This is a genomic window from Paenibacillus sp. FSL H3-0286 (assembly GCF_045040705.1).
GTDB classification, from domain to species: Bacteria; Bacillota; Bacilli; order Paenibacillales; family Paenibacillaceae; genus Paenibacillus_AQ; species Paenibacillus_AQ odorifer.
In genome coordinates this window covers 4,488,988-4,546,658 of record NZ_CP150285.1, presented here as the reverse complement: position 1 = coordinate 4,546,658, position 57,671 = coordinate 4,488,988, and the positions used below count along the sequence as shown (strand labels likewise).

The following is a 57,671-nucleotide window of genomic DNA, read 5'->3' as shown; positions in this document are numbered from 1 at the left end:
TAAACTCGCGAATAAACTGATATTTGGATAGACCAAACTCTGTGCAGAGATCGTCCAGCTTCAGCACATGGTCTAAACTGCAGTACATCATTTCCTTTGCTTTTTTGAGAAATTTATTATTCGTTCTACGATCGGTAACTATTTCAGTATTAGAGACTAAATGAACCAGAGTGAATAGCAGTTCACTGCACAAAGACTCCTCTTTGCCATTCTGAATGGCATGGTTTAGGGCTAATATGCACTGCGCCAATTTGTCATCGTATAAGATAGGAGTGGCGAAGCGGAGTTCTTTTTTTCTTAATATCTCTAACATTAGGGTTGGCTTAATATAAAGCATGACATAATCAATGCCACCTTTATCATACGCATTGCCATCATGCGTTTGTTCCGGATTAAACAACATTACGCCATTTTTATGAGAGGATTGCAAACTACCGTCAAGATTATATTGCTGAATGCCACGAAGGGTCACACCGAGTGCATATTCCTCATGGCAATGTTTTTTATAGGTGAAATCAGTAAGGCTGGCGGATAAGGACAGGATCTCTGCTGACTTTTTATAGTTAAATTTCTCCACGTTCTTAACCTCCACGACTTTATAGGATTCCCGATATCATAATGGCCGAGTATACTAAAAACAGTGCCATCACGGTATTTAGAACTTTTTGATGATTTTTCATAAATGTTCTGAAGATTGTCCCAAATACAACCCATGTCGTAAATGCAAAAAATCCGATCACAGTTATAATTATAACAAATATAAACAAGGCAAGCGAAGAGGTATAGAATGGCATTACGTAGTTGGGAATAACCGTTAGTGTAAATACTAGCACTTTAGGATTCACAAGCTGCATAAGCACGCCTGAGCGGAAATTGGCATTGGGGTCAGGCTGGTCTTCCATTGAACCCATTTTAAAGATTTTATAAGCAAGGTAGAGCATATATAAACTCCCAATGATTTGCATAATGATCAGGATATTTGGGATGATTTCTACTAGAATACGGTTCAGCAGAGTAGAAAGGATAAGTAATAAGCCAAAAGCCAGCGTGGATCCGTATACATACCCCATTGATTTTTTAGCCCCGGAATGCTGCACGGAAGAAAGAATAACAATATTGGTAGGACCGGGTGTAAATGTAGCGACAACGCAATAGATCAGAAAGGACAATATATTCATGATGACCTCCAGTAAAGTAGTTCTATGAATATAAACCTTTCAGTCTGAATGCTGATAGTATATTATTGCAGGATTTTTAAGAATTCCGGCCGGGAATAGAAGAGGTGTCCGAATCAATGAATAAGAGTAATCAATTGACCATAAGCACGCTTTCTCCAGCTGATTTTGAATCCACATGCTCTGTTTTTGAAACTTCAATCCAAGATGCCTTTGAAAAAGAAGGGCTTGATCATTTACAAGACGATATCCAAAGTGAAATAGATCATAAAAAGCAAATGGTGATGACTTCACTGGATACTACGACTGGGGAGCCTTACTTCCTTCTTGCAAAAATAGAAGAGCAGGTTGTCGGTACGATTTCCTTTGGACCTTGTGGCGAAGATATTCAAACCTGCACGGATCATCAGTTAGATGAAATAGGGGAATTGGGCAGTTTATACATTATGCCAAGTTATCAGGGCCAAGGTGTGGGTTCAGCCTTAATTAAGGAAATGATGATATTTCTAAAAAAGCAAGGGGTAGAGCAGTTTTGTCTGGACAGCGGTTATAAACGTGCACAGGTCAGGTGGCAACGTAAATTTGGGCAGCCTTATAAAGTAGTAGAAGACTATTGGGGACCTGATTCTGTCCATATGGTTTGGTTTTGTAATGTGAATGATCATTTAAGCTAGAGATATATTTTACATGAAAATAACAGTCCCTTTGCTACGCGCAGAGGGATTTTTTGTTTTGTTGGATAAAACGGGTGTAATGTCGTTTGACAGATGATCTTTTGCCGGGTAATATGAATCTTAGATTTAGTAAATTAGTAATTTAGTAAATTAGTAATTTAGTAAATGAGTAAATTAGTAAATCATAAAATGGAGAGTGACTAACATGAAAATTCCAACAACTCTAAAACATAAACCTGTAGTCGTGTCAGAAAATTACGAGCAGGTTGATGGCCGCTACGCCGGGGACACAGATGCAAAAGGTCTATCCCTAGGATTAGCACAATGGAACGATAGAGGAAAGGTCGACATCTCAGCAAAGGTATGGAGACATACAGGGGACAAATGGTCGAGACAGTCCGAAGAGCTGCCAATGCACAGAGTGCTTGACCTGGCAATTTTGATTTGCAGAAGTAGTTTGTATTTTCAAGAGGCCTATCGTTTTCCGAAAATGTATGATCCCGAGAGCCCTATGATTGATCGTATTGGACTGCAGGGAGATGCAATGAGTGTATCTGTATGTGCAGACAATCCCATGATTGATAATGATATTAAGCTGTTCGCTCAGGCGCTTAGTGATGATGGTGAAATGATCGGAGAACGACTTTCGGTATTGTCCCGTTTATTAAAAGAAATGGGGTACTGAAATTTAGCAGAATGGCCTGTGAAAGGAGAATCATAAATCATAATGGACAAAAGTAAACGTAAAGAACTTCAGGAGCAATATAAGCAGCTCAAGACGTACATGGGTGCTATTCAAATTACAAACAAAAGAAGCGGGAAAATATTCGTTGACAGCTATCCCAACCTGAAGAATAAATGGATGACTATACAGATGCAATTAGATATGGGCAGATTTGCAAATGCGGAGCTGCAAAAGGACTGGAAGGAACTTGGAGCAGAAGCTTTCAGCTATGAGGTGTTAGAGCAGAAGGAGTCAGAAGACGTAACCGACGTGCGCTGGGAGCTTAAACTATTGAAAAAGAAGTGGTTTGAGAAGTTGCAGCCTTTTGATGACAAAGGATATAATAAGCCACTAACCCATTAAGCCAAGTATAAAGAAACCTTTAGCTTTTATAGCAAGGGTTTCTTTTTTTAGGAATCGTATTTCACTCCGGATTTTATGTGTCGTAATATTATATATGTTTTGTCGCATTTTCCTACTAAAAAAGCTGTTTGTTATGTGTTATTTTTATAGCAGATGTCAGAATAACATATATACGGGAGGCACAAGTAAATGACCATTAGAATTGGTAAGCTCAGCTATTGGCATGTGCATGCATGGGATTATACCAAGCAAGCTCAGGAGCATGAAGATACCGTATTAGCTGCAGTTTGGGACGAAAACGTAGAACGTGGGAACAAAGCTGCGGAAAGCTTGAATATTCCTTTTTTTGAATCACTGGATGATCTGCTTGCGCAAGAGGATATAGATGCCGTTATCGTGGATGCACCAACGAATATGCATAGAGACGTAATCGTGGCTGCGGCCAAGGCGGGCAAACATATTTTCACAGAAAAAGTTATTGCCCCAACGTTAAAAGAAGTTAACGCAATTATCGCAGAAGTTAACGAGAACAAAGTGAAGCTAACGGTCTCCTTGCCTCGTTTAAATGACGGCTATACATTAACTATTCAAGAGATTCTAAGTCAGGAGCTGCTCGGCAAGATTACTTACGTTAGAGTTCGCTTATCCCATAACGGAGCAACGGAAAGCTGGCTTCCCGATCATTTCTTTAGCTTGGAGCAATGTGGAGGCGGAGCTTTGATTGATCTGGGCTGTCATCCCATGTATTTGGCAAAGCTTTTCTTAGATCAAGATGTGACTGGGGTTAGTGCTAATTTTGGGTATGTAACCGGTAAAGAAGTGGAAGATAATGCTGTAGTAACATTATTTACGGATTCAGGAGCAATTGGTGTGGTGGAGGCTGGTTTCGTGAATAGTCATTCGCCGTTTACTATCGAGGTGCATGGAACTGAAGGAACGCTGCTTTACGGAACACCAGAGAATAAGCTTCTTCTTAGAACGAACAAATCCACAGATAAAGAAGAAGGCTGGAAAGAAGTAGCCCTGCAAAGCAATCGTGAAAGCGCCTTCCATCAATGGGTTGATCATATTCAAAATAATACACTCGCCACTCAAAATGTTGAAATGGCAGTTGAGCTTACCAGATTAATGGAGGCGGCGAACCGCTCGGCTAAAGAAGGCTGTGTAATTCCGATTGGGAGGACTTAACGTTGAGCAGCTTTCCCTATGAGATGATGTTTGAGAAGCAGGACATGCTTGAAAGATTGGATATCACGATTCTATGGGGACATTACGAGATTACAGTGTTTAGATTTCATTTGACATCTTTTCCACCGGGCAGAGTAGTCGAGTTCCATAATCATTCTGAATTTGAGTTTCATTTCATTCCGCGCGGGAAGGGAGAAGTCATTCTTGGGGATCAAAGGTATCCTCTGTCAGAGGGAATGTTCTATCTAACCGGACCAGGTGTTATGCATCGTCAAGAGGCAGCTGCAGATGAATCCATGGAAGAGCTATGCCTGCATGTTGACATCAAGAAGAGAATCCGGGATGATGCGGATCTTTGGGAGGTTGCGGAAGCTGAGACCAGTGTGGAGAAGCTGAAGTGTTTACCCTTGGTCCCAGCACAAGATTATCACGGGGCTATGAAGTGTTTTCGAGAAGCGTACGAAGCATGCGATGGGAAGTTGACCGGATATTATACTTCAATTAAGCATCTCGTGATTAGTATTTTATTAAAGGCCGTTAGAGCGTATGATTCAGGCGGGATCCGCACGGAGGCGCCGGTTAGAGATATGCTGACTTACCGGTATCAATACGCAATGCAATATATGGAAGCGAATTATTCAGGAACGGTTACCTTAGAAAATGTTGCGGAAAAGCTGAATATTAGTTCAAGGCAGCTGCAGCGGGTGTTTAAGCAAGTAAATGCAGAACAATCATTCAGTAGGGCGCTTGAGGACATCCGATTGCAAGCGGTCTGCCGCAAGCTTGAAGAAAGCAATTATCCGATAGAACAAATCGCACAGTCGGAAGGGTTTACCAATGCTACCTATTTGCATATTGTCTTCCGCAAGCGGTTAGGCATGACACCGGCAACTTATCGAAACAGCAAACAAATCCATTAGAGGTGAGGGTGAAGGATATGAGTAAGGTTTTTCGTGTAGGGATTATTGGATGTGGTGGTATTGCGAATGGCAAACATCTTCCAAGCTTGAGCAGACAAAGTAAGGTTGAGATCGTGGCTTTTTGTGACATTATTAAAGAACGTGCTGAAGAAGCAGCGGAGAAATACGGAAATAATAAAGCTATTGTCTATACAGATTACACTGAACTATTAAAAGATCAATCCATTGATATTATTCATGTGCTTACGCCTAATGATGTCCATGCGGAAATATCAATCGCTGCACTAGAAGCCGGAAAACATGTGATGTGCGAAAAACCAATGGCTAAGACAGCGGCAGATGCCAAACGAATGGTTGAAGCAGCGAAACGTACAGGCAAGAAGCTGACCATTGGATATGACAACCGATATAGAGAAGACAGCTTATATTTGAAAAAAGCCTGTGAGTCCGGAGAGCTTGGTCATATCTATTTTGCAAAAGCACATGCCATCAGACGGAGAGCCGTACCGACCTGGGGAGTATTTCTTGATGAAGAGAAACAAGGCGGCGGTCCGCTTATCGATATCGGAACTCATGCGCTGGACCTAACCCTTTGGATGATGGATAACTATAAACCTAAAGTCGTGCTTGGCACTAAATATCATGAACTTTCACAAAAAGAAGAAGCTGCCAACGCATGGGGACCGTGGGACCCTAAAAAGTTCACCGTGGAGGACTCAGCCTTTGGAATGGTCGTAATGGAGAATGGCGCAACAATCATGCTGGAAGCGAGCTGGGCTCTGAATTCACTAGACGTACATGAAGCGAAATGCAGCTTAAGTGGGACGGAAGCAGGCGCAGATATGAAGGACGGACTTAGAATTAACGGTGAGAAATTCAGCAAGCTGTACACTAATAAAATTGAGCTTGGGGCAGGCGGCGTTGCCTATTATGAAGGAAAAGCTGAAAGTGCTCCGGATATAGAATTAAGAAAGTGGATTGAAGCGATTGAACAGGATAAGGACCCGGTTGTAACTCCTGAACAGGCTTTTGTTGTTTCGCAAATATTGGAAGCTATTTATGAATCGGCGCAGACCGGCAAGGCTGTGTATCTGGATTAGATTTTGACAACTATAGCGATTTAGAGTAATATCCACTTGTGATTTAATTATAGGGATCTGAGACAAGACTCTCTCTTTACCGGGAGAGTTTTTTTGTTTTTTACTTGTTTAGACTCTGGGTAATAGGGGTGGAAATCGTGGATACTATTGATCGCAATCATGTGCTTATTGTGGAAGATGACGATAATATTAGACGTTTTATATCTATAAATTTAACGAATAACGGGTTTGTGGTTAGTGAAGCTGCTTGTGGAGAAGAAGCCTTGCAGAGCTTTGAGGTGAGCCGTCCAGATGTTCTGGTTCTGGATATCATGTTGCCTGATTCTAATGGGTTCGAAATATGCCGAAAGCTAAGAGAGAAAGACGCTGGGGTCATCATCATTTTCTTAACCTCTCGTGGACAGGATATGGACAAAATCAATGGCCTTGAAATGGGTGCTGACGATTACATTGTTAAACCTTTTAATCCATTAGAATTGGTAGCACGTATTAAAGCGATTTTGCGCCGTACAGAATCAGCTCTCAAGCCGCAAAAAACGATACTTCAAGCTGGACCGATTCGGCTGGATCTGAATGCAAACAAGATGTTTAAGCAGGATGACAGCATTGAATTAACTCCGAAGGAATTTCAGATGATGAAGACCTTTCTGGAGCATCCGGATACAGCACTCTCTAGGAATGAATTAATGAATCTTGTCTGGGGAGAAGATTATATTGGAGATCCTAAGACGGTAGATGTTCATGTGCGTAAGTTAAGAGAGAAAATTGAGGTTGATCCTTCTAATCCGCTTTGGATTGAGACGGTATGGGGGCTCGGATACCGCTTTAGAAAGGATGGTTGAAGAATGGGAATTCAGAAAAGATTAGTAGGAAGCTATTTTGTAGTCATCTGTCTTACTGTGCTCATTCTTGAAATCATTCTTAATGTATCTGTACGATATTATTATTTTCATAACATTGAGGAAACCCTGATGAATCAAGCAGAGCTATCGGCTTCTTTTTTTCAGCAATACTTTGGGGACCAGGATCTGGAGGAACAATCGGATAGGTTACTGAAGGGTTTTGCGAGTCATTCCGATGCACAGGTACAGATTATTAATGTTGAAGGCCGGCTGTTGCAGGATTCAAATGGACTTCAAGGCGATCTTACTATGACTGAGTACATAGATGTGCAAGCAGCAATAAAAGGGCAGCCCGGCAGTTGGAAAGGTGCGGACCCTAACACAGAGGAAGCGATTTACGCGGTATCCTATCCTTTACAAGCGAATGGAAACATCGTGGGGGGAGTCAGATTTATCACGTCCTTAACGGAAACTATACATACAGTTAAACAGATTACGGTTTTACTGATCGGGGTGGGGATCATCGTCATTGGCATTGTCACCTTACTTGGATTATTACTGTCTTGGACCATAACCAGATCCATTAAAGATTTGAAGCAGGCAGCAGACCAGATGACCGAAGGTGATTTCAGCATCAGAGTGCATAAGCGCTATCAAGATGAGCTGGGTTCATTGGCGGATACGTTAAATATGATGGCAAGCCGAATCTCCAAGAGTGAACAGCTTAAGAATGATTTTATCGCTTCCGTATCCCATGAACTGCGAACACCCTTGACCTCGATCAAAGGTTGGGCAATTACCTTAAAGGCGAGTGAGGTGAGTAATCAACCTCTGTTTTATGATGGGCTTGATATTATTGAATCCGAAAGTGACAGGTTAACTCATATGGTGGATGAATTATTGGATTTCTCCAAGTTGGATAACGGAAGAATCGCCGTTCACTTCACATCTGTGGATCTAACAGAACTACTGCAGCATATCGGCAGACAACTTACCCCTAGAGCGACCCGACAAGGCATCTCACTAGATGTAAAAATAGAAGAACATCTGCCAGTGATTCAAGCTGACGAGAATCGTGTGAAGCAAGTCATGATTAATCTCATTGATAATTCGCTCAAATTTACTGGTTCATCAGGTCGAATCTTTATCACCGCTCATACGGTTCCAGGGAAAGTCGTGATTTCTGTAGAGGATACAGGCTCAGGCATCGCTGAGACGGATTTAGAGAATGTGCGGCAAAAATTCTACAAAGGGGATCAACAGGCTTCGGGCAGCGGCTTGGGATTATCCATCTCGGAACAGATCATTAAATTGCATCATGGAGAGCTTCGAATAAGTAGCACTTTAGGCAAAGGAACGATTGTCCAATTTGACTTACCGATAGAATAAGAATTTAAATTTAACTATTTCATAACCACTTTCATCTCTTTCACAGATAAAATACTATATATGCGGACAAGCGAGGAGTCGATGATCCAAATGCCGAGCAAATTCATAAAAATAGGTACCCTGTTGACAACTTTATTTTTGCTCGGAGGATGCGGAGTCCCGGCGACACCCGGAGAGCTGATTAAACCTCCATCATCAGAAGCAAATCTGCAGCGAGACAAAACGAGCCAGGAATTTATTAAGTGGCTTCCAGACAAAGCTCAATTGATAACTCCGATGAAGGGACAAGAAGATAATGCCATCTCCTTTGGCGATATGGATGGAGACGGAATCGACGAAGCTGTAGTTGTGTATGAGTACAGTAAAAACAAAGGATACACTATAAAAGCAATGTTGTTGAGGCAGGAAAATGAAGCTTGGCAGAAGATTTCCGAGGTTGAGGGGTTTGGGTATGGTCTAGATTATGCCGGATTCTTTGATGTTGATGAAGATGGCCATAACGAGCTTGCACTGGGCTGGTCATTGGGTGAGGCTGGAAATGGTATGGATATTTATACGCTAAGTGAAGATAAACTTAAGCTGTTATCGAAGAAGGCGTATCAGGGCAAATATGATCTGAGGTAATCATTTAACCTAATCATCCGTAGCGCTTCATTGAGAAAAAAGAAGTAAAAGTGCTCAGCGGATTATTTGTAATGCCCATTTTCATGCATATATCCCCTACACAACAAGAAAACTACAGAAATTAAATAGAGGTTGTAAATGCTTATCTCTACCAAAATTGCAAAGCTGGACAGATCCGTACTTTTTCTCACCACCTGCTTAGTTGGCATGGGTACTGTTGCTATTTATGAAGCGACTACGGATACGCGGTTAGACGGTCTTTACATAAGTTATTTGTATTTATTTGCTTTATTTTGCCTACCCATGTTATTCATTGCTTTGGTAGATTATAAGATTCTATTAGGCAGGTTAGCCTATCTCTTTTATGGCGTGGGCATAGGTTTACTAGTACTAGTCAAGCTGGTTGGAGAAAACCTCAATGGTGCCGTGCGTTGGTTAAGTATTGGGAGCTTTCAGCTTCAGCCCTCCGAGCTGGCTAAAATATGTACGGTGCTGCTCATTGCTCATCTATTAGGTACACGAGAGGGCCAGCGGCTGCGGTTTTTTCAAGATTTAGTGCCAGTCGGTTTTGTTTTTTTAATTCCTTTCATTTTAATAATGGATCAGCCCGATTTGGGTACAGCACTCGTATTTGCTGGCATATTACTTAGTATGCTGTGGATTGGTAACATCCGTGCTCTATATATGATTCTGATCCTTGGTGTTGTGATTATTTCGATCGGCACGATACTATGGCTGTATTATGCTAACTTCGACCTGTTATCCAAGATTGTCGAGCCCCATCAACTGTCACGAATCCAAGCTTTTTTGGACCCGCAGAGCGATCCAGATAAGTCTTGGCATGTAAAAAACGCAATGATAGCCATTGGCTCCGGGGGATTATCGGGCAGTGAAGGTATTTTTTTGCGAAAAGGATATATTCCATATGCGTATTCCGATTCGATCTACGTAGTCATCGGGGGAAAATACGGTTTTATAGGTTCATCCGTGCTGCTGATGCTTTATTTGCTGCTCGTGTACCGAATGATCTTTATTGCGCTGGATAGTAGGGACCGTGCGGGTACCTATATTGTCACCGGGTTTATCGCTATGTTCATCTTTCAAGTTTCCGTTAATCTTGGGATGCATATTGGGTTACTGCCCCTAACGGGGATTTCATTACCTTTTATTAGTTATGGAGGCAGCTCGTTGCTAACTAATATGATAGCGATTGGCATAGTGCTAAGTGTTAAAGTTCATAAGGATGAAAGCGCTGATTGAATAAGCTATTGGAACTGAGTGGAGGAAATTATGTCTAACAAACGCAAGTGGACAACAACCCGTAAAATTCTGACGAGCATTGGTCTTGTCTTAGGCGCAACTATTATAGGGATTGGAGTATATGCAGGGTATTTATACAAAAAGACGGATGATGCGATACAGCGTATGGCAGCTCCAGTCACCGTACAACCCACTGCTGCTCCAGAGGAAAAAAAGGAGACGGTATCGGTTGAACCTATGATTTTTCTGCTTGCCGGGGTAGATAGCCGGGACGGTGGCGGTGGGGTAATGAATACCGATGTTCTGATGCTTGTCAGCTTCAATCCGGACACGAAATCGACGAGTTTCTTATCTTTACCCAGGGATTTGTTGCTAAAACCTAAATCGTTACCTTCCCGTAAAGCCAATTATTATTATGCTTATCATTACATAAAAGACAAAACAGAGGCTATTCCGAATACAAAAGAGTTTTTCAGCAATTTGCTCGGTCTGCCGATTGATCACATGGTTGTGGTGAATTTTGATGTGTTGCAGGAGACCGTGGATTTGCTTGGCGGACTGACTATAGATGTAGATATGGATATGAAATATACCGATACGGCAGATGGTACACACATCGATTTAAAGAAAGGCTTGCAGAAGCTGGATGGCCAACAAGTTCTTGATTTTGTGCGGTACCGTAAATCGAATCAAGGAACGGCTGAATCCTCCGATTTCCAGCGTAATGATCGGCAGCAGCAAGTAATCAAGCAGATTCTGGATAAGCTAGGAAACTTCCAAGGTGTGTCCCAATGGGGAAATGTATTGGATATCATTGGTGAAAATGTGAAGACGGATATTCCTCAAGCAGATCTGCAGCAGTGGTTATTCAACTTCCCTAAACTTAAACCAGAGCATATTAATTCCTTACATGTAGAATCTCTTTGGAAGAGCCCGTATGTCTATGTGAATAAAGAGGATCTAAAACAAGCACTTACTACTCTGAGTACGGAAGCAGGCGTCAGCTCCGAAAGCTCATTACACTTGGAGAATGTTGGAACGGTGGATTAACATCTCTAACCCTGCTCTTAAGAGCAGGGTTTTTTTTGTTAGTTCTACTATAAATCCCGCTAACCAGTAAAGTAATCCGCCAAGAGGTAGAGGCCTGACTTCCATGCATAGTACCATAAACACAGCGATAATGATGAATCGTATATTGTTTCTGGTTTACTTGAGAGGAGAAGGGAATTTTATGAAATACAGACGGGGTATTATGTTTCTAATCGTACTTACAGGAATGATCTCAATAGCTGCTTTTAATCCGATTATTGGTCCGCTTGCGCGAAATTTGGGGCTGAGTGATTTTCAATCAGGATGTTTAGTATCGGTGGCGGGGTTATGTTGGCTGCTCGGAGGATATTTCTGGGAAAAACAAACGTTTATGAGCCGAAAGTGGCTGCTTGCTTCGATTATGTTCGTCTATATGGCCACACTTATCATTTTTGCACTATTGGCTGATTATGCAGTAAATGCACAGAGTAAAGAGAGTCTGTTTTGGAGTTTCTTTTTACTTCGCGCAATCGCTGGCTTTTTCTTTGGAGGAATTCCGGCATTAGCACAAGCTTATGTTATGGGCTGGAGTACAAAAGAAACCCGTACACAAGGAATGGCATTATTTGGTGCGGCCAACGGTCTTGGTTTCGTAGTGGGACCCGCAATGAGTGGAGGAATGGCTTCACTGGGCCTGACCTCACCAATGTACGCGGCCGCTATTTTATTGTTCACCTTGGCTATATTGTTTCTGGTGTTTATTCCTAAAGAAAAGAATATTGAGATTGAGCGGCAGGCGATTTCACTTTCCCCCAATGATCGACGGATACGCCTCTATTTATGGATTGGACTTTTGCTTTCGTTTGCTCTGAATATCGTGCAGGTTACTATCGGATTTTTTGTGCAGGATAGCTTGGGTTACAGTACTCAGCAAGCCACTCAGTTAATTGGAATGGGGCTGGCGATCTCGGGAATAATGGTAGTGCTCTCGCAAATTGTAATCAGTAAGTATCTCAAATGGCATCCTAAAAAAGTGCTGCTCGTAGGACTCTTATTTGTTGCCTTAGGCTTGCTGGGATTGTTATTGTTCATCAGATTTGCGTATGTGGACTTTACATTCTTGGGTATTGGCATCGGCTTTACACTGCTCGGCTACAGTGCGGGTGCTTCAATGGCGGTTCAAGACCATGAGCAAAGAAGCGTTGCTTCCTTTATTGCGGCCCTGCAAGGTGGCGGGTCATTCATAGGGCCAGTTATAGGTACGGCCTTATACACCGTTAATATGGCGCTTCCTTATTCTATCTGCGTACTGCTGATATGTATTGTAGGTCTCGCTAATATGAAGAAAAGAGCGGCGGATCGTGTGGAGAATTGTTAAAGAAGAAAGGCTCCTCTTAGGAGCAGCTTCAGGCTGTCGAGGGTGACTCGACAGCTTTTTTTGTAGCTTTCTGCTGGCAGTGAGTTTATGTAGAAAATAAGGAGAAAGAGTTTTTTACCTCGTATTGAGCTTCCAGTTAATAGTATAATAAGAACTCGTAGGAGTTATTTCAATATGTTGTAGAGAGGTTATCCATAATAACTTTATACGAATACATACTCATATTTTTTTGAGGAATAAGGAGATGAAGACATGACTGTAAAAACTACAGCGGAACAAATCCGCATTATCGAATACGATTCTTCTTATGCTGGGGCTGTCGCAGAAATGTGGAACCGCAGCAACGAAAGCTGGGGCGGAGGCACCAATCAAAGAACTGAGGACAGTGTGCGCCGTGAGATGGAGATCTCGTCCAATCTTAATGCCTTTCTTGCCGTTGATGGCAAAGAGGTAGTCGGCTTCTGCAGCTTCGCCCACTACCGTCAAGATGAAGGGGCTTTGTATGTCCCGCTATTGAATGTACGCCCCGATTATCACGGATACAAGGTTGGCCGCAATCTGATTCTGAACGCTGTTCGCCAAACAATAGAAGCGGGCTGGCCACGTCTTGATCTGTTCACTTGGGCAGGTAATACGAAAGCCGTACCGATGTATAAGAAATGCGGATTTTTTTGGGAGAAAAATGAAGATTACGTCCATCTGATGAACTTCATTCCAACAGTACTGCAAACGGAAGCACTTGCTCCTTATTTTGAAGAACTGGATTGGTATGCAGACAGTACCCGTGAACTTCCCATTCAGCCAGATGGCCGGCAGGAGCGTGGCTTTGATTTCTTTGATTACACTTGGCAAAAGGGAGAACTCTCCTTGCGGGCGGAATTCGAGAAGACTGGCCGCGGTCTGACCGCTCTTGATACACCAGACTATGAAATCTCTACGGAAATTGATGATCATGATCTTGTGTTTGGTTCGACCTACAAGATTCGCTATCGCATCAAGAATCGTTCGACGTCTGAGCTGGCCATTGAGATCGAAGGCCAGAACGATAAAAATATCCGTTTTGCTCTATCTGCTGCGCGAATACTCGCTCCAGGTGAAACGGTTATCGTGGAAGGTGATTTTGAGCTTGATTCAGTTCGGGAAGAACAGAACGATAAGAAGACACACCCCGTTGTTATGAGCAAGTGGATCATCGGTGGCAAGCGTGCGGAATTCCGCATTGGCGTTGCTCCTAAATTTCCACTCAAAATGAAGATAGCGCTGCCACACCGGGAACTGTATCTGGGTCTTCCTTCGGAACTGTACCTTAATGTGGAAAATAATTTTGCTGCAGAAGCAGAATTTTCTTTTGATTTGCCCGAAGACGAATTCCTCGTATGGGCGGACCGTACAGTAAGCTTCACTGTTCCAGCTAAGAGTAAGGCTTCTATTCAAGTACCTTTTACCCTAAATTCATACGGTCTTTATTCACAGCCTATTGAGGTAACGGCCGTTCCGGTTGGAGAGAAGGCAGTCACCTTTATCAGCAAGCTATCCGTTCTAATGAAGGGAACGCATGGCCGCTTTGGCGGGGAAAACGGGGATCAGTGGGTGGCTGTGAATGGCGCCTACTCTATTCATCTTAATAATACCGATAATGGAATGTGGATTGAATATCCCGGCTCGAGCCATAATTTCTGGTTGACCCATCCGAAGTTAGGCAAGCCATTCGCAGAAGAATTCTCTAAGAAACAGGTCAAAGAAGTAAAGATCTATTCTGAAGGGGAGAGCCAGGTTCTCGAATCTCTTTACGAGTCGGAAGAATTCCCGGGTCTTGAGATAAAAAGAGTGGCTAAGCTATTTGCCAACGGAATCGCTGAGTTTTATAGTGAGGTCTGCAATACCAATAGTGATATCCTGGAAGAAGACATGTATCTGTTGACGAATTTCGGCTTTTTCGGTAAACAGCTCATCTTGCCATATCAGGGCCAATACGTGGACATGGGCGATGCTTACTCAGGCGATCCAAGTCTTTGGGACAGTGCACAAATTACGGAGAACTGGTTGTTCTGCAAGGAAGAGAACGTCACATGCGGAATCTGCTGGGATCCTTCGCTAAAATTGCTTCGTCCGGAATACCCGCTTGGGCTGGAGCATAATCTTGGCCGAATCTCCGCTGGAGATGTCGTACGGACAAAAACTATGGTGTTTGCTCTTAACACCTTCCTTAAGTGGTCGGAATTCCGCGCCTTTGCCCTAAAACAGCAGAATTCGGTCATACCGGTGTTGGATGACCATCTTGAGCTAACGCTCGGCGGTGGAAATCCTTTTGCGGCAGGGGCACTTCATGCCGAGCTAATCGAACGAAAGATGACACCGCTTGATGGAAGCCTTGAATTGTATGTACAGGCTGATGGAGAAGAGGAGCGAAGTGTCGCTGAGATGGAGTTGCAAAGAGGACAAAATTTGCACTCCGCTGGTTTTGAACTCTCTACTGAGGATACAGAATCACGAGAACACAACGAATCTGGCCGTAAGGTCCGGGTCGTCTATCGTGGTGAGGATCGCATTCAAGAGCGAACAGGCCTCTGGTTTCCACAAACGGAAACAAGCGTTGTTTGTGGGATAGAAGAAGGACCTGAGGGTCCCATTTACACAGTGAGCAACGGAGTTCTATCTATTGCAGCTGCTCCTGATTTCGGCAGCGTTGTGCATTCCTTGAAGCACCAAGGAGAAGAGTGGCTGGACAGCACCTTTCCGAAAGCTGAACCACGTTCCTGGTGGAATCCTTGGCATGGTGGACTCGGTGTGGGGATTTCTGGCATAGGCGGATTTAGCCGGTTGCAGGAGCCAAGAAGCGCAGCTTGGACGGAGCAGATGGATGATCACGGCAACGTCTGGAAGGGATTGAGACTGACCACTTCGATGGAGAAGCAGGAAGCAAACCGGGGGATCACGATCAATCAGCATTACCTCATGCTGCCCGGAGTTCCTGTGCTCTGTGTGTTGATTTCAGTAACCAATGAAAGTGGAATGACGCTGCCGCATTATTCGCTATCCGAGGATAGTTACTTTAAGCCTTCACCAATCTATTCGGAAGGCTGGATGGAGCTCCCAGAGGAAGGCAACTTCCCTATCGGGAAGGTCGAAGCCCATCTGGAATCCAAGGGGTTTATCCGAATCGGTGCAACTTCGCGTAAAGACATGCTGCATGTGGTGCATAGTTATCCTAATCAGAGAGCTATGTCTTACGTGAACAATAAGGTATTCACATATGGTGTGAATCACCATCTATTACTTCTGAACGGAGAAACCGCTTGGACACAGCCGACCTTCATGATCATGGGAGAGCTCGCTCTGGATCCAGAGACAGTTCGTAATCTTATGAAGGTAACCTTTGCTAGTGCTTCTGACAAAAAGGAGACTATAAATGCCAATCATTGATATTCACATTCATCTGTCGGACATCGATAGCTTTCATCAGACAGCACTGGACCTCTCCAAAGTTGATTACACAGCTGCTGGGCTCAAAGCGGAGTTTGACAAGAACGACGTTGTTCTCGGCATTGGTATGGGGGTCACGGAGCAGACGAAGGGAGCCTTCCCTGACTCTGCCTCTCCCAATCCGATGGGACTCGACTTGGAAGCCAGTGTGCCGCCATTCTTAATGGAATGCGTGGGCATTAATCCGAATATGCTCGGAGGAAAGGATGCTTTGGATGAGCTGGACCGAATTGAGGCACGGCTGCAAGCTCCTGAGGTAGCTGGTATTAAGCTCTATGCCGGGTACTATCATCATTACGTTTATGACAAAATCTACTCGCCGATCTATGAGCTGGCCGCCAAGTACGGCACACCTGTGGTTATTCATACCGGTGATACGTATTCGATGAATGGATTGCTTAAGTATGCGCATCCGCTTACCGTGGACGAACTGGCGTTCCAACGGCGCGACGTGAACTTTATGATCTGCCATCTAGGCGATCCATGGGTGATGGATGCTGCCGAAGTGGTCGCCAAGAATCCGAACGTCTATGCCGATTTGTCCGGTCTCGTTGTTGGTGATCGGCCTCATTTTGAGCGGTTCATGAATGAAACCCTGTTTATGGATCATTTTCGCCGGGCGTTGGTGTACTCTGATCACTATGAAAAAATGTTGTTCGGTACCGATTGGCCACTCGCGCCTATTGACCTGTATGCGGAGTTCGTCCGCCGGCTTGTGCCTGAGCAGCACCACGAGAAAGTATTTTATGAGAATGCCTTTGCATTATTCCCACGCATCCAGCAGAGAATTGCAGCGCTCTGAGCGGAGCGGGACAGTATATCTGAAGCGCAGGAAAATAATATAATTACGAACAAGCCATCCTTAGTTAGTACTAAAGGATGGCTTGTTTTTACATTTGTATGATAACCATGCCTATTTTTAGATTGAGTTTCCAAATTTTAATCTTCCTTTTTTTTACTTAACAGATCAGCTAGCTCAACCGAATTCTTATTTCTTAAATCCAGCATCTTTTCGCTATTGCTAGCTTTAATCAGGAAACCATCTTTCGTTTTAAAATCCATATAAAGGCTGAATCCGACCACCTTTGAATTAGCGTAGGTAACGGTCATTCGATAAGTCGGTTCACCCACATCAACAGACCCGCGTACTTTTTTTACAGTTCTTATAGCATCTTCGAAGATTTGAAGGCTTTCACGGTCAGTATAAGTAATTTCTGTTGTTTCGGATGCAAGATTGACACTTACGATCTTTTGCGTGGGTCTGACTAATACAAATAATAAAATTAGTAAAATTATCAGTGAAAATGATAGAATACTAAATTTTTTCATAACCTACCTCCTTACTTAAGAATAATGCAGACCAATCACTTAGTTTCCAAAATAGTTATAAATTTCAGCTGAGTGTGCGTTGGTTATCATTGTTGGAATCTTATAAAAATTCCTAGGGTTCTATTTATTATTTGCTACTGGACTTGGGAAACCTTTATTAAAATAATAAACGTCTAAGAATGTATACATATTTTAGAAATAATGTGCTTGCTTTTTAATTACACGTTTGTATAATGAATGTATTACACAAATGTATAACAAGGAGAAATATGGATGAATAACAAAATCAAACGCTTGCCAGATGCTGAACTGGAAATTATGCTGGTGATTTGGCGAGCCGAGAGTTGGGTTAGCTCCTCTTATATTTTGAATCAACTGGGGGATAAACGTAAGTGGGCGCTTGCTACTTTGATGACAGTGCTGTCACGGCTGGTTGAAAAAGGCTTTCTATCTTGCGAAAAAGAAGGGCGGAGCAACCGTTATCTCGCTGCAATTTCTGAGACAGATTATAAAGAGAGCGAAGGGAAGTCTACGCTTGAAAAGCTGTTTGGCAACTCTGTGCAGGATATGGTGATGTCCTTATACAACGGGAAGGCGATTGATAAAAGCGATCTTGCTGAGTTGCGGGAACTGCTCGATAGAGTAGATAAGGAGGAATCCTGATGATAACAGGTCTTTTTACAGATTTTCTGGTTATTTCTGTGACCCTTAGTTTAGTTATTATCGGCTTAATCACATTAACTCCCTTGTTAAGAAAACATTATTCGGCTAAGTTGAGCTATTGGATATGGTTGATCCTAACCTTGCGATTATTGTTGCCATTCAACTTTTCCTTTACCAATCCTCCTGTGGCGATTCAGCTACCCGAAGGTCAGGCCATAGCAACTGTCTTTCAAAGCTCAGTGTCCCAGAATTTGCAGGCGGATACGCCAGTAATCTCTCAGCCGGTCCAGACAGGGGATGTAAGCCATATCCCTTCTATAATTAATATCTTAGCGTACATCTGGGTTACTGGCGCTGTGCTTTTTTTAGGGTATCATTTGCTGAGTTATTTCTTTTTCAGGAAACAGGTGTTACGTTGGAGCAGCCCTCTTCAGAGAGAGGATATGTTCGCCAAGCTCAAACAAGTCGCTAAAGAAATGCATGTAACAACCGCCATTCCGGTTCTGATAAGCAGTAAAGTTCCGAATCCGATGCTAATGGGTTTTTACAAGCCAACACTATTCTTGCCGCATGATCAATATAGTGACGAAGAGCTGGAGTTTATCTTAAAACATGAGCTGGTCCATTACAAAAGGCATGACATCATATATAAGCTACTGCTACTGATTGTGCAGGCACTGCATTGGTTTAATCCATTGGTCTGGTTCATGGCACGCGAAGCTGTCCGCGAAATTGAAATTTATTGTGATGACACCGTTGTACGTAAGCAAAATGCGGCATATCGAAAGAAATACTGCGAAGCCATTTTATCGGTTATGCAAAGTAATGCTACACGGCATGTAGCTTTATCAACGAATTTTGCAGGAGGAAAACACTCGATGAAGCAGAGATTTGGCAGTATTTTAAATATGAAAGAAAAACGAAATGGAGTAGGCGCATTTCTTGCGGTCTTAATGGTAGTTAGTGTAACAGCAGTGCTAGCAGCCTGTACCAACCTAACCGGCCAATCTACAGATACGGCGGCGCTCAAACCAGGTACTATTTATTCCTACAGCTCTAGTGGCGAACAAGTTGTTGTGCATGACGCTGGGAATGCGTATTCCATGGACGAGGATGGTAATGTCTCTGTCTCCTATCGGAAAGGGGAGATCCAAGCGCAAACGCCTTTAAAACTTGATATGACTGGAACAGAAATGGGGATGGGGAGAGCGGATACCGGATTTTATATCTCCGAGGACAAAACTGCAATTGTATATGGATTTGCGGATGGTAAAGAATCCCCTCTACATGTATTAATCAGTGATGACATGGGGAAATCGTGGAATAACTACAACATTGCAGGTGCAAAGGGTTATGACGCCAAGTTCATCGGGTTTACTGACAAACAAAATGGATGGATCGTCTCCGGAGGTTCTGCAGGTGTGGGACGCTCATTAAATTATGTATACCAGACCTCTGACGGCGGGAAGACATGGACGGAGCTTGGAAATCCTAACGATTTATACGCGGAAAGTTTAGCCGGGGCAGGGTTTTCTAACAAGGATATCGGATTCTTAGGGTTCAGATATTATGAAGATAATGGGCCTGTTATTTATTGGACCAAAGATAAGGGACAGTCATGGGAAAAACTCGTGGTATCCCTTCCGGAAACCTTTAATGAATATCAAAAAACGCCGCTTTCACCTATTTTTAATGGAAAAGAAGGATTGTATCCTATTCTGCTCAGCAAAGAGGGCAACACTGTAGGTACCATCTATCTGTCGAGTAAGGACAACGGCCTGAAGTGGACGTATGATCCAGCATATGATCAAATAGGCGATTCTAAATAGGAGCAAGTGGAGCAGGGGGTGATCTACAAAGATCTCGCCCCTTTTTTATATGGAGAGCGGACGAATTTAATATGTAGCGGCTTTTAATTGTATTTTGTACAGCTATTTTCGCTCGAAAAACTCGCTCATGAAGATAGTTGTATTTTGTACAGCTATTTTTTAGTTTTTTGCCGCTAAAGCTGATAACTGTGATTTTTAATTGTATAGAATACAGTTAAAGTGAGAAGTTAGCCTTTTACAGACGAAATAAGTGTATAAAGTGCAGTTATCTCATAGGTTGCATAAAGTTACAGCGATAAAATATACGGGGAGAGGATAGCGGAAGCAAGCTGCTGTCAGTGAAGAAAGCAAGCTGCTATCAGTGAGGAAAGCGAGTTGCTGTCAGTGTGGAATGGATGCTCGATCGTAATTCGGCTGGACATTGGAAAATTCTATGGATTTTTCTCCGAGGGTTGCCCAAAGAAGACATTAAAGTCGGATAGCTACGATTTATGAATATCTGCTTAAACAAACCGCTACAAACCAAAAACACCAGGCAGAGCTTCTCCATTAATCGGATAATCCATGCCTGGTTGTCTTTTTACTATTTTTATAATAACGAGACTTTATTTGAATCTATCATAATCTGCTTTCGTACGACGCCTCGTCACCGATAAAAGTGGAATAAATTACTTTTTCCAGCCTCCACCGCTATGTGAGGAGGACTCTACATAGTCTACGTTGATTTTGCCAGTGCTTGTTCCTACCTCAGTGTTGAAATTATATTGTCGCAGGTTCCAATCCTCGAAGGTTCCCTGCCAGTCATTATCTACGATGAAGGTGTAACGTGTTGTGGCGGAATTAGTGCCTCGAATATGAGAGCAGACTGCTCGTGATCCGTAGATACCCATTTTATAGCCTTTGGAATTTTTAGTACTGCTGTCTAGCACTGATTTTATGCCTTGAAAATAAGGTACTATATTGTTTGTGATTTCGGTAGAGGTCATATCGCGGTCTATCGCAAAATAAATCGGAGTGCTGCTGGTTTGTCCCAAATCACTTGCTAATCCTACAGCCGTTTCAGCATCTTTAATCCCATTGGCTTTCGTAAAATGATCGAGCGATTTGCTGATTTGATAAAGGGATATGATATATAATCCCCCATCTGAAATCCGTGTAATCTCAGCTGAGGTGAGACCATCTTGGTATCCTTCCACGCGATTTAAATATCGGCAAACGAATGTGAATTTATTATTTTTAAGTGTAGTTAATCTTGCTGCTGTTACATTTGTAGCTGTATCACAACCTAAAGCCATTGTAATTGCCTTCTTTCAATTTTTTTGTTTAAGGTTTGGCGCCAACCTCCCTATCAATATATGAGAAAATTTTCACAGATTCTTGGGGGAACAACGAAATGGGAGAAAAAGAGGCAGATGAGAGGATGAATAGAAGGAGAGACTTTGATCTTAGAATTTACTATTATTGTTAACTTCTAGGAATATTTAGAATTAAACTGCGTCTATACCCTATGAAGAATTTATGATTTTCTAACATGGAGGTTGATCAAGATATGGATAAAAGATGGTTGCTAGCTCCAATACTTGTTGCATCATTGCTTGCTGCTCCAGTTGCGAATGCGGCATTGCCCGCTTACTTCACTTTCATTATGGATGGAGGCGGGAAAGGTACGAGCGCTGCACTAGTAAAGGATGGGATTACTTATGTTTCAGCCAGTCACTGGGAAGCGGCAGGACTTAAGGTTGTATGGGATAAATCGCATCAAAGAGCGGAGTTTACTGGATGGGGAAAAAAGATAGCCGTTCGTATTGGAAGTAAACAGGGGGTCCTTGATGGTAAATTGGTAAGTGTAGAAGGTGTTCCTTTTGAAATTAATGGTCAACTCTATGTACCTGCCCGTTTTCTTGTAAATTCATTAGGAGGAACAACGGTCAGCTGGGATGCGACGAAGAGGATATATACAGCAACTGGGCTATTGAACTATGCTAGTGCCAGCGCACAATTTGCTGGATCTACTTATACAGTGGATAAAAAAACAGGGGGTTTATATCTAACAGATTCCGCAGGACAAACTCGCTTGCTAACGAACCTTGGTTCGCAGTTATTCGATGCTGTTCAGTTCGATTTTCAGAAGACGCCGAAAGGCCTAATCTATCTGACCGTAACAGATGTTTACGGAGAACCACATATCAATAATAAATGGTATACGATGATTATTAAGGATGGAATGGTCATTCGCCACGCAAATGTAGGATACCATCTTCGTTATGGTGACAATGTGAAAAAAGCTGGCGATCAGCTCCTGCTTACCGATGGGAAAATATTACGATTAATTGAAGATGGAACAGGGAACGTAACGGAGACGATTAATCTGAACACCCTAGGTGGTAATTCGGATAATTATTTAGTGGAGGGAATGGACGAGGATTTTCTGCTGATTCGGTCCAATCAGCAAGGTTTCCTCATGATGATAGATCGTAAAACAGGTGCCAAAACATTGTTGTACAAAGCACTTCTTGACGTAGAGCAGCAAAAATATGCCGAAACAAACGACCTTCCTTTTTTTGCTAACTAGAATAATATAAGATCATGCTTAAACGGGTCAATGATTGTCCTGGATTATAATATACATGGGGTTTGTCTGCGTTAAACGTGATAGAATCACCAGATTTTAATAGATATTCATTATCATCGACACGCAAAGACAATTCACCATCAAATACAGTGATTAATTCTTCAGTTCCTTCCATATGTGGATTGGCATCATGGTATCCACCCTCGTCTATCTCCACTGTATAACCCTCAAATCGTTTGCTTTCATCAAATGGGAAAGAGGGATACACCCGATATTTTCCGTGGTCTTCAAGCAGTGGCTGAATTTCATTTCTTAATACGACTCTTGTGTCAGGCTTTGGGTAATCTATCAGCGCAGAAAATGAAGTTTTTAATCCATTGGCGATCTTCCAAATGGTTGTGATGGTAGGTGCCGATTCGCCTCTTTCGATTTGACCAATCATTGTTTTGCTTACTCCTGTTAATTCAGCCACCTTTTCCAGGCTTAAATCTTTACTTCTTCTAATCTTTTTTATATTCTCCGCAATGATTTGATTTATCTCTTCCACGGTAATTCTCCTATCCCTATTTACTTTATAACGACCAGGATATACAATAAAACGCACATAAGGACGTTATAGCGTCTGATAAATACATTATAACATACAACGAGGTGTAATTCAGTGATTGTTTCTTTGTTTTTATATGCATTTGTGGCTAGCTTTACTCCGGGACCTAATAACATTATGGCAATGACTTTTGCAAACCAGTTTGGTTTACGAAAAACAATGAGATTTTGTTTAGGAGTGGGCACAGGTTTTTTCGTGATTATATTGTTATGTTGCTATTTTAATATACTTCTGATCAATTTTATCCCTAAGATTGAATCTATTATGGCTGTGATAGGCGGAGTCTACATGTTTTATTTAGCATTTAAAATTATTATAAGTAAACATCAAGAAAGTGATGGAAGTGGCGATAAACACAACAGTTTTATTGCGGGTATGCTTTTACAATTTATTAATCCTAAAGGGATATTATATGGAATCACAGTTACATCTACATTTATTCTTACCTCTCATTCTTCCTATTTTAGCTTATTGAGTTACTCTATAGTCTTAGCATTCATCGGGTTTATGGGCACTTTTAGTTGGTGTTTATGTGGTTCTCTTTTCAAAAAAATGATATCTAAATATAGAAGTCAATTTAATATACTGATGGGATTGTTGTTGGTGTATTGTGGAGTTTCGATAGTGATAGGATGAATGAATGGAGCCTCATGTCAATAACGCCATAACATTGAACCGGCTTGATAACCTGACCCCAATGTCCAAAATAATAAGTTGTCGCCACGTTTGATCAAACCATGTTCAATAGCACAATATAAGGCCAGAAAGGGACTGCTTGTGCCTGTATAGCCATATTCGTCGGCTACATAAATAATTTTATGTTGATCCAGGTTCAGCTTAGCTTGAAGTAATTTAATATTAGCCAATGTAAATTGTGAAAAACAAAAAACTTGTATATCCTCGAATGTTAGGTGATGTTTGTTTAATAATTCAACAATAGATGCTTCCGCAAATCGTACACTGTCTATTCCGCTGAATCTCCCCCAGTGTAAGTAGCGGTGTTCAGCCCCATCACGCAAAGACTTAGCCAATCCTTGAGCGGGGTACACAATTTCTTCTGTAAAACGGCTGTCCGAAAGATACCTTACGTCAATTAATCCACTCTCTGAATGATCTTTTTCTAAAATGAGGGCTACGGCGGCATCGCCAAAAATTGAATATGTTATTGGATGTGAAGGATCAGCCCATAAATTTAAAAAATCCGAACCGATAACCAACGCTCTATCTCTATCAGGATCATCGTATAAAGTACGAGCAGCCTGTTCAACCGCAATAAACATTCCTATACAATTACCATTTAAGTCATAGCAAAGCGTATCATCTTTACCTTTGATAGCTTTGTGAATAAGCAATGAATTCGTAGGTGATAAATATTCCGGAGTTGAGCTGGAAAAAAGAATCAGGTCTATATCTGCAGATTTCAATGATGCAGCATCAATTGCCTGTTGAGCGGCATTAATCGCCATCGTCAACGAGTTCTCCTTCGTTCCTTCAATAACATGGCGGTTTTTTCTGCCTGTCTTTTTAAGAATCCGCTTAATATCTATACCTTGCTTTTGAAAATGGTCAATAAAATATTGGTTGTTAATCACTCTTTCAGGACAATAAATGGAGACTTGTTTTATCGAGATACCTTCTAACATAGCATGATCACTCCTTGTAATAATTTTGCAATCACATTACATTAAGTAATCTAAAAGTATCTATTTACCTAACAAAGCCTGCTTATTTCTATAAGCTTGTTTGTCCAAATCTTATTTGATGTTATACTTTATGATCTTAATAAAGCATAACATTAATTAGTAAAAAATTCTATAATTTACTATAAATGTAACTATATCGACGCATCTAAAATATCCACTAAGATTAAGTCCACAGCAACCATGTTGCGAGTGGACTTTTTTGCTTTTTATATTTTTGAATTAGGGATGAATAAATCAGGGGTACTTTACAAAAACTTTATTCGATTAAGTCACTACTTTGCCAAATCAGGAGGGGTTCTTATTAAACCATTTATCGTAATAGTAGCGCTATTACTCGTTACTGCTTGTTCGGGTAATAACTCGGCCAACAACCAAATGACAACTCAACAAACGAAGGTTGACAATCATGCTCGTAAAACTACCTCAAGTTCAACTTTAACGCAAGCATCTTCCATTTCCACGGAGAATGCAGGGAATACAACAATTAAGACTAAACAAGTTCCTGGCGATGTAACGAAATGGCTGGATGGGTTCATCCGTACCAATCCACCTACAGGAAGCACAACAGATCAAACAACGTATCCGCAGCAGTCGGCGAAACCACAATATTCTGCAAATCCGCAACATTCTGCTGTCCCACAGAAGTCTGCAAATCCACAACCATCCACCAATACATCCCAATCGGTACAGCAAGTATTGGATCTGGTGAATAAAGAAAGAACGAATGCAGGCTTGAAGCCTCTTAGCTTAAATAGCGAACTTTCGAAAATGGCTTTGGCTAAAGCGCAGGATATGTATGACAATAACTATTTTGACCATCAGTCTCCTACGTATGGATCTCCGTTTGATATGATGAAAGCATTCGGGATCTCATACAATTCAGCAGGGGAAAATATCGCCAAAGGTCAGTCGAGCGCAGAAGAAGTAATGAACCAATGGATGAACAGTCCTGGTCATCGTGCCAACATCCTGAATAGCAGCTTCACAGAAATTGGAATAGGTTACTATAACAGCGAGTGGGTTCAAGAATTTATTGGTTAGAGCGAGTAACGTAATAAACTTAACAGGGGTGTCCTAATAAGCTAAAAGTGGCTGTTGGGCATCCCTACTTTGCTTCGTTTGATCCAATAACAATTGCACAGACCAAGCCCATCGGACACAGCTGACCTTAAACGCGTCATTGGTCCATATTTTGCATCCTAGCGGACTGTATAGCAGCTATTCCCACAAAATACACTCAATATGAGTCTTTTTATATGAGATAGCGTCAGTGGAGTCCGAAACTCTGCTCCAAAGGCCAAAAAATTGGGAATAACGTCCTCTGGGTCCGGAAATCTCAGAATCTTCAATCGCGATGGCAAGCAATTATGTAGAGCAATACTTTTGCTGGCGGGCTGGATTCAGGAAAAGAAGAAGCTGAATTCTGCGAAATGAGATAGGGGATATTGAATCCGTTTAGAACGGGTTATTTTTTGTGTTGATTTATATGATAACGAATAAAAGTGACCAATAGAATCAGAAGAAACGGCAGGATGTAAGCTAGGTTAGTGATCAAGGGCCATGTAGTATTCACGATTTCCTCAAGCTCAGACTCCTGTGTGTAAGTCGTTACAGATAACAGCAGGCAGACAAAAGCAAGTGGGAAAACAATTAAACGTTCATCCTTCAATCTCAGAAGCTCCTTTAGTACTTTAATAAGAATAAGCAGCAGGATAGAAGCCTTGAAATAGAACCCGATAATGAGTGAAAAACCAATCACGGATTCGATTCTTTCAATGGTTTCCTGAAAATAAATGAGTCTCGCCAACTGATATAATGAATATTTCAAGCTGCCGGACAGTGGTCCCAATACCATAATACTGCTAATGACAGAAGCAATTAACGTCAGGGCATTGATGATGAGTGCAAGATACATCTGTTTTCCCAGTTTAGAATTGTCTTCTTTACGCACGAACGGTAAAATCATCGAAAAAACGATAAGCTCGGAATAGGGAAAGCCATAGACTACATATGCAGCACTTAGGATAGGCCTAAATCCATCAGGCATGATGGGCAGTAGGTACTCGGGATGATACAACCCTGCTACGAGTATCCAGACTAAGATGATAAATCCGAACATTAGTGACATTAGGACGGCTGCCATGCGGGCAATCACTTCAATTCCAGCTAGAGCTGTCATCGCAATCGTAATAAAAAACATGGTATTTACTGCGTAAGTGGGCGTTTCTTTTAACATCGTACTTTTGAAAAAGGTTCCGATCTCAATTACAATTCCTGCGACATTCCAAAACAGTACACAAGTGAAAGGAATCAGGAGGACGAGGGTCAGTCCGTTTCCAAGTACGGAGCGGCTTTGTTCCACAAGCGAAAGATCTGGCGCTCGTCGGTTCAAATATAGAATACCGGAAAGCAGAGCCATTCCTATGGCCGAGGCGATTAAGAGGGATATCCAGGCTCCGTTGCCGGCAAAGTTAGTTAGTGACGCAGGGACGATAACGATTGAGGAACCGGTCATAAAGAAGAGAAACAGCATGGACATTTGGATCGAACTAACACGTTCTTGCTTATTCATACGTTCCTCCTCATTCTTTAAGCTTATGAAATGGCAGGGTTGATCCAATGGACGATGTGCTCAGCTGGAGCCGTGAATAAATTGAAGATGGAATCTAAATTGGGCCATGGCTTAGCTGCAATAAAGATAAATCCGAGATAAAGTACGGGTAGTAATAATACTCCATAAACTACTCGATCGCGGATGGAGGCTTGCTTAAACCTTGGGATGTCATGGGCTAGCATAGCGGAAGCTAATAAGAGAACGCAGATTATTTTTCCCACCATAGCTACTTCTCCTTTGTTCCAAATATTGTGCCTGAGTTCATTCCAGTGCTTAACACTTTGACATCAACGTTGATATCGAACTGAGTCTGGGCGAATGTATCCTTCCATTGAGGCTCTAGTTGTTTCCACAGCTGCGGATTTTTCCGGTAAATCTGATTGCCAATTCCGAGTGCGTCGATCTTTTTTGTTTTCAAAAACTTGATTGCGTGCTCAACCTGTTGTTCAACCTGAGTTATGATACGCTGCTCAAAAAGCTTCATGTCCTTATTGTTTTTTAAATGTGAGCAACGTAATTCTCCGATCATCCCTTCAATAGCAATGTTTACACCGACGGACACAGAACCGTTTTTTACGATTGGAGTAAGCGTACTGTTGAAGGTAAGCACTTCAAGCGTTTCTTTTTTCCGCAGCGGTACTTCGGTCTCATCCGGGCAAGGAAATTCTAGTACTCCATAGATATATCTATCCGTCAGCATCATGAATGCTTCTGTATCCTTCTCCTTTAGAATGTCAGTCATTTTACCGTCATGAATTACAGCCAGCCCAGATATCAAGGGTTTATGATCCAAACTGGTCTTATGCAGGTAAGGGATGATGGAAGTATTGGAGGGGCTACACATTTGTATAGCCAGCTCATAGAGAGGAATCTTGGAAGTTTTTGCGGCATATAGAGCACCGCTCGTCTCCATTCTCTTATACTGTTGACCAATGGTCTGCTCGATAAACGGGTTGATATCTAAAAATGGTGCCGCAGATTGCTCAGCGATGAGAGGAAGAACGGTACCACGCGGTTCTTGATCCCTGGAGAAAAAATCAAGTACCTCCCGGATGTTCGAGGTTCTGGCTAGTTGCTCCCCGATTAATATGACACGCATATGATCCCATTTGGCTTTTCGACCAAATTTTGCCGGGATCTCCCTTATTGCTTCAAAAAAGGTTTCTCCACTCGTAACAATATTAATTCCCTTGGACGCTGGATCCCCTGCTTGTCCCATTTCTATTTTGGTGGAAGGATTATAGAAATGTGTCGTAATCACAATCCGATTGTCTTCGCTTTGGTCAATGGCGACCGCCTGCACATACCCATACTCGTCCAATTCTTTATTATCCCAGCATCCGCTAGTTAGAGTGAGTACAAGAAGGGAAATTAGTATGGTAGTAAGCCGCTTCACTATATCTACTTCCTTCCTGAAGTCTTTTTATATAAGTGTCGATTTCGTGGTGAATGAAGCAGCAGTCTTCTCGGAAGCAGAAAAATAGAATCACGTACTCTTTTAAGATCTAGCGGAGCTAACGAGTCTAAATACGGTTCTCCTAAAGAGCGCAAGGTAGCCAGATGGAGATAAATTAGAATAAAACCGACCATGATGCCAAGTCCTCCGAATGTTGCCGCGAGAATCATTAAGGGAAACCGTAAAATCCGCAGCGCAATTGCCATATTGTATTGAGGTAGCGCAAATGAGGCAATGCCTGTCAAAGCGACGACAATGACCATGACCGGAGAGGCAATCTGCGATTGAATAGCAGCTTGTCCAATGACCAATGCCCCAACGATACTGACGGCCGACCCAATCGGTCTGGGTAAGCGTATGCCCGCCTCTCTCAATAGCTCAAAGAAAAACTCCATGATCAAAGCTTCAACCATAGCCGGAAAGGGGATTCCTTCGCGTGTGTTTAGAATGGCAAGCAGCAGAACCGTGGGAATTAGTTCGGAATGGAAGTTGGATAAGGCAATATAGGTACTGGGTAACAGCAGGGCGATGATGAAGGCAGCGACCCTAATCATTCTTATCAATGATGAAAAAATGGTCCGGTAGTAATAATCTTCGCTATTCGTAAAAAACTCCATGAAATTCCCGGGACAGATCAGAATGGAAGGACTTCCGTTAACCATAGCAATAATCTTTCCGTCTAGCAGTGCTGTTATAGCTGTATCCGGTCGTTCTGTATAGCGGACTTGTGGAAATGGTGAGTAGAGCGAATCACCGATCCACTCTTCGAGATAGGAGACGTCAAGAATTTCTTCCTGATCAATACTTGCTATCCGTTGTTTGAATTGATTTAATGTTTCTGGTTTGACTACTCCATCCAGATAACCATAGGACAACGTTCTTTGAACCTGCTTACCAGAGGTAAAAAACTCGAACTTAAGATTAGTAGATTTCAGCAAACTACGAATAACACCTACATTACGCTCTAAGCTTTCTATAAAGCTGACGTGGGGACCTTGAACAGTAGGCTCTGAAATGGGCTCAGAGGTTTGGCGCTGTTCTACATCAAAGGCATAATAGGCAACGGCTTTTTGCCAACCTGTAAAGAAAAGGACAACTTTCCCATCAAGAATCCCCTTAATGGCTTGACCGATATTGTCCATTAATTCAAGCAGCGGTGATGAAACACCATTTTTTTCAAAATAGGAGATGACATCTTCAACGGTCACGTCCAAGGTGGGACCCAGCTCATGCGGAACTAAATTCTGCAAGACATCTTTAAAATAATTTGTAGGGTCAGACTTAGTAAGTGTATTGAAATAGACGGATGAGGCTTCATACTTAAGATCCGGGCCATAATGCCATGGAATAACCTTTAGGTCCGAACAATTCGCAAAACAATTATTAATAATCTGTAAGTTGTCTTCGAGAGACGCAGAGATAGCATGGGAAAAAAGATCCTTCATTGAAAGCTCATTTTCGGCTTCCAATTGAGGGTGCACCTTAGGATTAGACGGAGGTGTCTTGGCGTTAAAAAATTTCCGCATGCAATTCTCCTTAAATAAATGAGATGTTAAGTGATTTTTATCTTCTCCCTTATTTAGGAATTTATTCGGAAGATAGAGATAGATCAAATTTTTCGTAAAAAGAACAATTGGAACTGGCTCAGAGAAGAGATGCGATGTTATAATGAACATAATTTTTTCCAGGAGGTGCTCCTTGTGACCCATTCCATTCGTTTATGGTAATCAGTGGTGCAAGACAAGTGGACTCATTCATTTTTTTGAGATATGGAAATGAGTTTATTTGTGATGTGCCTGTTTCAGTGTGCCTATGCTCATGGAATGAGTTTATTTAAGTTTTTAATCAAAGGAGATGACCTTATGCAAATACAATGGAAAAAAGCCTTCGCCCTTATTTTTAGCGGACAGATTTTCTCGATTCTCACGAGTTCGATGGTTCAATTCGCGGTGATCTGGCACTTGACGGAATCGACAGGGTCAGCGGCAGTTTTGATGATTGCTGGGTTGGCAGCGTTTTTGCCGCAAGCGGTCTTGGGTCCTTTTGTAGGGGTCTGGCTGGACCGTTGGAATCGTAAAATAACGATGATTATTGCTGATAGCGCAATTGCGCTCTTCAGTCTGATATTAGGTATTTATTTCATGTGGGGGGAACCGGGACTTGGCTTTGTGTATGTCATTCTGAGCCTGCGTTCGGCGGCATCAGCCTTTCATGCTCCGGCATTTCAGGCGGCTGTTCCGTTGATTGCTCCTGAAGAAGAATTGACAAGAGTCGCGGGCTGGCAGCAGATGGTGTTCTCTTTCTCGAATGTAATGGGTCCTGCACTTGGGATAGCGGTTTACTTGGCAACTTCGCTCGGGGCAGTATTACTACTCGATGTGGCCGGGGCTTTGATTGCGAATCTGATGCTGTTCATGGTGAAGATCCATCAGCCTAAAGTGCAGTCTTCAGCTGCGCCGTCTTTCGTTCAAGAATTCCGTTTGGGTTGGAACGCACTCATTCAAGCGAAACCCATTGTGTTGATTACGGGGGCTACTGCGGTGTTTAGTATCGCATTTATGCCCTTGGCGACACTGTTTCCTTATATGACATTGTCTCATTTTGGCCGTGGAGGATACAGTGCCAGCCTGGTGGAAGCGGTGTTCAGCATCGGGATGATTTTAGGCGGTCTGCTATTGTCGATGTTCTCATCTAAATGGAGCGACATTAGCTACATGAGCGTAGGTCTGCTAGTCATCGGTCTTACCTGTGTGATCAGTGGTTTGATTGGACCGAATGCATTTGTGATTTTTGCCATTCTCTCGTTCTTGATGGGCAGTGCGGCACCCTTCTTCAATGGTCCCTTCATGGCGATGATCCAACGTTCTTTTGAACCCGAGATGCTTGGGCGTGTCATTTCACTCGTGACCAGCATTATGATGTTGTCTTCGCCAATTGGGCTGCTGTTGGCAGGACCTGTGGTGGATCGATACGGTGTGCAGCTATGGTTCCTCGGTTCAGGAATTGTGGTGATGCTGACCGCTCTGTTTATTTTCATCCAGTTTCGGCGGCTGGCGTCCGCTCTTCCGTTGAATTGACTAGGATAGAAACTTCCCTGTAAAAAAGAGTTTATAGGCCGGTCCGAGAGGATCGGCTTTTTGGCGGTTCTTCATATTTTTTCAAATTATAATATGATAGAATTACGTTCACTTGGAGGGATACATAATATGAATCTTCACATTGCAATCTGTGACGATCAGAGGCAAGATGCCTCGCGATTGGAAGAATTACTCATGAAGCAGATAACTAGCCTGCAAGGGATGACTGCCTCTATTGAGATTTTTGAATCAGGCCAAACCCTGCTTCCGGCAATGACGACTACCGCATACGATATAGTTTATCTGGATATGGAGATGCCCGAGTATAACGGTATAGAAGTCGCAGAGAAGATCCGGCTCAAAGATGCCAGGGTATTAATTATCTATGTCACCAGCCATACAAGTTATATGAGAAGAAGCTTTGCGGTTCATCCCTTTCGTTATTTACTGAAACCCATTGATGAACATGAACTGCAGACCGCCACAGTCAAAGCCATTCAGCAATGCATGCAAAGAAACAACGTGCTGTCATTCTCAATCCATCATATGAGCTATAATTTAAGGGTAGATGATATTATGTATATCACGGTAGAACGAGGCAAAAAATTGGTCCTTTGTACTGAACAAGGGACTTACTCGTATTATGGCAAACTGAGAGAGTTGGAAGGACAGCTGGGATCACATGATTTTTGTCGCGTACATACGGGATTCCTAGTAAATTGGCTGTATGTTCGTTCTTTAAGCAAAGAACTTATTCAGCTGAAGAACGGGGTGGAGCTTCCCGTCAGCCGCAGTAGAAGCTCTGATTCTTTACGGTCCTACCATGCCTTTATAGAAAAGAGGCTCTTAAGATAAATGTCTTTCATCCGGGAGATTAGTCCTTACTTTTTTGGTGTATTTATGCTCGTCCTTATATATGTCCCGCAAGGGGTCACATTTTATATTTTTCTCAAGAAATTCCTGATCCTGAGCAGGAGCAAACAGTCATTTATAGGTTGTCTTATTATCTTTTATATAATTAAATCGCTTACCGCTGCTAGCTTACCTCTAGTTGATTCGGTCATCCTTCACCTGCTTGTGTATAGTCTGATTACCATTATTTATTTCCGCGGCAGTGTGCTACAAAAGCAGTTCTTTAGCAGTTTCTATACAGTGTTTACGGTGGTTATTGAGATGCTGGTATGGTCTGGGATTCAGCATATCCCACTCAATGCCGAGGGAATAGATACAGTTAATTTCTGGTGGTTATCTTTTGCTTTCCTATTTGTTGTTTTGCTAAGCATCATGTTATGTCTGCTATTGCTGCGGTTGTTCAAAGTGGATACCACAACGTTACTGTCGAATCAGGATTGGGCTGTGCTGAATCTTGTTTCTGCGGGTTCTTTGCTTATTATTATTGTGAATCTGAGAAATTCCAGTGATAAACCTTTTGATATTCCGTTTGATTTTGTATTCATCCTGCTTGGGATTCTTGTAATTAATGTGGCTGTAATGTTTATATATCAAAAGTTAATGAAACGGATGCAAATAGAATTGCATAATCATGTGCTTCAGCAGCAAGTGAAGGATTACACGAGTAAACTGAAAGATAATCAGGAAGCACAGCGTTTGCGGCATGATCTGAACCATGTGTTGATCCTTATTCATTCTCTGCTGGATGAAGGAGCTGTACAAGAAGCCAAGCGATATATTGCGGAGCTTGCTTCGACACAGGAGGCAGGAGAAAAGTATATTTCTTCTGGAAATATAGCTATTGATGCCATCTATAATGAGAAGTTCGCCAAAGCCGAGCTACATCAAGTTACAATGAAATCTCATTTTCGCATCCCGCAGGACCTGTCACTTGCAGGCAAAGAGGTTGAAATTGCAATTATTTTAGGCAATGCATTAGATAATGCAATCGAAGGGGTTCAGAGATTACCAGAGTCAGAGCAGAATGTTATTGAGCTGGAAGTGATTTATTGCGACGGGTTATTGGTGATTTCTTTAAAGAATCCTGCATCTCTGCTTACAGAGGACGGGCAGGGCTCTTTTTTGTCCAGCAAGCGGAACTTTGGGCGTAGAGGGTTCGGAATCGAAAGCATTGAGTATGCGGTTCAACAGCTTCAAGGAAGCGTCAGTTTCAGATATGAGAATGGGCAGTTCATGATGTTGGCGGTATTACCACTGCCTGAGTTGCAATCCGCAACCAACTACTCCACCTAACCTGCAAGTTACGGTCTCTTCCCGCTGGTAAGCAGCGGTCCATGATATATTGAGGCTGTTCTTATTAAAGGGAGGGTATTCCATTGACATTGTCATTGCTCATCAGTGCAGTCCTTCAGCTCATCTTATTCAGCATCATTCCCTATACATACTGGTTTTTTACAAGCAGAACAACTTCATCCTTTGCCATGTGGATTGGCTGGAAGAAACCCCAATTGGTTTCTAGGAAGCAGTTCATACTATGGTTTATACTTACCATGACTATATTCACCAGCCTGGGAATGCTTACAGCAATCTATATGCTGGATAAGAATACTTTGGCCAGCTCACAGTTTTATGGTACAGGTCTTAAAGGTTTGATTCCGGCATTGATTTATTCTTGGTTACAGACTAGCTTGTCCGAAGAGATTCTGTTCCGCGGCTTCATTGGTAAACGGTTAAGTTCGAAATTCGGATTCGGAATTGGAAACTGTGCTCAAGCTTTATTATTTGGTGTCGTACATGCTGTGCTGTTATACAGCAGTTCCGGATTATTGAATTCTGCTGTTGTAATGATTCTTACAGGTTTTGTGGGTTGGAGCATCGGAATGTTGGATGAGAAATTATCCGGCGGTTCGATCATTCCAGGTTGGGTTCTGCACGGGCTGACTAATCTGATTTCCACCATTTTTATGATGTATCAATGGATGTAGCAATCAAAGTTTTTAGAGAGTACATTTTAAAAATATGGTAAACTAAAAAAGTCTTAAATTATAAGATTAAAGTTTATATACCATTTTTATTGGGAGGTAGATATTATGAAAAACAATGTCAGCTTGCAAAATGATATGGGGATAACGTTTAACTGATCAAGCGTTGACGTTTCCCCACCATTCGAAAGGGGAAAAACATTTGAATCAGGTATTATTAATCATCGATGCACAACAAGAATTAATGGATGGAAACGAAAAGGAAAGTGCAGTATTCAATAAAGAGCAGCTTATCCGGAATATTAATAAAGTGATTGAACAAGCAAAAGAAGCCGATGTCGAAGTTGTGTTCGTTAGGGATCTAGATGTCGCTGAAGGAACAGGTACAGGCTTTCAAGTTCACAATGAAATCAACAGGTCTGCAAATGCCAAAATCTTTGATAAGCTGGCAACGAATTCTTTTCACGGAACTGAGCTGCTACAATATCTGAAAGATCAGCAGATTGAGCATGTGGTGATTATGGGATGTAAAACTCAACACTGCATCGATACTGCGGTTCGGACGGCTACGGTTAGCGGCATGGATGTTACATTGGTCGGAGATGGTCATTCTACAACGGACAATGATGTTTTAAGTGCAGAACAAATCATCAAGCATCACAATAAAACATTACATGGGCACTACAATGTCGAACATTTTTCTATGGTCAGAAGTTCCGAAGAAGATTTGTTTCGCCCAACGCATGACTCTTATAGATAATAATTCAGTGGCGGCACTTAAATGTGCCGCTTTTTGCTGTTTTGCATTATCTCTGATTTTCGTCACCTATACTGATAGACATATTCGCCTAAACCATTCCCATCCCATCTTTATGGGATTGTTCTTGCAAGGGATCTACTTATAATTGTTAGTAATTCTTAAACAATATGAGTAGGGACGGGATCAACATGATGGCAGCAAAAGATATAGAGTTTAAAAGCACACACGGGCAGCGGCTGGGAATGATGGCGGCTATTTGTATGGGGGCGTTTATTTCCCATTTTACAGCTGGAATTGTGAATGTGTCGCTTCCTTTTATTGTGAATTATTTTCAGACAGAGCTTGGGAAGGGATTATGGATCACAACAGGTTATCTGCTAGTGATTACGGCTCTTCTTCCTATTATGGGGAAACTAGGCGACCGTTATGGTTTTCGCCGGATTCACAATCTTGGATTTGTGATTTTTACTGTGGGTTCTATCCTGGTCGCTTTTTCACCTAATCTGCCAATATTGCTAACGCTCAGAGTTGTACAGGGAGTAGGAGCTGCGATGTTCCAAGCAACTAATATTGCACTCATCACCATTCATATGCCGAAAGAGCAAAGAGGTCGTGCTCTCGGAATTTTAAGTACAGCTGTCGCGCTGGGCGGGATGACGGGACCTATAGCGGGAGGTTTGATTGCAGAGTGGCTGAGCTGGAAATGGTTATTTTTAATCCATGTTCCTGTGGCGATTGTGGCTACAATTATGGCATATCGGTACATCCCGAACCGTGTGCAAGAGCGCAAGCCGGGTGCTATCAGCTTCGTGGGGGCCAGCTTGTTTATGGCATTCATCACCTTGGTCCTTCTCGTAATAACAAATGGGAGCAAATGGGGCTGGGTGTCCGTGTGGACAATGACAAGTTTGGTGGGGGTTTCCTTGTTGTTGATTACTTTTCTATTCTGGGAGCGGAAGCAAAAGACTCCTTTTCTACCCTTACAAGCATTGAAAATTCCAACTGTAGCGGGAGGCTTGATCGTTAGCTGTGCCTCTTTTATTTTATCTAACACATTGCTTGTCCTCATTCCATTTTATTTGATGGGGGTGTCGGCTCCGTTCTCGTCATCTACGACAGGATATATTATGGCGGCTTATCCCATTGCCTTGGCGTTTGCAGGCCCTCTCGCAGGCTACTGCTCCGACCGTTATGGCTCTCATCGTCTGATGCTTATGGGACTGAGCTGCATGGGAAGCGGGTTTATCTTGTTACTGGTGTATTTAGATCATATACCGATTTATGGAATCGCGGCGATTCTATCTCTTATTGGCCTTGGTATGGGGCTCATTGCCTCTCCTAATAATAGCTTCATTATGCAGCAGACACCTCGGGAACACGTGGGTTCGATTGGCGGATTAATTGCTTTAACAAGAAATGCGGGTATGGTCTTTGGCTCAGCACTTGGACTTGGTGTGATGAGTGGAGAGACAGGACAAGGGAGTCAGTTGCAGGCGTTCAAATTGGTTTTTGAGATTAATATTTTCATTTGTTTAAGCGTTATTGTATTAATGGTTGTTATAAATAGAAGGACATTTAAATCTGCTTGATCTAAAAAAATGTGTGTGTAATCACAACTCAAGCTTTGGTGTTCTGTTACGTTGGAAGTAACGAATGATTATCTAGATATGGAGGATAACAATATGTTTTGTTACCAATGTGAACAGACACCGAATGGCGGATGCACCGTTGTAGGGGTATGTGGCAAAAATGAAACCATTGCGAGTTTGCAGGATACGATGATTTTTGCATTAAAAGGAATTGCAGCGTATGCGACACATGCCCGGCAGCTAGGATATAGCGATCCCGAGGTGGATCGTATCACCCACGAAGCTTTGTATATGACGTTGACCAATTCCAACTTTAATACACAGGAACATTTGGAGATGGCGATGAAGGTCGGGGATGCGGCGGTTCGCATCATGGATGTACTGGATCGTGCGCATACGGACCGCTTTGGTATTCCGCAACCGATCACAGTCAGTCAGAACAAAATTGAAGGTCAATGTATTGTTGTAACAGGACATAATTTATATGCGCTGGAGGAATTACTGCGGCAGACAGAGGGGAAAGGCATCAACATTTATACCCACTCAGAAATGCTGCCTGCGCATGGATATCCTGCACTCAAAAAGTATAAACATCTGAAAGGCAACATCGGCAAAGCATGGTATGATCAGCGTAGATTGTTCGAGCAGTTTCCCGGTGCAATTCTTGCTACCACAAACTGTGTAATGCCGATTAAAGGCACGTATGCAGACCGCTTTTTCTCATATGAAGTAGCGGGGCTGGAAGGTGTAGAGAAAATAACGGGCGACGATTTCTCCCCATTAATTAATCGTGCGTTGTCCCTACCTGCGGCTGATGTAGAGTCAGATCTGGTACTTACGACCGGATATCATCATGAAACTGTAATCGGGTTAGCACCAGAGATCATTCAAGCTGTCAAAGACGGGCATATCCGCCGGTTTTTCGTCATTGCTGGCTGTGATGCGCCAGGTACTGGCGGGAATTACTACCGTGAGTTGGCGACTTCCTTACCGAACGATACTGTCATTTTAACGACTTCTTGCGGAAAGTTCCGCTTTAATGACGTAGATTATGGCACCGTTGGAGACACCGGTATTCCACGTTACATTGACCTTGGGCAATGTAATAATTCCGGTTCTACAGTGAAGATTGCCATGGCTCTGGCTGAGGCATTTGAGTGTACGGTGAACGAACTGCCTGTCAGCATCGTGCTATCTTGGTTTGAGCAAAAAGCAGTAGCCATTCTGCTAGGCTTGTTCAGTCTCGGCATTCAGGACATTCGCATCGGACCAAAGCTACCCGAGTTCATTTCACCAGGTGTACTGGATGTTCTGGTAGAGCTTTTTGGATTGAAGCTAATTACTACTGCTGAAGAAGATATGAACGCGATGTTGGCGTTGTCGTAGAGTAAAAATCAAAGGTTGCCGCCCATAAGGGATTGGCAGCCTTTTTTTGATAGGGGATTTAGGTGATACATCATTGTCGAAGCATAGCGATCCGTAATGGATGGTCATGCTTCTTAACTTGCCATTACAAGATGAGCTTATCGCGTGCTCGCCACATAATTATAGAGGGTATCTCTCAACTCGAACTCGTACGTCAAACCATTAACAATCCCCACAACATGATCGTTATCATACAGGTCAAGCATGAATCCAGCCATTTCCTTCGCGGTATGATATTTCGGCACAGTCCCATGATATTCGAATTCGGGGACATCGAAAGAAAGCTTCGCGAATTCTGTTTCTGTTGCGGCAGGTGCTAGCACTTTAGCCTGCATAAGTGCACCTTGACTCTTCAACTCATGAGAGAGTCCTTCAGTAAAGGCACTCACATAGAACTTAGTCGCACAGTACGTAATGGCATTTCCCACAATCGTATAGCCGCCACCGGATGAAACGTTGATTAATTGTGTTCCTTCAACATTGGAATAATCACGAACGAATAGAGAGGAAAGGATCGTCAACGATTCAATGTTCAGATGCAGCATTGCAGAAATTTTATCTAAATCTTGCTTGGCCACTGAAGCGAAATTTCCAAACCCCGCATTGTTGATCCAAGTTTCGATTTCGAACCCTTGTAGATCCTCATAAAGCTTATAAGCATTACTAGAAACGGATAAGTCAGTTACTCGAATAACGACATCTACATCGGGGGAGTTATGATTGATTTCAGATTTTAGCTCCTCCAGTTGCTCCCTTCTGCGGGCTGTAACAATTAAGTTTTTACCGCGAGCCGCAAAGGCTAGAGCGGTTTCAAAACCTATACCTGAACTGGCGCCTGTAATTACAGTATATTTCATGTGAATTCCTCCGTTTTTACAAGAATATTTAGTATTTCAACAACGATGTAATCATAAAGCTTAGAGTTTACTCTAAGTCAAATATTTTTTATAATTATGGGGACTCTTAAAATCAACATAGATTCGGGGGCTTGTATGTATACGATCAGCGATGTAGCCAAATTACTAGGGATTACCGCATATACACTGAGATATTATGAAAAGGAAAAAATTATTGCTCCGATGCGGAATGCGAATGGAGAAAGAATATATGATGACTCCAATCTTGCTTGGCTGCGATTTGTGATGAGGTTGAAACAAACCCAAATGCCGATCTCACAAATTAGAGAATATGCGCAGTTATATTTAGAAGGAGAGCATACGGCCCAAGCCCGCTTGAACCTTCTTGAGAATCATAGTAACTCTATACAGAGCCAAATCAGAAACTTAACAGCCACAGAGAAGATGTTGAAAGACAAAATTGCAGCCTACAAAAATTCCCTTGCGAAAGAGACAGGCATTTACTAAGCAGGCGACATAAAAGTATGCCAATGATTACGATAATTGTGAGATCAAAAAAAGGGCCCTCACGATTCATTGATAGACGCTAGTTCCGCACGTATGTTTGCGGATCAGCGTCTTTTGCTTTTGGGCTAGACTCCGGCAAAATAGCCGTATGCCTCGCTATTCGCATCCTCGTCTCATTCGGCAACACCTTATTGACAGCGCTAGACGTATTCGTTATTGTGTTTAGAAACATGATTCAATTGAGAATGATTATCTCTTGAGAATTTAAAGGGAGTTTGCGAATCAGTTATGGATGTTCTGAAACTTATACAAATATGGAACCAGGTGATTATGAGTGTGCTGGACGTACGGCTAAAGCAGGCCGGAATCGACAACGATTTGAATCAATACCGTTTGCCGGCAAGCGCATTTTTATTCGCTTTTCAAGGACAAGGCGAGTTGTGGGTTGACGATGAGGTATGGCTGTGCGATCGTTTCCATGTACTGCACGCCAGCAAAGGCTCTCTGGTGACGGTTCGGAGCCGAGAAGCGCTGAATGTATATATCGTACTCTACAAAGCGTTTCTCCCCGCTTCGGCTTCGCGCGAATTTCATATGATGATGGAGGAATCCGACCCGTTTCTGGAAAGCTGGGGGTTCCCGCCTGGCGAACCGCTGGCCATGCTTGAGCTGCTTCAAACGATACGCGACGGTTGGCTTAAATCTGACGACGGATTAACCCGGCTGTCGGCCAAGGGAGACTTTATCCGCTTCGTTCACGCTGTCCTGAGGGAGCGTCTGTTCGGAGCCGGCGAGCCATCTTTATCGGAGCAAGTTATTCGACATTTGTCCAGGAATTATCGCCAGCTGATCTCGTTTGAGGAGCTTGCTCGGCAATTGAATTACAGCCAACAATATATATCGCGAAAATTTAAAGAACAGACAGGGCTCAGTCCGCTGGACTACGTCATTCGTTTCCGAATGGAAGATGCGAAGGCTCTGCTGGCCGGTACGATAGCAACACAACAGGAAATAGCATCACATGTCGGTTATCCGGACCTCATTTATTTCAGCCGCATGTTCAAAAAGCATGCCGGCATGACGCCAGGTCAATATCGTAAACGATACGGCCAGTTCGTTTCAGATTATGCAAGGAATAGGTCACAATCGTCCGTTGTTCTAAGCCGGTCATTAAGCTATCCTTTTTATGTGAGTGATATTGATTATCAATTTCAACAGGATGGGGCGAATAAAATGACTAGAGCAACCCGAAGTTTTTATGCAGTGATGCTGTTATGTTTGACCGTGATGTTAACAGCTTGTGGTGGGTCGGTGAACAACGGAGGTGCAACGAACAGCCAGGTTGCCGTCAGCGCTTCTCCAACCATGATTACTCAAGAGTCAGAGGTTTTGGCATCTTCTGAGATCAAGGTAGTCAAGACCGCTTTCGGCGATGTCGAAGTTCCTGCACACCCTCAGCGCGTAGCGGCAATTTCTTATCTCGGCACCGTACTTGCTCTGGAAGTCCAGCCGATCGCAGCCGAATCGTTCTTGATGTCGAGTCCTTATCTCGAGGGAATGCTGGACGTCGTGACGGATGTAGGCGACTCGTTAGAGAAGCTGCTGGAACTCAATCCGGATTTAATCATAACGCATAATCCACAGCCTGAGGTAGTCGAGAAATATCAGATGATCGCACCTACGGTATCGGTTCCTTACAATCAGTTTGTATCCATTCAGGAAGAAATGCTGTATTTTGGCGAGTTGCTGGATAGACGTGAGGAAGCGGAGAAATGGAACGAACAATTCGAGAAGGAAATTGCAGACATTCGGGAGAAAGTCCAACAAGCCGTTCCCGAAGGAGAGACGCTTTCGATTATGCAAGAGTACGATGGAAACGTGAGCCTTTTTGGTCCGAAATCGGGACGAGGCGGCCGGCTGATGTATGAAATAATGGGGCTGAAGCCGCCGACGACGGTTCCAGAATTTATGCTGAAGGAATCCTACTATGAATTTTCGCTGGAGAAACTTTCGGAGTACATGGGTGATTATTTGATTCTGACGACGGAAGCCAGCTTGGAATCGCTGCAGGCTGATCCAATCTGGGGGTCGCTAGAGCCGATTCGCAACAATCGGGTATTTTTATGGACGGAGAACCAATCCTGGTACCGCGACCCAATCGCCGTGAAAAGACAAATCAACGATTTGACCGACTGGATCATCGAGGCAGCGAGTCGGTAACTGCCTAGAGTAAGGATTGATCGAACGGTAATATAAAATCAGAACTTGCCGTTACAGCCAGAGCGCTGATCCTTACCATAAGTGACGACGAAAAAATTTTGTTTTGGAAAGATGAAGAGTGTTGTGGGGGTGCGGAATAGCTCGACAGAGGGTGTCCTAAACGTCATAAAATGGCAGAGGGATACCCTCCTTTTTTTAAGAGCGGAGTGGGGAAGGGACTAGAGATTGTGCTGAACGGTCAAGTTTATAATTCTTTTTGTGCAAAGGTTATTTCTAAAATCCAGGTGAAAAGTAGGTAGACTCAGGACAAGCGATCACTATAATGGAAATATGAGACATTCATAGACCCGATCAATAGGATATAAATAAGAATCCGGCTGATTAAAAAAGCGATTAGAGGAGGCCATTTCGTGGGAAGATCATTCGCAAATTTGCATATCAAGTCGAACAACCTTGAGAAGACTGTCGAAGCATTAAGAGAGCTAAGCGAAGCGCATGCCAAAGTATTAGGCAAGAAAAATCATGAAGCTCCAGAGAACAAGGTTGTAATGTATGTAAGCAAAAGCAACGAAAACTGGATCAGCGTGCTCCACGATTATTTTGTATGGGGTACGGTGAAGAAGGCCGGTAAAACGTTGTCCCAGCTTACCGGGGAGCCAGTGATGACCGCCGGATATATGAATGAGGAGATATTCGAGTTGTCGTTGTTCGAGAATGGAGACATTCAAGCCGAAAAGATCTTTTGTGAGCAGTGGACGAGGGATGAATATGAACTACTCCGGGAAGAGCGTCTCAATGATGATTACTTGCGAAAAGCGTTGGATATCCGTAATGAGGATTTTGACGGCTTCATTGGCATTACGAGTCCGGGACAAGCCGTAGATAAGCTGTCAGAAATCGTAAGCATGTCTTTATGGAGTGACTGGGAGTGGATCCCGTACGAAGAAGCTCTCAAAAATCGATTTGTGAAATATGAATTTTGAAAATACACGAGTAAATGGCTAAGGACCTCTGAGATGACATTTTAATACATGGCGGTGAGCGAAAAGAAATGGATAAATTAAAGAACAGCGGATTTTATAAACTTAGATTCTTCATCAGGCCGGAAGAGTTTGAAAGCGTTTTGAAGCGTTTTGAACATAAGCAAGCGCAATTTCATCTAACCAATTATGCCCAGACAGAGCATGATCTGAAACAGGTGTATGAAGCATATCAGACCTTTTATCATTATTTTACGGCAGAGAAAAAAAGGAATGAGGGTCCCCCTTTCTTTGTTTATTCCATTTCTGTTACGTCTGATAATGAAAGCTCCGGATTTTTCGCGAGAAATGAGAGTGTCTATTTTCCATATTACGGACAATGGGCAGAGGATGAACTGCCGTGTATCTTGCTATCATTTCCTAAAGGCTTTCAAATAGATTTGGAAGATGAAAAAGGGAAGTATTATATCTATGAGGATATTCGGGATCATAAGCCGTTAACATATACGTTTTTCGATGAAATAACGGGTGCTATTAAAAAAATGACAAAGCCGCTTCGCTTCTCGGCGCATGATGCAGATGCTATGAAGGAGCAAAAGCCTTCTGTGCGTATAAGCCATGGTGCGATTCACGATTTGAGCAAATCGTGGATTTTCAATAAATATGGGCTTGTGATGGGTGGCAAATAGTTCAGGGCAAATTACACCGAGGCATTGGCCAAGCTGGAGAATTCAAAAATTGGGATTGATATGTTGCACTCTCTAAAATTTCAGTATTATCTTAGATAAAAAAGCTGCTCAACCTGCAATATTTTAAAGAATTCTCTTATCTGGAAGAGTTGCATGTTGGGGGCAGCAGGAGGAGTATTTATGTACATCGTATCTCGGCCAAAACCGCTGTCTGATGGTCAAAACCAAGCACTTGCAAAGGAAGACGCCACTGTTTATCCACCGGGCTACCTCCGGTTTTTGCGGCGATTCGGCGAAGGGACTTACAGAGGGTGGCTGAATGTTCAGTTTCCGGATGCGGAGGTGCTTAAATCTTTTGCAGAGTACGGATTATGGGAGCATGACGAGAATAGCCCCATTACTGAACAACAGATCGGTGAGTGTATCGTTATAGGTACAACGGTGGACGGTGATTTTCTGGCAATACATCCCCAGACAACTGGGCTGCTTTGGCTACCTCGGCATGCGGAGCACGTAAAGGCGATTTCCCTGCAGGCAGGGGAGCAGGAAAACGAAGGGTTGTACGCCTTGGTGCTGGACGAAATTTATCGTCAGGTGTATGGAATCAGTCAAGGGGAGAGCGTCTATTATGAACCGTGGACGGGCACTCGCAGCCATCGCTTTTTGCGTTTGCCACAAGGGCAGGACCAGCTTACGCTACCCGAACTGGCTGGATTGTGCCAACATGAATTCCCACCGGATTTGTTTATTGAGAATGCCTATGTTTGTTTCCTGTTCTATCGGCAGCTGGGAGGCTATGTACGGTTGAATTATGCCTACCAGCAAGAGGTGGCCATCTTCTATGAACAGGATATGGGGCAGGCGTTTGCCGTAATGGAGCAGTGGCTCTTGTCGAAAGGCTGCGAAGCGATTTCAGAAAATAACAGCTAATCTGGGTGCTCCGTAAGTCTGGGAGAGGGAGGTATGCATGAAACTAGTTTTTACTTTGGATACACATGGAACGTGTGTGGGTCAATTGAGAGATGAACTGCTGCCCTTAGAGGAATTAGCAAATACATGGGAGTTTCCCTATGATATCTTTTTTGTGTTGCGTGTTTTACCTGAAGGTTATGGTCGAAAAACATCCAGACGGTTTGATAGCAGGGATCATACCCTCGAATTAGATATCAGCATAAGTTATGAACAGTACCAACGGATGTCCAAGCATGAGCAACGTGAGGGATTAGGTATTCACCTTTTTAACTATTTGTCAGAGTCAGTTGCTAAATATAATAAGCATGCAGTTAAGGAAAACCAAAATCAACTACTGGACCTAGTGAAAAAATGGATGCTCGAAAACAATTGGCTAAATGGAAAGTTAAATCAAGCACGGGACCTACTTTCGCAAGACATGGATCTTTATGAAGTCAGCCAGAAATTGCAGATGCCATTAGAAGAGATTGAGTATATCCTTCTCCGTATGAATGACTATGAGCCAACTGATGTTCATCCTGATAACCTTGTAGTAGAAAAAGCACCGCCATATCATTTCTAGAAGGCTGGAGCAAATAGAAGACATCCTGCCTGAACGGATCCACTAACGGAAAGGAGGAAGCCGATGCAAGAAATAGAGAGGCTGGCGATAGAGATCGCCGATGCTGCTAGAACGTCTTTTCGCGCTCTTTTTGAAAATGGCGAACGTTACTATTACTGTACCCTTTACACTACTGGTGAGGGACATGCGCCAAGTATCTCCGCCTGGTCGTGGGAAGCTTTGGAGGTAGAAGCAGCCAGGCAAGGCGTCGAAAGTGACACACCGGCATCGACGATTGCGGAACTTATCAAATGGTCTTATGCGGATTCGCCCTATTGTTGTTTCGGCGATGAGAACTTTGATAATGTTAAACAACGATTTACCGATCGTTCTTTCATTGCGGTTCTTGAGGATGACGAAGGGAATCGCGAGTTTGATTTGAGGCTGAAGGCCATGGAGCTGGCGATGAAAATACTCGATGATGAAGGTGTGTTTGCCTTGAATCAACTGCGAGAGTCAGTATGCGTCCTTGTCGAAGTCATGCCTCCGGATGAGATCAATACTGAAATCGCCCTCCGTTTGAATCGGGCAGAATCTCCAGCTATGCAAGTATGGTTGGCGGAAGCGGCGGAGTAGAAGCCTCCGCTTTCGGAAATCGTCTACTATATTCGGATTTAAAATGAGAGGAAAATAATTTATGAGCAATCTTTTCAGATTCATTCCTATTAGCCAACTAGCAGATAAATTTCCCGAAGGATCTTGGTGGGCGAAGTTTTACCAAGATTTTAGTGACGAGCAACTTGCCGCTTACTATGAAGGGGATTTGACGCTGCCTTCTCTTAATCTAGATTGGGAGCAACCTTTCCCGCAACAAAAAGAGGTAATCATCATTTTTATAGAAGGAAATTTTACTGTAGACAATCTTTATAATAAAGAAACGGATGGTGCCATAGGGCTTTTGGTGACCGGTAATATGAGTGCGAAAAATATAGCTGTAGGCGGTCAGGAAATTTATGTTTCGGGCAACCTGATGATTGAGGAAATATTATGCGGCTCCTACAATCATGGGGAAACGATTGTTAAAGGTGATCTCAGCGCTGCGGTTTTGGTTCAGGATGACGAGTACAGTTTCAAAGTGGACGGACATAAATCGATCGCCTGCTTAGTAAATGTGTGGGAGGGGGACGGCGTATTTCAGGAGCTTCCGGTAGACATTCATGAAGTGTTGATTGATGAAGTTTTTTTGGATATGGAAGAGGATGAGGAGGACTTTTCCTTTGGCACACTGGTGAACGTAATTAAAGAAGGCCGTTCTGCTCTAAAAAAAATAAAGGAATCCCCCACTAGCAAGAAAGCTATTCATTTATATTTCACCCATAACACAATCAATGAAGAAAATATATTGAAGTTGACGCAGTGTATTTTAATGCCAAGTGACAAGCCTTCTTTTAATTTTCGGGAGCAAGACGTTTTTTTCAAAGTTCAACTGGAGCATATTGATGCTGACGGGGATGAGCGGGATCTTAGCGTTTATATGAATGATAACCGGCATCACTATTATATTTGGCTGGAGCAAGATCATTCTGTCGGTTTGTTGAAGAGAACCATAGAAGAAGGGTCTGAGTGGGAGGACATTACAGAAGAGTCTCAGGAACAACTAGCAGAGATTAGCGATTGCTGGACGATGTTGCTGACCTGCGTTAATATGGCTGAGCTTTATTTACGAAACATTGAGGTACAGTATGTGCAAGACATTTTGCAACACACTGTAATTCGGGAATTATATTCGGAAGTGGAGGAGAATGGCGGGTTCTGGGACGGCTCTAAATGTTACAGCTTCCGTCAAACGCATACGGACGAGGACGGAGACCTTCTACATGGTCGAATTGAAATCAGGACTCCAGATGAAGCGTATTATTTTTATACAGTGGACAATGGAACTTATGTTTCCCGGCATTATCAGCCGCCCGATCAATATGGCAAGCAGGACATGTCCTATTTGGATCTTAGGCGCTGGGAAGCATCAGAGCGGTATTTTACAAGATTCAAACAATTTATTACTGAGAAGATAGAGTCAGGTGTGAATGGTTAGATCTTGATATGCATTAGAGGAAAGGATGATAGAAATGCCAAATGATAGCCAAGCTGGTCCTTCAGCTGGTTCTGTTAGAGAAGTTGGTAGTTATCCTATCAACCTGACAGGTCCACGTAGTCATACTCTTGTCCTTAAGCCCGGTGTGGGCAGTCTATCCATGGGTCCGTCGCAATTGGGGAAAAAGGTTGACCTTCATGTCGCGTCTGATGCGCCTATCGATTGGACCGTATTCGATGTCTTTGCCACACCGGCTGGCTCTCCCTGGCCGCGATTTCTGCATTATACAGGCAGTGATTCAAGCTTCTTTGACTGGGCACAGAAACGTCCCATTGAAGAGATGACATGGACTCCGATCCTGTCTGCAGACACGGTGGCGGACGCCAGTCAGTCCAATTTGCATGGCTTGCATGTCGAGTTGGAACCATCCGGGAGGTCCCTTAGCCTAATACTTCCGAAGCAGCCTTTCCGCCTGAGTGTGTCCGGCGATCTATCACGCTTCTCGGCCACAGGCGATATGCCATCTTCTCTTACACTAGCACCGCGCACCGGCCGACGTAAGAATGATCCCCCTTTTTTGCTGCCCGATATGGGGGAGCTGCACCAGGTAACGAGTTTGACGCTACATAACGCACCGCTGGGACAGCCCATCTCGCTAGAGTGTCTAAACCGGTACCCAAACCTTAAATCACTGAGTTTGTGGGGAAACTTCTGCGACCTGAATTTATTAGCTCATCATACCCAGTTAACGAATCTGGAGCTGCGCTTCATGCCTGATCTGGGGGACTTGCCGACCTTGAACGCGTGGCCGTTGCTTGACAGATTCATCGCCTACAATGTCGAAGAAAGCGCTGGCAAGCGTATAAAAAAGCAAATGAAAACTCGCGCTGAAACCCGTCCTTGGACCGACCATGCTTCAGTGAGCCAATTACGAAAGCCAGAGTGGTGGACGACCGAGTTTGGCCGCCCATTCTCCTCCTGGGCTAAACGTCTAGCCAAGCTGGCTAATGAAGCTTACAACGTTGCACAGGTAACCTTGTCCGAAGCCCGTAGCTTTGCTGAAGCCGAGGCCGCCATTACCGCTTTCACCGTGCGCTTCAACAATCTTAAGGGCATCGAAACCACCGAACGAGAAGACCTTGGTGAAGCGGTATGGCAACTTAGCCAGTCTGACCACCTGATTGGCCAGCCTATCACAGAGGAGATGGCTCAACGCTGGTTCGATGCAGCGCGCGATTACTAAATGAATTGAAAATCACACCCCTAGAATAGAAATCGGAATGACCCAGAGGTTTGTCCAATGTCTATTCTAAGGGGTGCACTTCACTATACTGACGGGGTTTTGTTATACGATCATCCCCATTTCTCGGAGTCTATCTTTAATTTTCTTTAAACGAGCTTCTTTTTCGGTGTCTTCAGTTAATACCTCTACAGATGTTTCGTTATACTTCTTAATGATCCTCTTTAAAGTTAATTCTTTCATTTCCTTTTTACTGTGGATGGTAACATGAGGGACAGCTGTATAGGTTTCTATAGTCTTGGGATCTGCAGAAATTCGTTCTAGTAAACTAAGTAGAAGCACCAGTCTTTGCTGGCCCAACCTCGGAACTTGGTATAGTTTTTTCCATGTGGAATTGAATAGATGTTCAAGATCTGTATATCCCTTCGAGTATAGAGCATTTATGAGGCCTGTTAAATTTGGACCCCGTTCTTCTGCATGCGCCACAGCAACAATACAAGCAATATTCTTAGAATAAAGATGCGCCGGAAGTGGAAAAAAATGTATTAATGCAGCATTTCCGTCGATGATGTCAATCATGATGATATACCTCCATTAAAATATGTGTTCACTATACACGTTTAGTATTCTGGCAAGGTCTGAGTCAGCAGGGTGAATTTTCCTGACTTGTCCAATCGATTGATACACTCTGCATTATTAAACCCCAAGCTACTGATCATTTTCTGAACACCAGCAAAACCCATTACATAAGATCGTAGAATATGTAGGAGATATGATTCGCTGCGCTTCATAATCATTGCTAAGTAATGATATGATATAGGTATCAATTTTGTGGGGTGCACTGATATGGATTTCCGAATCAAAGAACTAGTTAATGCTACACAGCAAACCTATGGACTGGACAACTACTATTTACATACAAATGAAATTTATCGCGAAGTTACGATGCTGGGAGAAACCGACTATTTGCTTAGTATGGAATGGTTTCCTTCTCACATTAAGGAATGGAAGGAAGATTATAATCCGGAAGGAACTGCAGTCATTACGCTTGACTTGCTATCCAATAACTATAAAAGTGTTATTTTTGTTGGAGGGAAATCTTATGCAAATCGAACACCGTTCCAAAACATTGAATTAAACGGCGTTATTCAGTGGATGGAAGCTGAAGTAGGGCTTGAATATGGTAAACAATTCTACTTAGTGAAGGAAGAAAGAGGAGAATATCATTTTGCTGAATGTATAGACGGTATACCCATCTCTCCCGGCGGGCGAATGGAGTTACGCTTCGATGCGGAAGGTAGAATTATTTTTTATAGTGTCTATGGCCAGTTTCCTTCCAGCTCCCTTGTGCAAAAAGAGGATTATTTTCTCACGCTTCAAGCGGTAGAGCCACTGGCTAAAAACCAACTACAGCTTATAGAATATCCAATGTACGAGATGAAGCATCTCCTGCCGATCTATGGGATAGAAGAAATCTACATTACAAATGATGGAACAACCACAATTCCATTTGAGATGATATCAGGAACGAGAGCACGACTGAATATTGATCAAGTAATGCAGTGGGAGCAAGCGGACACGAAACAGTTCGCAAGGACGGAGATCCGTCTGCAAGAAGTGGTTACAATCGAACAGGCAATAGCACGTGAGCCGCATCCAGATTCATTTTCAATCACAGACATAGAACAAGCCCAATGTATAACCGCAGTCGAAATTGGTTTAAGCCAGCTCTATCCGGAAGAATCCGGACAATGGATATTGAAGACTTTACATCGGGAAAGAGGACATATTCAAGCGACATTGAGGAAGAATGTATCAAGTAATCGTATTTTTCAGCGTAAGCTCCTTCTGTTCATCGATACGAAGAATTATAAGGTTATAAATTATATGGATAACAAGCTAATGCTCGATACGTTTGATGAATTCAAGAGTGAAGGGAAAATTGCTGTGAGCCATGACGAAGCTTATGACAAGCTCAAGGGATGGTTCGAATTAACACCCGTCTATGTGTATGATCCTGGGCAGAAGAGGTATGTGCTGTGCGGAAAGCTGGATTGTGATTATGCCGTGAAGGCCACCAGCGGAGATGTGGTAGAGTGGGGTAGTTTGGAATGATAGTGAAACCAGATTGATTTAGTCAAAAAGATAACATCCGAAACTCATGTCCAAGAGACATGGGTTTTTCTTTATGTAGTTGGATTTTCTTGCAGAAGTTGTCTAATTTAAGACTTACTAAATTTTGTCCTTTTTTTAGGTCAGAAAGTTTTTTTAACTAGATGCCAAAAATTTAGATTTACACGCAGAGAAATTCCGGTGAATAGCGTCAAATAGAAGTAGACGTTAGGAAAAAAGAAAGTTTCGTTAGGTACAATGGATGAAATGAGAGACAATAACCGGTTTAAGGATGGTGAAAAAGTTGGGTTTCAAAATACGTAAAACCACGGTGCAGTCCGTCTGGATGATGTGGGAAAAAACTTTTGCGTTGCTTTCACATTTTCGCGGATCACATAAGTCACGCTTTGGTATATGTACCGTGATGCTAAAAAAGCACCGGGGACAGCCTATTGTATGCCAAGACGCCACGGTCATCAATCAGGGAGAGTGGGTGGGAGAACTCCACCTCGACAATGAAAGAATCCTGAAGTTGATCCGGTCCGAAGGATCGGATCGTGCCGCACTGCAAACGGCTCGCATGCTGCGCAAATCAATGCAGCAAATCAATGAAGCGTTCGAATCGCAGTCGGAGTTCAGGCAGGTCAAGGCTTTATTGGGGATTACACTGCTCCATCGGGGATTAACGCACGGTCTTGGTTTTGAACAACAAAATATAAAGTCCGGCGTTTTCGAACGCATCACCACCATCTATCTTCGATTGCTGCTGTCTGCCATGCATCCTGAAGGGAGACAAAGAATCAATCGGCGAACAGAGCAACTGGTCCCGATGTTACTGATCCATTCACGCGCCTCACTGAAAAATCGATTTTCACCCGGACAGAACTACTCTGGATAGGTCTTATGCTTGTTATAAGGAGGTGTAATCATACTTACATATCTGATAGGAGGAATACTATGTGCCGCTACTCTTTACATGTTTATTCCAAGTTTGATTACGCGAGTGAGCGGCTTTGGTGTTTTTCGCAAAGGAACGGTAGAAAAACAGGTGGCATTCACTTTTGATGATGGGCCACATCCGAAATATACGCCGGAATTGCTGGATTTATTGAAGTTACATCAAGTGAAGGCTACTTTTTTCGTGCTTGGATCGCGAGCGGAGCAGTATCCAGATCTGATCAGAAGGATGGATCGGGAAGGCCATCAGATTGGCATCCATAATTACTGCCATACCTCTAATTGGCTGATGCTGCCCAGTACAATTAGGCGAGAACATCTGGAACGCTCCGCTGATATTATAGAGTCTATTGTCGGAATCAGACCCAATCATTACCGTCCACCCTGGGGATTAATCAATCTATTTGATTTCTTTCGGCACAAGCAGTATCGAATTGTTCTATGGTCGCTGAAGGCGAGTGACTGGAACATCCGGGCCTGTCAAACCCGGATGCAGGCCATTTTATTAGGTGGAATCACCGATGGCTCCGTTGTTTTACTTCACGACAGCGGAGAGACTGCGGGCGCGGACCGGCATGCTCCTTATTTTATGCTGCAAGCTTTAGAAGAAGTGCTAAACCAACTACAGGCAAGAAACTTGCAATTTGTTAGGCTTGATGAAATGTCTTGACGTATTCCAGTGAGTTGTTATTAAGACTTAAATTGTTTGCGGAAGCAGAGCGGCGAGATGCCCATTATTAATTTGAAGGTTCGTCCAAAGTGGGAGGTGTTATCGAACCCAACCATTCCCGCAATTTCAGTAACATTAAAAGAAGAGCCAACCAGCAAATCACGCGCTTTTTTAATGCGGATGTTATTGATATATTCAATGAAGCTGAACCCGGTGGATTCTTTAAAAGTACGGCAAAGGTAGGAAGAGCTTATTTCGAATTGCCGTGAAATCTCACAGAGCTTAAGCGGTTCCATATAATGTTGATTTACATAATTAACGATGTCCAGGACTTTCTTATGTGTACGATTGGATTCTACAAATGAAGCTACGCGGCTGTCAAATAGTTTACGATTAAGATAGAGAAGCAGCTCCACCAATAATATTTGTTGGTACTGTTCATATCCGCGGGCTTGCTTCTTCCCCTCCTGGATCATTTTCTGAAAAAGCTGTTCGATGAAATATTGATCCATCCCGGTCATCTTCAAAGCGCGGTAATCACTTTTGAACAATTCGAGCAGTTCCTCACATTGACTGCCGGTGCAGAAATGCTGCAGGAATTCTTTTTTAAACAGGAGTGTAACCCGTTCATACATATTGCAGCCGGAATTGACCAGTTTGTGCATTTCGTGAATATCCATAAATAGCAGTGTTCCGCCCGCAACCTGGTAAGTTCTGTCCCCTATAAAATAATAAAAATCCCCGGATATTAAATACAGAATCTCATATGCATCATGATAGTGTCTTGAAGGCATGCTGGTGTATACCTGTTTCTTGCGGCTGATGTCAAAAAGAGTAGACTCATAAAATACCGGTTTCATTCAGCACCTCCTAAGAGGATTGTAGACTTAATCTATGGTTTGTAGCAACATATGTATAAAAATTAATATTTACAAGAAAATACGTGCTGTTTGGACAAAGTTTTTGAGATAAGCTTAAATTGAATTACCAAGTGTTGGAAAAAGGAGGGCTGTCATGCTCAAATAGGTTAGGGATAAGGTTCACTGCCACTAAAAGTTAAAGCGCTTAAACTATTCAATTAAAGGAGAGATTGCGGTGCTAAATTCAACGAAGAGTAAGGTTTCCAAGAAGATGAAATTTTCATTGATGATTCTGCTCAGTTTTTCAATGATTTTTTCTTATGGCTGTCTGTCCAAAACATCTCAACAGAAAAGTTATGCGGCAGGGAACCCTGATTCTAATTTCTCACCGGCAACACTTCAATTCTTGCGTGACAACACAGGTCTGGATGGTGAGCAGTGGAACAATATTATGATGCTTGTCAACAAACCGGAGCAGGACGATCTGAACTGGATCAATTTTTACGGATATTGTGAAGATATTGATGATGACCGCGGGTATACGATTGGAATATTCGGTGCGACTACAGGCGGCTCAAATGATACCGGTCCCGACGGTCCGGATCTGTTCAAGGCATATGACGCTGCCAAAGGCGCGAGTAATCCTTCGGTTAAAGGCGCATTGGCCCGGATCGGTGTTAAGGGTTCGATGAAAGGGAAGATCCTCGAGATCAATGAAAGCGAAGAGAGCTTCTGCAGAAAAATCGGCAATTTGCAAAATGATCCCGAGTGGAGAGAGGCTATGTGGAAAACGTTCTACAATATCTATATTAAATACAGTGTGGAGCAGGCCCGCAAACGCGGCTTTAACTCGGCATTAACTATTGGTTCCTTCGTGGATGCAGCGCTGAACCATGGAGCTACCGGCGGCTCCGAGACCCTTCAAGGGCTTTTGGGTAAATCCGGAAGCAGCACGGATGAGAAGACTTTTATGACCAAATTTTATAAAGAACGGACCAAGATTGTGGATACTAATGAGTACAACTCTCCGCCTAACGGCAAGAACCGTGTGAAGCAGTGGAGCAATTTGCTGAACATGGGAGAGACAGACCTGAAGGGTGCAGATTCAGCAATCCTTCAAGTCACCGACTGGGAACTCCAATAACAGGAAGGTAAGGGTAGCAGAACCGCCGTTCTTCTCGGAGACGGCGGTTCGATGATAAGTGAGATTAAGGAAGAGGGAGATGGGCTGAATGGATAACAACCAATCTTATCTCAAAAATAGATTTTACAAGGTAATCAGTCTAATGGTTATAGGTTTGCTGCTTGCCATGGAGTTGACTGGTTTTGTCTCAGCAGGAAGGGAAGAAATTGAGGAAGACCTTGTAAATGAAGCAACTGCAGTTCAGGAAACGATTGCCCAGTGGATTTTTAAAGACAAAGGCGAAAACGGTGTATTTCCGGCTACAGGCGGGGTATATCAGACGTCTTCATCCATTCGTGATGTAGGAACTAATACGGATGCGTACACCTATGAGTCAAGTGAGAACAGCGTACGCAACCAGGGCTGGCATGAAGGAACGGGCCTAAAATACTGGCTTGCCACGCTTTCTACCCAAGGCTTCGAAGGGATCTTCCTTTCTTCACAGCAAACCTCTTCAAGTACAGGACCCAGGGATTTCAAGGTGCAATACAGTATAGATCAACAGGAATGGATAGATGTTACGGGCGGCAACCTTGTTCTAGCCCAGAACAATTTTAATTGTTCCAATAATTCCTGCAAATTAACTAACCTCGCTTTACCTGCCGGAACAAACAATCAAGATGTACTCTATATCCGCTGGGTGGTAAACTCTGCGAAAAGCGTAAGCGGGGGAACGGTGTCCAGCTCAGGCTCAAGCAGAATCAAAGATGTGATAATTAAAGGAACACGCAGCAGCGGCGAACCTGGGAACACTCCCACACTTGAGGTAAGCAAAACTCCCGCTTCAGGGGCTGCAGATGTTCCCCTTAACGCAGAGATCACCGTGAAGTTTAACAAAGCCATCAGTCTCGACAGTAGTTATCAAGTTGTAATCACAGAAAACAATCTTCCTCTTACCAACATTTCTGCTTCACTCCTCGGTCAAGACACAGTCAAAGTCAGCCACCCTACTTTCACTGCCGGCAAAACTTACAACGTGACCGTCCCTAAAGAGCTTGTTAAGGGGACTACGGATGGCCGGACACCTGAGAACGATATTACCTGGAGCTTTAAGACGAAGTCTCCGGATACCGGCATCAAAACACCAACGCTTCTGAACATGACTTTTAATGGAGACCCAAAGACAAGTATTGCCTTTGACTGGTATACAGCCGAAACCGTCAGAGGTACAGTAGTGCAAGTAGTGGAGGCCGCCAATGCGGGAGGAAGCGAGTTCCCGGAACAATTGGCAGCTTCTTATGAGGGCAGCGTAACAGTTATTGAAACCTTAATGACATCAGGAGACAGAAGCTCCAAAAAGTATAAAAAGTTCGCTAGCCACAAGGTTATTGCAAGCGGTCTTAAGCCTGGAACTAAGTATATCTACCGGGCCGGTAACGGTGATGCGGACGGCTGGAGCGAGGGGGGTTCTTTTACCACGGACAAGGCGGATAATCAGGATTTCCATTTCCTCTATGTAACCGACACCCAAGGCTCAAGTAAATCGAATTTCGATCTGTGGCAGGATACTTTTAAGAGAGCTATTGAGAAAACGGTAGATCCCAAGTTTGTTCTTCTTACAGGGGATCTAACGGATGACGGTGATCTGGAGCAGTTGTGGCAGTGGTTCTTAGGTGTGCCGAAAAAAGAATTTGCCAATGTGCCATTTGCACCGATTATCGGCAACCATGAGATAGAGGATTATCCGAATAACAACTTCTATAACCATTTTAATCTTCCAAAAGATGTCGGGACGGGCGCTCATGACGGGTCGGTATATGCTTTCGAATACGGCGATGCCCTGTTTATGCAGATCAATTCCCAGTACGAAGGGGAGGTTAAGCCGTATAAAGCGGATATTCAATTCACGAAGCAATTGGAATGGATGCGGAATCAAGTGGCAAAGACCGACAAGAAGTGGAAATTCGTCTCGATGCATAAGGGAGCGTATTCTTCAGGGGATAATGCTTCGGCAGAAAGCGACCGGGTAGAATTTTACCGGAAATATCTAATTCCTGTATTTGATGAGCTGGGTGTGGATATGGTGTTTGAGGGACATGACCATATGTATATGAGGTCTTTTCAAATGCTGAACAACGTTCCGATTAAGAATGTCATTACCGATGAGCAAGGAAATGTGCTGAATCCTAAAGGGACCGTGTATCTGATGGGCAACTCGGCCGCTTCGAAATTTTATGCCATTAATCCAGATGCAGACACTTTTTTTGCAGCAAAAAACGACCAGCCCAACAAGAAAATGTTCGTGGATGTTTCCATTACAAGCGACGTGCTGAAATTCACATCCTACACAGCTGTTAAAGATAAACCTCTTGCAGTCTATGATGCTTACAGTATTAAACGGACTGACGTCAAACCCGGCATTGTAGAAAATCCAAGTGCAGTAAGACAGTCAGGGAACCGTGCAGTTCTTTCGTGGAAAGCGCCAGCAAATAGCTCTGAGCCTGTGCGAGGTTACCGGATTTACGAGAAAAATGATAAAGTCAGCACAAATTGGAGCGTGTATGTGCCGACGGTAAGCGGTCAGACGAGTTACAGTTATACATTAAACGGCATAGATTCTGCTAAAGCCTACAATTTCGTGATTAAAGCAGTGGGGACAAGAAATAATTCGCTTCCAGCAGAGGCAGGAATGCAATGAATGGATAGAGGAGGCGTTGACGGGGCTTAGGCATCCGTTAACGCCTTTTTTTCATAGTTGTTGAAGCTGTCCATTCCTCCTAGGGTAACTCCTCCAAAAGATAGCTTCACTTTTTACCAGATCATGAGCAGAATCGGCAAGAGGGTTTGGGGTGGGTCCTACGAAACCTAGAATTGGGATGATAAATTTAAGTGCCATCCATACATAGACCCCAGGTAAGCCGTGAATCAAAAATACGCAGATCCATGACAGTAAAGCTGCAGCCAACATTGTACTACCTAATAGTTAGATGAATATAACTGGAAAATCACTTCGGCTGCTAACCTATCCGAGGCTAGACCCGGTGATTTGGATAATACCACCGTAGGGAAATCTGAAAAACAATCATTTGTACAACTGTATTTGTCTTGTACCGTTCTTTGAAGTTAGTAATAGACTATATCAATCTCAGAGAAGGAATTGATTTAGTTGGCTAACAGTGATATA

53 protein-coding genes (1 of these 53 running past the window's edge) are annotated in these 57,671 nt (G+C 43.0%); 40 read left to right on the top strand and 13 right to left on the bottom strand.

Annotated features, from left to right (window positions below):
• Together MHB37_RS20450 and MHB37_RS20445 are read right to left on the bottom strand one after the other, a co-directional pair.
• Nucleotides 1-577 carry the 5' portion of an AraC family transcriptional regulator gene (locus tag MHB37_RS20450; protein WP_076127284.1) on the bottom strand. It extends 194 nt beyond the left edge of the window, so only the first 577 of its 771 coding nucleotides appear in the window; its start codon is at nucleotides 575-577; its stop codon lies off the left edge, out of view.
• Nucleotides 578-596: 19 nt separating this feature from the next.
• Nucleotides 597-1,178 carry a LysE family translocator gene (locus tag MHB37_RS20445; RefSeq protein WP_076278710.1) on the bottom strand — a complete coding sequence of 194 codons (582 nt, stop codon included), beginning with the start codon at nucleotides 1,176-1,178 and terminating at the stop codon, nucleotides 597-599.
• A gap of 116 nt (nucleotides 1,179-1,294) precedes the next feature.
• On the opposite strand from MHB37_RS20445, the gene MHB37_RS20440 reads away from it, so the two are divergent.
• The 14 genes from MHB37_RS20440 (at nucleotide 1,295) to MHB37_RS20375 (ending at nucleotide 16,951) form a co-directional block, all read left to right on the top strand.
• Nucleotides 1,295-1,849 carry a GNAT family N-acetyltransferase gene (locus MHB37_RS20440; protein ID WP_076307665.1) on the top strand — a complete coding sequence of 185 codons (555 nt, stop codon included), beginning with the start codon at nucleotides 1,295-1,297 and terminating at the stop codon, nucleotides 1,847-1,849.
• 205 nt (nucleotides 1,850-2,054) lie between these two features.
• Nucleotides 2,055-2,534 carry a DUF6530 family protein gene (locus tag MHB37_RS20435; RefSeq protein ID WP_038572158.1) on the top strand — a complete coding sequence of 160 codons (480 nt, stop codon included), beginning with the start codon at nucleotides 2,055-2,057 and terminating at the stop codon, nucleotides 2,532-2,534.
• A gap of 42 nt (nucleotides 2,535-2,576) precedes the next feature.
• Complete coding sequence (locus MHB37_RS20430; protein ID WP_038572157.1) at nucleotides 2,577-2,936, top strand: GIY-YIG nuclease family protein; 360 nt, start codon at nucleotides 2,577-2,579, stop codon at nucleotides 2,934-2,936.
• A 189-nt stretch (nucleotides 2,937-3,125) separates the two neighbouring features.
• Nucleotides 3,126-4,124: a Gfo/Idh/MocA family protein gene (locus tag MHB37_RS20425; RefSeq protein WP_076218419.1), complete on the top strand. Its 999-nt coding sequence runs from the start codon at nucleotides 3,126-3,128 to the stop codon at nucleotides 4,122-4,124.
• 2 nt (nucleotides 4,125-4,126) lie between these two features.
• Nucleotides 4,127-5,044, top strand: a complete 918-nt coding sequence (locus MHB37_RS20420) for an AraC family transcriptional regulator (protein WP_340394064.1) — start codon at nucleotides 4,127-4,129, stop codon at nucleotides 5,042-5,044.
• Between the two features lie 17 nt (nucleotides 5,045-5,061).
• On the top strand, nucleotides 5,062-6,144 hold the full coding sequence (locus MHB37_RS20415) for a Gfo/Idh/MocA family protein (protein WP_076127277.1): 1,083 nt from the start codon (nucleotides 5,062-5,064) through the stop codon (nucleotides 6,142-6,144).
• 137 nt (nucleotides 6,145-6,281) lie between these two features.
• Nucleotides 6,282-6,986 carry a response regulator transcription factor gene (locus MHB37_RS20410; protein ID WP_405168429.1) on the top strand — a complete coding sequence of 235 codons (705 nt, stop codon included), beginning with the start codon at nucleotides 6,282-6,284 and terminating at the stop codon, nucleotides 6,984-6,986.
• 3 nt (nucleotides 6,987-6,989) lie between these two features.
• The gene (locus tag MHB37_RS20405; RefSeq protein WP_076301712.1) at nucleotides 6,990-8,375 is read left to right on the top strand and encodes a HAMP domain-containing sensor histidine kinase; all 1,386 of its coding nucleotides are present in this window, start codon (nucleotides 6,990-6,992) and stop codon (nucleotides 8,373-8,375) included.
• A gap of 90 nt (nucleotides 8,376-8,465) precedes the next feature.
• Nucleotides 8,466-8,999: a hypothetical protein gene (locus tag MHB37_RS20400; RefSeq protein ID WP_076182931.1), complete on the top strand. Its 534-nt coding sequence runs from the start codon at nucleotides 8,466-8,468 to the stop codon at nucleotides 8,997-8,999.
• Nucleotides 9,000-9,137: 138 nt separating this feature from the next.
• Nucleotides 9,138-10,259, top strand: a complete 1,122-nt coding sequence (locus tag MHB37_RS20395; RefSeq protein ID WP_076127270.1) for an FtsW/RodA/SpoVE family cell cycle protein — start codon at nucleotides 9,138-9,140, stop codon at nucleotides 10,257-10,259.
• Nucleotides 10,260-10,289: 30 nt separating this feature from the next.
• A complete protein-coding gene (locus MHB37_RS20390; RefSeq protein WP_076182929.1) occupies nucleotides 10,290-11,309 on the top strand; it encodes an LCP family protein in 1,020 nt (339 codons plus the stop codon).
• A 181-nt stretch (nucleotides 11,310-11,490) separates the two neighbouring features.
• Complete coding sequence (locus MHB37_RS20385; RefSeq protein ID WP_076190691.1) at nucleotides 11,491-12,666, top strand: MFS transporter; 1,176 nt, start codon at nucleotides 11,491-11,493, stop codon at nucleotides 12,664-12,666.
• A gap of 252 nt (nucleotides 12,667-12,918) precedes the next feature.
• On the top strand, nucleotides 12,919-16,089 hold the full coding sequence (locus tag MHB37_RS20380; RefSeq protein ID WP_405168428.1) for a GNAT family N-acetyltransferase: 3,171 nt from the start codon (nucleotides 12,919-12,921) through the stop codon (nucleotides 16,087-16,089).
• Entirely contained in the window at nucleotides 16,076-16,951 is an 876-nt protein-coding gene (locus MHB37_RS20375) for an amidohydrolase family protein (RefSeq protein WP_076304544.1), read from the top strand. The genes MHB37_RS20380 and MHB37_RS20375 overlap by 14 nt, the downstream gene beginning before the upstream one ends.
• 137 nt (nucleotides 16,952-17,088) lie before the next feature.
• On the opposite strand, the gene MHB37_RS20370 is transcribed toward MHB37_RS20375, so the two are convergent.
• Complete coding sequence (locus MHB37_RS20370; RefSeq protein WP_076304545.1) at nucleotides 17,089-17,478, bottom strand: hypothetical protein; 390 nt, start codon at nucleotides 17,476-17,478, stop codon at nucleotides 17,089-17,091.
• 273 nt (nucleotides 17,479-17,751) lie between these two features.
• On the opposite strand from MHB37_RS20370, the gene MHB37_RS20365 reads away from it, so the two are divergent.
• Together MHB37_RS20365 and MHB37_RS20360 are read left to right on the top strand one after the other, a co-directional pair.
• Nucleotides 17,752-18,141, top strand: coding sequence for a BlaI/MecI/CopY family transcriptional regulator (locus MHB37_RS20365; protein ID WP_076143756.1), 390 nt, complete (start codon nucleotides 17,752-17,754; stop codon nucleotides 18,139-18,141).
• Entirely contained in the window at nucleotides 18,141-19,970 is a 1,830-nt protein-coding gene (locus MHB37_RS20360) for a M56 family metallopeptidase (protein ID WP_405168427.1), read from the top strand. Before MHB37_RS20365 ends, MHB37_RS20360 begins: the two co-directional genes overlap by 1 nt.
• A 668-nt stretch (nucleotides 19,971-20,638) precedes the next feature.
• On the opposite strand, the gene MHB37_RS20355 is transcribed toward MHB37_RS20360, so the two are convergent.
• Nucleotides 20,639-21,265 (bottom strand): glycoside hydrolase domain-containing protein, encoded by a 627-nt coding sequence (locus MHB37_RS20355; RefSeq protein WP_076127258.1) that lies wholly within the window; start codon nucleotides 21,263-21,265, stop codon nucleotides 20,639-20,641.
• Between the two features lie 254 nt (nucleotides 21,266-21,519).
• Between MHB37_RS20355 and MHB37_RS20350 the strand changes: the two genes are divergently transcribed.
• Nucleotides 21,520-22,542, top strand: a complete 1,023-nt coding sequence (locus tag MHB37_RS20350; protein WP_405168426.1) for a copper amine oxidase N-terminal domain-containing protein — start codon at nucleotides 21,520-21,522, stop codon at nucleotides 22,540-22,542.
• Here MHB37_RS20350 and MHB37_RS20345 read toward each other — a convergent pair.
• Nucleotides 22,535-23,089 carry a helix-turn-helix domain-containing protein gene (locus tag MHB37_RS20345; RefSeq protein WP_405168425.1) on the bottom strand — a complete coding sequence of 185 codons (555 nt, stop codon included), beginning with the start codon at nucleotides 23,087-23,089 and terminating at the stop codon, nucleotides 22,535-22,537. The two genes, MHB37_RS20350 and MHB37_RS20345, sit on opposite strands and share 8 nt — an antisense overlap.
• Before the next feature lie 114 nt (nucleotides 23,090-23,203).
• On the opposite strand from MHB37_RS20345, the gene MHB37_RS20340 reads away from it, so the two are divergent.
• Nucleotides 23,204-23,785, top strand: coding sequence for a LysE family transporter (locus MHB37_RS20340; protein ID WP_405168424.1), 582 nt, complete (start codon nucleotides 23,204-23,206; stop codon nucleotides 23,783-23,785).
• 17 nt (nucleotides 23,786-23,802) lie between these two features.
• Here the strand turns inward: MHB37_RS20340 and MHB37_RS20335 are convergent, their stop codons facing one another.
• The gene (locus MHB37_RS20335; RefSeq protein ID WP_076127253.1) at nucleotides 23,803-24,792 is read right to left on the bottom strand and encodes a ketoacyl-ACP synthase III; all 990 of its coding nucleotides are present in this window, start codon (nucleotides 24,790-24,792) and stop codon (nucleotides 23,803-23,805) included.
• Nucleotides 24,793-25,227: 435 nt separating this feature from the next.
• On the opposite strand from MHB37_RS20335, the gene MHB37_RS20330 reads away from it, so the two are divergent.
• Entirely contained in the window at nucleotides 25,228-25,893 is a 666-nt protein-coding gene (locus tag MHB37_RS20330; RefSeq protein ID WP_081391877.1) for a CAP domain-containing protein, read from the top strand.
• Nucleotides 25,894-26,317: 424 nt separating this feature from the next.
• Here MHB37_RS20330 and MHB37_RS20325 read toward each other — a convergent pair whose 3' ends face one another.
• The 4 genes from MHB37_RS20325 to MHB37_RS20310 are packed head-to-tail and all read right to left on the bottom strand — an operon-like array spanning nucleotide 26,318 to nucleotide 30,448.
• Nucleotides 26,318-27,424, bottom strand: a complete 1,107-nt coding sequence (locus tag MHB37_RS20325) for an endospore germination permease (protein ID WP_340396889.1) — start codon at nucleotides 27,422-27,424, stop codon at nucleotides 26,318-26,320.
• A gap of 23 nt (nucleotides 27,425-27,447) precedes the next feature.
• Nucleotides 27,448-27,690, bottom strand: a complete 243-nt coding sequence (locus MHB37_RS20320; protein WP_248548575.1) for a hypothetical protein — start codon at nucleotides 27,688-27,690, stop codon at nucleotides 27,448-27,450.
• Nucleotides 27,691-27,692: 2 nt separating this feature from the next.
• Nucleotides 27,693-28,862 (bottom strand): Ger(x)C family spore germination protein, encoded by a 1,170-nt coding sequence (locus MHB37_RS20315; RefSeq protein WP_405168423.1) that lies wholly within the window; start codon nucleotides 28,860-28,862, stop codon nucleotides 27,693-27,695.
• Nucleotides 28,863-28,867: 5 nt separating this feature from the next.
• Nucleotides 28,868-30,448, bottom strand: coding sequence for a spore germination protein (locus MHB37_RS20310; protein ID WP_256717179.1), 1,581 nt, complete (start codon nucleotides 30,446-30,448; stop codon nucleotides 28,868-28,870).
• A gap of 336 nt (nucleotides 30,449-30,784) precedes the next feature.
• Between MHB37_RS20310 and MHB37_RS20305 the strand changes: the two genes are divergently transcribed.
• From MHB37_RS20305 to hcp, 7 genes are all read left to right on the top strand, one after another.
• Nucleotides 30,785-31,999, top strand: coding sequence for an MFS transporter (locus MHB37_RS20305; RefSeq protein ID WP_405168422.1), 1,215 nt, complete (start codon nucleotides 30,785-30,787; stop codon nucleotides 31,997-31,999).
• A 129-nt stretch (nucleotides 32,000-32,128) separates the two neighbouring features.
• The gene (locus MHB37_RS20300) at nucleotides 32,129-32,854 is read left to right on the top strand and encodes a LytR/AlgR family response regulator transcription factor (protein ID WP_405168421.1); all 726 of its coding nucleotides are present in this window, start codon (nucleotides 32,129-32,131) and stop codon (nucleotides 32,852-32,854) included.
• On the top strand, nucleotides 32,855-34,204 hold the full coding sequence (locus tag MHB37_RS20295; protein WP_405168420.1) for a GHKL domain-containing protein: 1,350 nt from the start codon (nucleotides 32,855-32,857) through the stop codon (nucleotides 34,202-34,204).
• Between the two features lie 83 nt (nucleotides 34,205-34,287).
• The gene (locus tag MHB37_RS20290; protein ID WP_339281169.1) at nucleotides 34,288-34,896 is read left to right on the top strand and encodes a CPBP family intramembrane glutamic endopeptidase; all 609 of its coding nucleotides are present in this window, start codon (nucleotides 34,288-34,290) and stop codon (nucleotides 34,894-34,896) included.
• Nucleotides 34,897-35,095: 199 nt separating this feature from the next.
• The gene (locus tag MHB37_RS20285) at nucleotides 35,096-35,653 is read left to right on the top strand and encodes a cysteine hydrolase family protein (protein WP_076127240.1); all 558 of its coding nucleotides are present in this window, start codon (nucleotides 35,096-35,098) and stop codon (nucleotides 35,651-35,653) included.
• A gap of 188 nt (nucleotides 35,654-35,841) precedes the next feature.
• The gene (locus MHB37_RS20280; RefSeq protein ID WP_339244078.1) at nucleotides 35,842-37,242 is read left to right on the top strand and encodes an MFS transporter; all 1,401 of its coding nucleotides are present in this window, start codon (nucleotides 35,842-35,844) and stop codon (nucleotides 37,240-37,242) included.
• Nucleotides 37,243-37,335: 93 nt separating this feature from the next.
• Nucleotides 37,336-38,628, top strand: a complete 1,293-nt coding sequence (gene hcp, locus MHB37_RS20275) for a hydroxylamine reductase (RefSeq protein ID WP_405168419.1) — start codon at nucleotides 37,336-37,338, stop codon at nucleotides 38,626-38,628.
• 137 nt (nucleotides 38,629-38,765) lie between these two features.
• Here hcp and MHB37_RS20270 read toward each other — a convergent pair whose 3' ends face one another.
• Entirely contained in the window at nucleotides 38,766-39,524 is a 759-nt protein-coding gene (locus tag MHB37_RS20270) for an SDR family oxidoreductase (RefSeq protein WP_076276148.1), read from the bottom strand.
• A 135-nt stretch (nucleotides 39,525-39,659) separates the two neighbouring features.
• Between MHB37_RS20270 and MHB37_RS20265 the strand changes: the two genes are divergently transcribed.
• The 9 genes from MHB37_RS20265 to MHB37_RS20225 all read left to right on the top strand — a co-directional run bounded on the left by MHB37_RS20265 (nucleotide 39,660) and on the right by MHB37_RS20225 (nucleotide 48,768).
• Nucleotides 39,660-40,031 carry a MerR family transcriptional regulator gene (locus MHB37_RS20265; protein ID WP_076182898.1) on the top strand — a complete coding sequence of 124 codons (372 nt, stop codon included), beginning with the start codon at nucleotides 39,660-39,662 and terminating at the stop codon, nucleotides 40,029-40,031.
• Nucleotides 40,032-40,319: 288 nt separating this feature from the next.
• Nucleotides 40,320-42,251 carry an AraC family transcriptional regulator gene (locus tag MHB37_RS20260; protein ID WP_405168418.1) on the top strand — a complete coding sequence of 644 codons (1,932 nt, stop codon included), beginning with the start codon at nucleotides 40,320-40,322 and terminating at the stop codon, nucleotides 42,249-42,251.
• A gap of 410 nt (nucleotides 42,252-42,661) precedes the next feature.
• A complete protein-coding gene (locus MHB37_RS20255) occupies nucleotides 42,662-43,234 on the top strand; it encodes a hypothetical protein (protein ID WP_405168417.1) in 573 nt (190 codons plus the stop codon).
• 68 nt (nucleotides 43,235-43,302) lie between these two features.
• Nucleotides 43,303-43,920 (top strand): hypothetical protein, encoded by a 618-nt coding sequence (locus MHB37_RS20250; protein ID WP_076304557.1) that lies wholly within the window; start codon nucleotides 43,303-43,305, stop codon nucleotides 43,918-43,920.
• Nucleotides 43,921-44,100: 180 nt separating this feature from the next.
• The gene (locus tag MHB37_RS20245) at nucleotides 44,101-44,850 is read left to right on the top strand and encodes a hypothetical protein (protein WP_405168416.1); all 750 of its coding nucleotides are present in this window, start codon (nucleotides 44,101-44,103) and stop codon (nucleotides 44,848-44,850) included.
• Between the two features lie 37 nt (nucleotides 44,851-44,887).
• Nucleotides 44,888-45,454 carry a hypothetical protein gene (locus tag MHB37_RS20240; protein WP_076127226.1) on the top strand — a complete coding sequence of 189 codons (567 nt, stop codon included), beginning with the start codon at nucleotides 44,888-44,890 and terminating at the stop codon, nucleotides 45,452-45,454.
• A gap of 63 nt (nucleotides 45,455-45,517) precedes the next feature.
• Nucleotides 45,518-46,069, top strand: coding sequence for a DUF4303 domain-containing protein (locus MHB37_RS20235; protein WP_076301694.1), 552 nt, complete (start codon nucleotides 45,518-45,520; stop codon nucleotides 46,067-46,069).
• Between the two features lie 61 nt (nucleotides 46,070-46,130).
• Nucleotides 46,131-47,525, top strand: coding sequence for a hypothetical protein (locus MHB37_RS20230; RefSeq protein WP_405168415.1), 1,395 nt, complete (start codon nucleotides 46,131-46,133; stop codon nucleotides 47,523-47,525).
• A 34-nt stretch (nucleotides 47,526-47,559) separates the two neighbouring features.
• Entirely contained in the window at nucleotides 47,560-48,768 is a 1,209-nt protein-coding gene (locus MHB37_RS20225) for a hypothetical protein (protein ID WP_405168414.1), read from the top strand.
• A 102-nt stretch (nucleotides 48,769-48,870) separates the two neighbouring features.
• On the opposite strand, the gene MHB37_RS20220 is transcribed toward MHB37_RS20225, so the two are convergent.
• Complete coding sequence (locus tag MHB37_RS20220; protein ID WP_076127219.1) at nucleotides 48,871-49,344, bottom strand: hypothetical protein; 474 nt, start codon at nucleotides 49,342-49,344, stop codon at nucleotides 48,871-48,873.
• A 267-nt stretch (nucleotides 49,345-49,611) separates the two neighbouring features.
• On the opposite strand from MHB37_RS20220, the gene MHB37_RS20215 reads away from it, so the two are divergent.
• From MHB37_RS20215 to MHB37_RS20205, 3 genes are all read left to right on the top strand, one after another.
• Complete coding sequence (locus MHB37_RS20215) at nucleotides 49,612-50,880, top strand: hypothetical protein (RefSeq protein ID WP_405168413.1); 1,269 nt, start codon at nucleotides 49,612-49,614, stop codon at nucleotides 50,878-50,880.
• A 289-nt stretch (nucleotides 50,881-51,169) separates the two neighbouring features.
• Nucleotides 51,170-51,775 carry a YkoP family protein gene (locus MHB37_RS20210; RefSeq protein WP_405168412.1) on the top strand — a complete coding sequence of 202 codons (606 nt, stop codon included), beginning with the start codon at nucleotides 51,170-51,172 and terminating at the stop codon, nucleotides 51,773-51,775.
• A gap of 78 nt (nucleotides 51,776-51,853) precedes the next feature.
• On the top strand, nucleotides 51,854-52,504 hold the full coding sequence (locus MHB37_RS20205; protein ID WP_175618995.1) for a polysaccharide deacetylase family protein: 651 nt from the start codon (nucleotides 51,854-51,856) through the stop codon (nucleotides 52,502-52,504).
• 20 nt (nucleotides 52,505-52,524) lie between these two features.
• On the opposite strand, the gene MHB37_RS20200 is transcribed toward MHB37_RS20205, so the two are convergent.
• Nucleotides 52,525-53,364, bottom strand: a complete 840-nt coding sequence (locus MHB37_RS20200) for an AraC family transcriptional regulator (protein WP_076190747.1) — start codon at nucleotides 53,362-53,364, stop codon at nucleotides 52,525-52,527.
• Between the two features lie 271 nt (nucleotides 53,365-53,635).
• Here MHB37_RS20200 and MHB37_RS20195 point away from each other — a divergent pair, with 271 nt between their 5' ends.
• Entirely contained in the window at nucleotides 53,636-54,508 is an 873-nt protein-coding gene (locus MHB37_RS20195) for a chitosanase (protein WP_076127377.1), read from the top strand.
• 88 nt (nucleotides 54,509-54,596) lie between these two features.
• A complete protein-coding gene (locus MHB37_RS20190) occupies nucleotides 54,597-57,185 on the top strand; it encodes a metallophosphoesterase (RefSeq protein WP_405168411.1) in 2,589 nt (862 codons plus the stop codon).
• Nucleotides 57,186-57,671 lie beyond the last annotated feature (486 nt).

Excerpts from the sequence above, each read along its gene's own strand:
- MHB37_RS20445 (WP_076278710.1), bottom strand. The coding sequence starts at position 1,178 with ATGAATATATTGTCCTTTCTGATCTATTGCGTTGTCGCTACATTTACA.
- MHB37_RS20440 (WP_076307665.1), top strand. The coding sequence starts at position 1,295 with ATGAATAAGAGTAATCAATTGACCATAAGCACGCTTTCTCCAGCTGAT.
- MHB37_RS20435 (WP_038572158.1), top strand. The coding sequence starts at position 2,055 with ATGAAAATTCCAACAACTCTAAAACATAAACCTGTAGTCGTGTCAGAA.
- MHB37_RS20430 (WP_038572157.1), top strand. The coding sequence starts at position 2,577 with ATGGACAAAAGTAAACGTAAAGAACTTCAGGAGCAATATAAGCAGCTC.
- MHB37_RS20425 (WP_076218419.1), top strand. The coding sequence starts at position 3,126 with ATGACCATTAGAATTGGTAAGCTCAGCTATTGGCATGTGCATGCATGG.
- MHB37_RS20415 (WP_076127277.1), top strand. The coding sequence starts at position 5,062 with ATGAGTAAGGTTTTTCGTGTAGGGATTATTGGATGTGGTGGTATTGCG.
- MHB37_RS20405 (WP_076301712.1), top strand. The coding sequence starts at position 6,990 with ATGGGAATTCAGAAAAGATTAGTAGGAAGCTATTTTGTAGTCATCTGT.
- MHB37_RS20400 (WP_076182931.1), top strand. The coding sequence starts at position 8,466 with ATGCCGAGCAAATTCATAAAAATAGGTACCCTGTTGACAACTTTATTT.
- MHB37_RS20395 (WP_076127270.1), top strand. The coding sequence starts at position 9,138 with ATGCTTATCTCTACCAAAATTGCAAAGCTGGACAGATCCGTACTTTTT.
- MHB37_RS20390 (WP_076182929.1), top strand. The coding sequence starts at position 10,290 with ATGTCTAACAAACGCAAGTGGACAACAACCCGTAAAATTCTGACGAGC.
- MHB37_RS20385 (WP_076190691.1), top strand. The coding sequence starts at position 11,491 with ATGAAATACAGACGGGGTATTATGTTTCTAATCGTACTTACAGGAATG.
- MHB37_RS20380 (WP_405168428.1), top strand. The coding sequence starts at position 12,919 with ATGACTGTAAAAACTACAGCGGAACAAATCCGCATTATCGAATACGAT.
- MHB37_RS20375 (WP_076304544.1), top strand. The coding sequence starts at position 16,076 with ATGCCAATCATTGATATTCACATTCATCTGTCGGACATCGATAGCTTT.
- MHB37_RS20370 (WP_076304545.1), bottom strand. The coding sequence starts at position 17,478 with ATGAAAAAATTTAGTATTCTATCATTTTCACTGATAATTTTACTAATT.
- MHB37_RS20365 (WP_076143756.1), top strand. The coding sequence starts at position 17,752 with ATGAATAACAAAATCAAACGCTTGCCAGATGCTGAACTGGAAATTATG.
- MHB37_RS20360 (WP_405168427.1), top strand. The coding sequence starts at position 18,141 with ATGATAACAGGTCTTTTTACAGATTTTCTGGTTATTTCTGTGACCCTT.
- MHB37_RS20355 (WP_076127258.1), bottom strand. The coding sequence starts at position 21,265 with ATGGCTTTAGGTTGTGATACAGCTACAAATGTAACAGCAGCAAGATTA.
- MHB37_RS20350 (WP_405168426.1), top strand. The coding sequence starts at position 21,520 with ATGGATAAAAGATGGTTGCTAGCTCCAATACTTGTTGCATCATTGCTT.
- MHB37_RS20335 (WP_076127253.1), bottom strand. The coding sequence starts at position 24,792 with ATGTTAGAAGGTATCTCGATAAAACAAGTCTCCATTTATTGTCCTGAA.
- MHB37_RS20330 (WP_081391877.1), top strand. The coding sequence starts at position 25,228 with ATGACAACTCAACAAACGAAGGTTGACAATCATGCTCGTAAAACTACC.
- MHB37_RS20325 (WP_340396889.1), bottom strand. The coding sequence starts at position 27,424 with ATGAATAAGCAAGAACGTGTTAGTTCGATCCAAATGTCCATGCTGTTT.
- MHB37_RS20320 (WP_248548575.1), bottom strand. The coding sequence starts at position 27,690 with ATGGTGGGAAAAATAATCTGCGTTCTCTTATTAGCTTCCGCTATGCTA.
- MHB37_RS20310 (WP_256717179.1), bottom strand. The coding sequence starts at position 30,448 with ATGCGGAAATTTTTTAACGCCAAGACACCTCCGTCTAATCCTAAGGTG.
- MHB37_RS20305 (WP_405168422.1), top strand. The coding sequence starts at position 30,785 with ATGCAAATACAATGGAAAAAAGCCTTCGCCCTTATTTTTAGCGGACAG.
- MHB37_RS20300 (WP_405168421.1), top strand. The coding sequence starts at position 32,129 with ATGAATCTTCACATTGCAATCTGTGACGATCAGAGGCAAGATGCCTCG.
- MHB37_RS20295 (WP_405168420.1), top strand. The coding sequence starts at position 32,855 with ATGTCTTTCATCCGGGAGATTAGTCCTTACTTTTTTGGTGTATTTATG.
- MHB37_RS20280 (WP_339244078.1), top strand. The coding sequence starts at position 35,842 with ATGATGGCAGCAAAAGATATAGAGTTTAAAAGCACACACGGGCAGCGG.
- hcp (WP_405168419.1), top strand. The coding sequence starts at position 37,336 with ATGTTTTGTTACCAATGTGAACAGACACCGAATGGCGGATGCACCGTT.
- MHB37_RS20270 (WP_076276148.1), bottom strand. The coding sequence starts at position 39,524 with ATGAAATATACTGTAATTACAGGCGCCAGTTCAGGTATAGGTTTTGAA.
- MHB37_RS20265 (WP_076182898.1), top strand. The coding sequence starts at position 39,660 with ATGTATACGATCAGCGATGTAGCCAAATTACTAGGGATTACCGCATAT.
- MHB37_RS20260 (WP_405168418.1), top strand. The coding sequence starts at position 40,320 with ATGGATGTTCTGAAACTTATACAAATATGGAACCAGGTGATTATGAGT.
- MHB37_RS20250 (WP_076304557.1), top strand. The coding sequence starts at position 43,303 with ATGGATAAATTAAAGAACAGCGGATTTTATAAACTTAGATTCTTCATC.
- MHB37_RS20245 (WP_405168416.1), top strand. The coding sequence starts at position 44,101 with ATGTACATCGTATCTCGGCCAAAACCGCTGTCTGATGGTCAAAACCAA.
- MHB37_RS20240 (WP_076127226.1), top strand. The coding sequence starts at position 44,888 with ATGAAACTAGTTTTTACTTTGGATACACATGGAACGTGTGTGGGTCAA.
- MHB37_RS20235 (WP_076301694.1), top strand. The coding sequence starts at position 45,518 with ATGCAAGAAATAGAGAGGCTGGCGATAGAGATCGCCGATGCTGCTAGA.
- MHB37_RS20230 (WP_405168415.1), top strand. The coding sequence starts at position 46,131 with ATGAGCAATCTTTTCAGATTCATTCCTATTAGCCAACTAGCAGATAAA.
- MHB37_RS20225 (WP_405168414.1), top strand. The coding sequence starts at position 47,560 with ATGCCAAATGATAGCCAAGCTGGTCCTTCAGCTGGTTCTGTTAGAGAA.
- MHB37_RS20220 (WP_076127219.1), bottom strand. The coding sequence starts at position 49,344 with ATGATTGACATCATCGACGGAAATGCTGCATTAATACATTTTTTTCCA.
- MHB37_RS20215 (WP_405168413.1), top strand. The coding sequence starts at position 49,612 with ATGGATTTCCGAATCAAAGAACTAGTTAATGCTACACAGCAAACCTAT.
- MHB37_RS20210 (WP_405168412.1), top strand. The coding sequence starts at position 51,170 with ATGGTGAAAAAGTTGGGTTTCAAAATACGTAAAACCACGGTGCAGTCC.
- MHB37_RS20205 (WP_175618995.1), top strand. The coding sequence starts at position 51,854 with ATGTTTATTCCAAGTTTGATTACGCGAGTGAGCGGCTTTGGTGTTTTT.
- MHB37_RS20200 (WP_076190747.1), bottom strand. The coding sequence starts at position 53,364 with ATGAAACCGGTATTTTATGAGTCTACTCTTTTTGACATCAGCCGCAAG.
- MHB37_RS20195 (WP_076127377.1), top strand. The coding sequence starts at position 53,636 with ATGAAATTTTCATTGATGATTCTGCTCAGTTTTTCAATGATTTTTTCT.
- MHB37_RS20190 (WP_405168411.1), top strand. The coding sequence starts at position 54,597 with ATGGATAACAACCAATCTTATCTCAAAAATAGATTTTACAAGGTAATC.